The sequence below is a fragment of the uncultured Granulicatella sp. genome (assembly GCF_963515615.1).
Lineage (GTDB): Bacteria > Bacillota > Bacilli > Lactobacillales > Aerococcaceae > Granulicatella.
In genome coordinates this window covers 1-45,955 of sequence record NZ_CAUPZT010000010.1, presented here as the reverse complement: position 1 = coordinate 45,955, position 45,955 = coordinate 1, and the positions used below count along the sequence as shown (strand labels likewise).

Annotated in this window: 45 protein-coding genes and 1 pseudogene; 3 read left to right on the top strand and 43 right to left on the bottom strand. The window is 33.7% G+C overall.

Annotated features, from left to right (window positions below; genetic code table 11):
- The 9 genes and pseudogenes from RYL55_RS03120 to pta all read right to left on the bottom strand — a co-directional run.
- Nucleotides 1–3,005: YSIRK-type signal peptide-containing protein (locus RYL55_RS03120; RefSeq protein ID WP_315007190.1), on the bottom strand; the 3,005-nt coding region annotated here is incomplete at its 3' end.
- A 189-nt stretch (nt 3,006–3,194) separates the two neighbouring features.
- A complete protein-coding gene (locus RYL55_RS03115; RefSeq protein ID WP_315007188.1) occupies nt 3,195–3,341 on the bottom strand; it encodes a hypothetical protein in 147 nt (48 codons plus the stop codon).
- Nucleotides 3,342–3,718: 377 nt separating this feature from the next.
- A pseudogene (locus tag RYL55_RS03110) lies at nt 3,719–3,848 on the bottom strand (IS200/IS605 family transposase); the annotation flags it as partial.
- Between the two features lie 360 nt (nt 3,849–4,208).
- A complete protein-coding gene (gene typA, locus RYL55_RS03105) occupies nt 4,209–6,059 on the bottom strand; it encodes a translational GTPase TypA (RefSeq protein ID WP_315007186.1) in 1,851 nt (616 codons plus the stop codon).
- 193 nt (nt 6,060–6,252) lie between these two features.
- The gene (gene proC, locus RYL55_RS03100; RefSeq protein WP_315007185.1) at nt 6,253–7,050 is read right to left on the bottom strand and encodes a pyrroline-5-carboxylate reductase; all 798 of its coding nucleotides are present in this window, start codon (nt 7,048–7,050) and stop codon (nt 6,253–6,255) included.
- Between the two features lies 1 nt (nt 7,051).
- A complete protein-coding gene (locus RYL55_RS03095) occupies nt 7,052–8,299 on the bottom strand; it encodes a glutamate-5-semialdehyde dehydrogenase (protein ID WP_315007194.1) in 1,248 nt (415 codons plus the stop codon).
- A gap of 10 nt (nt 8,300–8,309) precedes the next feature.
- On the bottom strand, nt 8,310–9,416 hold the full coding sequence (gene proB / locus RYL55_RS03090) for a glutamate 5-kinase (protein WP_315007183.1): 1,107 nt from the start codon (nt 9,414–9,416) through the stop codon (nt 8,310–8,312).
- Nucleotides 9,417–9,436: 20 nt separating this feature from the next.
- Nucleotides 9,437–12,091, bottom strand: a complete 2,655-nt coding sequence (polA, locus tag RYL55_RS03085; protein WP_315007192.1) for a DNA polymerase I — start codon at nt 12,089–12,091, stop codon at nt 9,437–9,439.
- A gap of 781 nt (nt 12,092–12,872) precedes the next feature.
- Nucleotides 12,873–13,856, bottom strand: coding sequence for a phosphate acetyltransferase (gene pta, locus RYL55_RS03080; protein ID WP_315007181.1), 984 nt, complete (start codon nt 13,854–13,856; stop codon nt 12,873–12,875).
- 204 nt (nt 13,857–14,060) lie between these two features.
- On the opposite strand from pta, the gene RYL55_RS03075 reads away from it, so the two are divergent.
- Together RYL55_RS03075 and RYL55_RS03070 are read left to right on the top strand one after the other, a co-directional pair.
- The gene (locus RYL55_RS03075) at nt 14,061–14,831 is read left to right on the top strand and encodes a threonine/serine exporter family protein (protein WP_315007179.1); all 771 of its coding nucleotides are present in this window, start codon (nt 14,061–14,063) and stop codon (nt 14,829–14,831) included.
- On the top strand, nt 14,828–15,265 hold the full coding sequence (locus tag RYL55_RS03070) for a threonine/serine exporter family protein (RefSeq protein WP_315007177.1): 438 nt from the start codon (nt 14,828–14,830) through the stop codon (nt 15,263–15,265). The genes RYL55_RS03075 and RYL55_RS03070 overlap by 4 nt, the downstream gene beginning before the upstream one ends.
- A 26-nt stretch (nt 15,266–15,291) precedes the next feature.
- Here the strand turns inward: RYL55_RS03070 and RYL55_RS03065 are convergent, their stop codons facing one another.
- The 34 genes from RYL55_RS03065 to RYL55_RS02900 form a co-directional block, all read right to left on the bottom strand.
- Nucleotides 15,292–15,939: a DivIVA domain-containing protein gene (locus tag RYL55_RS03065; protein ID WP_315007175.1), complete on the bottom strand. Its 648-nt coding sequence runs from the start codon at nt 15,937–15,939 to the stop codon at nt 15,292–15,294.
- 14 nt (nt 15,940–15,953) lie between these two features.
- Nucleotides 15,954–16,742 (bottom strand): RNA-binding protein, encoded by a 789-nt coding sequence (locus RYL55_RS03060; RefSeq protein WP_315007173.1) that lies wholly within the window; start codon nt 16,740–16,742, stop codon nt 15,954–15,956.
- A 9-nt stretch (nt 16,743–16,751) separates the two neighbouring features.
- Nucleotides 16,752–17,018 carry a YggT family protein gene (locus tag RYL55_RS03055; protein WP_315007170.1) on the bottom strand — a complete coding sequence of 89 codons (267 nt, stop codon included), beginning with the start codon at nt 17,016–17,018 and terminating at the stop codon, nt 16,752–16,754.
- Nucleotides 17,019–17,048: 30 nt separating this feature from the next.
- Nucleotides 17,049–17,474 carry a cell division protein SepF gene (locus RYL55_RS03050; protein ID WP_315007168.1) on the bottom strand — a complete coding sequence of 142 codons (426 nt, stop codon included), beginning with the start codon at nt 17,472–17,474 and terminating at the stop codon, nt 17,049–17,051.
- A gap of 1 nt (nt 17,475) precedes the next feature.
- A complete protein-coding gene (locus RYL55_RS03045; RefSeq protein ID WP_315007166.1) occupies nt 17,476–18,141 on the bottom strand; it encodes a YggS family pyridoxal phosphate-dependent enzyme in 666 nt (221 codons plus the stop codon).
- A gap of 1 nt (nt 18,142) precedes the next feature.
- Entirely contained in the window at nt 18,143–19,432 is a 1,290-nt protein-coding gene (gene ftsZ, locus RYL55_RS03040) for a cell division protein FtsZ (RefSeq protein WP_315007164.1), read from the bottom strand.
- Between the two features lie 23 nt (nt 19,433–19,455).
- Nucleotides 19,456–20,781, bottom strand: a complete 1,326-nt coding sequence (gene ftsA, locus RYL55_RS03035; RefSeq protein WP_315007162.1) for a cell division protein FtsA — start codon at nt 20,779–20,781, stop codon at nt 19,456–19,458.
- A gap of 123 nt (nt 20,782–20,904) precedes the next feature.
- Entirely contained in the window at nt 20,905–21,699 is a 795-nt protein-coding gene (locus RYL55_RS03030) for an FtsQ-type POTRA domain-containing protein (protein ID WP_315007160.1), read from the bottom strand.
- A gap of 20 nt (nt 21,700–21,719) precedes the next feature.
- Nucleotides 21,720–22,817 carry an undecaprenyldiphospho-muramoylpentapeptide beta-N-acetylglucosaminyltransferase gene (murG, locus tag RYL55_RS03025; protein WP_315007158.1) on the bottom strand — a complete coding sequence of 366 codons (1,098 nt, stop codon included), beginning with the start codon at nt 22,815–22,817 and terminating at the stop codon, nt 21,720–21,722.
- A 16-nt stretch (nt 22,818–22,833) separates the two neighbouring features.
- Nucleotides 22,834–24,195: a UDP-N-acetylmuramoyl-L-alanine--D-glutamate ligase gene (murD, locus tag RYL55_RS03020; RefSeq protein WP_315007157.1), complete on the bottom strand. Its 1,362-nt coding sequence runs from the start codon at nt 24,193–24,195 to the stop codon at nt 22,834–22,836.
- Between the two features lie 84 nt (nt 24,196–24,279).
- Nucleotides 24,280–25,242: a phospho-N-acetylmuramoyl-pentapeptide-transferase gene (gene mraY / locus RYL55_RS03015; RefSeq protein ID WP_315007155.1), complete on the bottom strand. Its 963-nt coding sequence runs from the start codon at nt 25,240–25,242 to the stop codon at nt 24,280–24,282.
- Between the two features lie 10 nt (nt 25,243–25,252).
- Nucleotides 25,253–26,740 carry a UDP-N-acetylmuramoyl-L-alanyl-D-glutamate--2,6-diaminopimelate ligase gene (locus tag RYL55_RS03010; RefSeq protein ID WP_315007153.1) on the bottom strand — a complete coding sequence of 496 codons (1,488 nt, stop codon included), beginning with the start codon at nt 26,738–26,740 and terminating at the stop codon, nt 25,253–25,255.
- 16 nt (nt 26,741–26,756) lie between these two features.
- Nucleotides 26,757–28,547: a penicillin-binding transpeptidase domain-containing protein gene (locus RYL55_RS03005; RefSeq protein WP_315007151.1), complete on the bottom strand. Its 1,791-nt coding sequence runs from the start codon at nt 28,545–28,547 to the stop codon at nt 26,757–26,759.
- A complete protein-coding gene (ftsL, locus tag RYL55_RS03000) occupies nt 28,544–28,918 on the bottom strand; it encodes a cell division protein FtsL (RefSeq protein WP_315007149.1) in 375 nt (124 codons plus the stop codon). The genes RYL55_RS03005 and ftsL overlap by 4 nt, the downstream gene beginning before the upstream one ends.
- Before the next feature lie 22 nt (nt 28,919–28,940).
- A complete protein-coding gene (gene rsmH / locus RYL55_RS02995) occupies nt 28,941–29,882 on the bottom strand; it encodes a 16S rRNA (cytosine(1402)-N(4))-methyltransferase RsmH (protein WP_315007147.1) in 942 nt (313 codons plus the stop codon).
- An 18-nt stretch (nt 29,883–29,900) separates the two neighbouring features.
- Nucleotides 29,901–30,332: a division/cell wall cluster transcriptional repressor MraZ gene (gene mraZ / locus RYL55_RS02990; protein ID WP_314405492.1), complete on the bottom strand. Its 432-nt coding sequence runs from the start codon at nt 30,330–30,332 to the stop codon at nt 29,901–29,903.
- 226 nt (nt 30,333–30,558) lie between these two features.
- Nucleotides 30,559–30,924 (bottom strand): DUF3397 family protein, encoded by a 366-nt coding sequence (locus RYL55_RS02985; RefSeq protein ID WP_315007144.1) that lies wholly within the window; start codon nt 30,922–30,924, stop codon nt 30,559–30,561.
- A 102-nt stretch (nt 30,925–31,026) separates the two neighbouring features.
- Nucleotides 31,027–31,206: a 50S ribosomal protein L32 gene (rpmF, locus tag RYL55_RS02980; RefSeq protein ID WP_006703042.1), complete on the bottom strand. Its 180-nt coding sequence runs from the start codon at nt 31,204–31,206 to the stop codon at nt 31,027–31,029.
- Nucleotides 31,207–31,248: 42 nt separating this feature from the next.
- Nucleotides 31,249–31,803 carry a YceD family protein gene (locus RYL55_RS02975; protein WP_315007142.1) on the bottom strand — a complete coding sequence of 185 codons (555 nt, stop codon included), beginning with the start codon at nt 31,801–31,803 and terminating at the stop codon, nt 31,249–31,251.
- Nucleotides 31,804–31,941: 138 nt separating this feature from the next.
- Nucleotides 31,942–33,237 (bottom strand): C39 family peptidase, encoded by a 1,296-nt coding sequence (locus RYL55_RS02970; protein ID WP_315007141.1) that lies wholly within the window; start codon nt 33,235–33,237, stop codon nt 31,942–31,944.
- Nucleotides 33,238–33,260: 23 nt separating this feature from the next.
- Nucleotides 33,261–34,436: a nucleotidyltransferase gene (locus tag RYL55_RS02965; RefSeq protein ID WP_315007139.1), complete on the bottom strand. Its 1,176-nt coding sequence runs from the start codon at nt 34,434–34,436 to the stop codon at nt 33,261–33,263.
- Between the two features lie 8 nt (nt 34,437–34,444).
- A complete protein-coding gene (locus tag RYL55_RS02960; protein ID WP_315007138.1) occupies nt 34,445–35,200 on the bottom strand; it encodes a class I SAM-dependent methyltransferase in 756 nt (251 codons plus the stop codon).
- Nucleotides 35,197–35,559, bottom strand: coding sequence for a ribosome silencing factor (rsfS, locus tag RYL55_RS02955; RefSeq protein ID WP_006703047.1), 363 nt, complete (start codon nt 35,557–35,559; stop codon nt 35,197–35,199). Before rsfS ends, RYL55_RS02960 begins: the two co-directional genes overlap by 4 nt.
- Entirely contained in the window at nt 35,556–36,158 is a 603-nt protein-coding gene (yqeK, locus tag RYL55_RS02950) for a bis(5'-nucleosyl)-tetraphosphatase (symmetrical) YqeK (RefSeq protein WP_315007136.1), read from the bottom strand. Before yqeK ends, rsfS begins: the two co-directional genes overlap by 4 nt.
- Entirely contained in the window at nt 36,155–36,781 is a 627-nt protein-coding gene (locus RYL55_RS02945) for a nicotinate-nucleotide adenylyltransferase (RefSeq protein WP_315007134.1), read from the bottom strand. Before RYL55_RS02945 ends, yqeK begins: the two co-directional genes overlap by 4 nt.
- 1 nt (nt 36,782) lies before the next feature.
- Nucleotides 36,783–37,109 carry a ribosome assembly RNA-binding protein YhbY gene (yhbY, locus tag RYL55_RS02940; RefSeq protein WP_315007133.1) on the bottom strand — a complete coding sequence of 109 codons (327 nt, stop codon included), beginning with the start codon at nt 37,107–37,109 and terminating at the stop codon, nt 36,783–36,785.
- A gap of 15 nt (nt 37,110–37,124) precedes the next feature.
- A complete protein-coding gene (yqeH, locus tag RYL55_RS02935) occupies nt 37,125–38,240 on the bottom strand; it encodes a ribosome biogenesis GTPase YqeH (protein WP_315007131.1) in 1,116 nt (371 codons plus the stop codon).
- Nucleotides 38,233–38,763, bottom strand: coding sequence for a YqeG family HAD IIIA-type phosphatase (locus RYL55_RS02930; RefSeq protein ID WP_315007129.1), 531 nt, complete (start codon nt 38,761–38,763; stop codon nt 38,233–38,235). Before RYL55_RS02930 ends, yqeH begins: the two co-directional genes overlap by 8 nt.
- A gap of 16 nt (nt 38,764–38,779) precedes the next feature.
- Nucleotides 38,780–39,670 (bottom strand): homoserine kinase, encoded by an 891-nt coding sequence (thrB, locus tag RYL55_RS02925; RefSeq protein WP_315007127.1) that lies wholly within the window; start codon nt 39,668–39,670, stop codon nt 38,780–38,782.
- A gap of 3 nt (nt 39,671–39,673) precedes the next feature.
- On the bottom strand, nt 39,674–40,894 hold the full coding sequence (locus tag RYL55_RS02920; RefSeq protein WP_315007126.1) for a homoserine dehydrogenase: 1,221 nt from the start codon (nt 40,892–40,894) through the stop codon (nt 39,674–39,676).
- An 83-nt stretch (nt 40,895–40,977) separates the two neighbouring features.
- Nucleotides 40,978–41,208 (bottom strand): YkuJ family protein, encoded by a 231-nt coding sequence (locus tag RYL55_RS02915; protein WP_006703055.1) that lies wholly within the window; start codon nt 41,206–41,208, stop codon nt 40,978–40,980.
- Nucleotides 41,209–41,306: 98 nt separating this feature from the next.
- Complete coding sequence (locus RYL55_RS02910; RefSeq protein ID WP_315007124.1) at nt 41,307–42,179, bottom strand: NAD(P)-dependent oxidoreductase; 873 nt, start codon at nt 42,177–42,179, stop codon at nt 41,307–41,309.
- Nucleotides 42,176–43,402 carry a glycosyltransferase family 4 protein gene (locus RYL55_RS02905; RefSeq protein ID WP_315007122.1) on the bottom strand — a complete coding sequence of 409 codons (1,227 nt, stop codon included), beginning with the start codon at nt 43,400–43,402 and terminating at the stop codon, nt 42,176–42,178. Before RYL55_RS02905 ends, RYL55_RS02910 begins: the two co-directional genes overlap by 4 nt.
- Nucleotides 43,403–43,861: 459 nt before the next feature.
- The gene (locus RYL55_RS02900) at nt 43,862–44,470 is read right to left on the bottom strand and encodes a superoxide dismutase (RefSeq protein ID WP_315007120.1); all 609 of its coding nucleotides are present in this window, start codon (nt 44,468–44,470) and stop codon (nt 43,862–43,864) included.
- Between the two features lie 199 nt (nt 44,471–44,669).
- Here RYL55_RS02900 and RYL55_RS02895 point away from each other — a divergent pair.
- Nucleotides 44,670–45,955: DEAD/DEAH box helicase (locus RYL55_RS02895; protein ID WP_315007117.1), on the top strand; the 1,286-nt coding region annotated here is incomplete at its 3' end.

Below are 45,955 nucleotides of genomic sequence, written 5' to 3'. Positions count from 1 at the left end.
TGTCCTTCTACATAATTTGCATTTAAAGAACGATCATTACCAAATAAAGTTTCAGCATCACTATTCCACACAAGATAAGAGTCAATAGTATAAGTTCCACTTTCTATTTGACCATTATTTTCTACTTCAAAAGTTAATGCCGCTGGTTTATAAGTTCCACCTTTAATCCATCCACCTTTGTTTAAATCATAGCTAGATAACCCTAAATCTTTTGATTCAAAAATATAGGCACGTTTACCAGTTCCTTTATAATTTTCAATAATACGCGTTGGATTTACAGTATCATAATTTTCTTTTATTTGATTATAAGTACCATTAGCATCATTACTATTTACTCCACCATAATAAATTGCTGTACTTGATAATAAACGATTGTCCGCTGTTAATCTAAAGTCTTTCAATGGTAACTTTGGATCTGCTAGTAACATTACACTTGTTTTATTAATATTTGGATCTAATTTTTGTAAGTCATATGTTTTTATACCATTTTTATCAGATTCTGCTAAGTAAAAATAATCTGGTGCTTCATAACTTACTGTAATTGGAATATTCTTTCCTCGTGTTAAATTATCTTTTGACAAGTCCTGTTTACCAATTTGATCCATTGATAAACGTAATGTTGTCGCTTCTTTTGTGTGTACTGCTGGATTACTTGCTCCCGTATTAGGGCGTTGTGTTGCAACAGCACTTTCTAATGTGTTTTCAGCCGATAAAACTTGAGAAATTTTATCTTCATAACGCTGAATATTTGGATCTTTTGCTTTTTCTTTCCAAGTACCTACCGTTACATCTAAATCTGTTGTTAATCCTATAATTGTTTTAGAAGCTTGCTCTCTATTTTGTAGTTCATCAACAATTCCAGGAGTTTTTAAAATTAAATGATTATATCTTTTATCTGGATTAATAGTAATTTCACTAAATAATTCATTAATATTCATATATTCTTTAATTAATTCCGCCTGGTTATTCTCATTGACTCCATATAACTTAAAGTTTTCTTTAAATTGCCCACGTAAATCTGTATATCCTGCATGGTATCCTTTTAATCCGGCATTTCCATTTTCTAATTCATTCGTTGCAATTTGATACATTTTAAATCTAGTAAAATAATTTCCTTCTTGATCTTTCGGAATAAGATAGCTTAAATATTGACTTGGTAATGTTCCACCATCTGCTTTTAATTTACTATATGGAACTGTATATGTTGCGCTAAATTTATCTACATTACTAGCATTTGAAAATAGTCTTTGATTCGATGGTGTGTTAATGTAATCATCCATATTACCAATCGAAGGAGCACCATCACCCGCATAGATTCTAAAACCATCAGGATCTTCTAGAGTTTGTGTGAATGATGAACCGTCTGGTCTATGCCCTACAGCTTTATAAACAATTTTAGCATTATAGCCTTTTGTTCCATTAGATTCAATAACCTTTGCAATTTCCTCTGGTGTACTTAAGGCACCCTCTTTTAATTTTAATACAGGTCCAGCATAGACTAAATTATTATCAATTCCACGTGTTTGATCTGGATGTAAGGTAGCTACTCCATTTTCTAGTGTCCATTTTGAATTATTAGGAGCATTAGGGTCTAATTCTAAAAACTCTGGAATTCCACTAATTGTATAATCATAACTTGTTAATCGACCATTACCATTTGTATTCCACTCATCAGCTTCTCTATTATTGAAGAATGGTTCACTTGTCATAATTGCTGGAATTCTAAAAGTACTTTTTACAGGAACTAATTTACCATCAACAACAGAACCGAGTTTGTATTCACGTTGGTCCTGTGATAAATAATTTTTCACCAATTTTTCTCTTGTATCTTTTTCACGATAAATAATCTCTGATAGATAGTCAAAAGTAGCTGTTGCTGTTTTTGTAGATAAGACATTTTCACCACTGATAAACTCTGTCTTCACTGGTAGTGAATCATCTTTTGATGGTGCATTCTTTATAGATGTTCCTACATAAAGTTTTAATAAACTTTCCGCAACAGATCCACCAGCCATTGGATTTAAATTTAAATCATAAACATAATCAGTAGCTGTAGAACGGTCATCTGTACTTTTAACAAAAGATGAATTTGTAAATACTGGTTTTTTGTCAGAATGAAGAAAAGCCTTTGGAATAGTTACACGTACTTTACCATCTGTAACTGTATCATTTGAAGAAGCTGAATAAGTAATCGCCATATTAATGACACGTTCACCGTCACCATTATTTGCTACCGGAATTCGTTTTTCTGTTGGCCCTTTCGATGTATCAAAATGAATTGACCCTGTCAAAGCTTGGGCTGTTACTCCTCCAGTACGGAAACCAGTTCCTTCTTCCATCTTTTTACCATTACGGCTATCTTGATTTTTGTTTTCTTTAGAAGTCTCTTCAGCTTTAATTGATTTTAAGATAGAAGTTAATGAGCTAATTTCTTTTGTTTTAGCATCTACTTCTGGTTGTGTCGCAGACGATGATTTTTGTAAAGCTTTTGCTTCTTCTAATAATTTTTCAGCTTTCTCAACAAGGCTTTTTTGCTTTTCATTTGAGCGAACACGATCTACTTGTTCTTGTAAAGCTGTCATTTTATCTACTAATTTACTTGTCTCAACTGTAGCTTTCTTCTCATCAGTCGGCTGTTCTGCTTTTTCTACAATAGTAGAATTTTTTTCTTCTACCGGAGTTTCTTTTTCTGTTGCTACATTAGTATTTTTTTCTTCTACTAATTGATTGTCAACAGCTGGAGTTGCTTGATTTGTTTTCTCTTCAATTTCTGCAACTACCTTTGGAGCTTCGCTCACCTTTTCTTTTTGATCCTTTGGTGATGAACTTACAACTTCATTTGTTGCTGGCTCATTCACTTCACTAGCTTCAACATGAAATCCTAAAAAGAATCCTGCCCCTACTAATACACTGGCAGCTCCTACTTTTAATTTCTTGATAGAATATTTTTCAAATTTTCTACCGGACTTTTTTTGATTCATAAATTGATTATTCTTGCCTAACATTATTTGTACCCTTTCTTAACTCTCATATTACAAAATACGGAATATTATTTTAACATTTTTTTTAAACATCAATTTTTTATAATATATTCATTTAATTCACTGATTTCGACCGTATCTTTTTCTCCACAGATAGTTGTTCTATTTTTTCAACTACTACAGAAGGCTTTACTTCTGTTGAACTTGCTTTTTTTACTGTAAGATTTGAATTTTTACTTCCACAAGTTTATTTTCAGTAAATGGAGTTGTTTCAATTGATTTATCTTCAACTGTAACAACTTTTTCATTATTTTCTTTTGCTGATGAACTAACAACTTCATTTGTTACAGGTTTATTCACCTCACTAACTTCAACATGGAATCCTAAAAAGAAGCCAGATTCGACTAGAACACAAGCAAATCCGACTTTTAATATTTTGATAGAATATTTTTCAAATTTTCTACCAGCCTATTTTTGATTCACAAATTGATTATTCTTACCTAACATTTTCACATCAAAATAAAATAAGTAAACTATATTCTACCCCCCCCCCCCCGAAAATTTTGTCAAATATTTTGCCTTAAAAATATAAAAATATTTGCTCTTTTTACTCTTACATTTATCATACATTTTAATCATGATCACCCATCTAACTGTGGAGGAATAGGAGTTATAAACCCAAATTACAAGTCTTATTACTTTGGACATGTTACTCGCCTCTTAAAGAGGTGTTTGTATTACTTACCATTATCCCTAAAAGAATCCTTATACTCTTTTACACTTAATGTATCGATTTCTAAATATTTTTCTTACAGTAGCTTCATTAAGTCCTACTATACTTACATAATAACCCTCTGCACCCAAATGTTAGTAGTATAACCTTCGACGTCCACTTACAAAGCGTGACAGACTAAAAGTCACAAAAAATACCGACTCCAATTTGAAAACGGTAATCAAAAGTTATTATTATCCTTTTATAAAAACACGTTTAAAATAGAAAAAGACCTTGCATAATAGCTTTAGCAATGAGACTCGTTTCAACGAAACTGCTCACGCCATAGTTACTATTAGCAAAGTCAAATTTTATACGTTTTCCAAATAATAATACGTCTGAATAGAAAATGACTTTGCATAGTAGCTCTAGTGATAAAATCCATTAATGGATTTTATCACCGGAAAAGCCATAGCTACTATCAGCAAAGTCAATTTCTATTCTTACTTTCTATATTAATTATTCTCAGCTTCCGCTTGTTTTTTACGTTTATTAGCTTTTTCACGCTCACCTTTGTTTAAGATTTGTTTTCTTAAACGAATAGTTTCTGGTGTAATTTCGCAATATTCATCATCTGATAAGAATTCTAATGATTCTTCTAATGATAATTTCTTCGGTGTTTTAATCACAGAAGTTTGGTCTTTCGTTGCTGAACGAATATTCGTTTGTTGTTTTGCTTTCGTAATATTAACTGCTAAGTCATTTTCACGAGAGTGTTCCCCAACAATCATTCCTTCATAAATTTCTGTACCTGGTTCAGTGAAGATAACTCCACGGTCTTCAACACCCATAATTCCGTAAGTTGTTGATTTACCAGTATCTGTAGATACTAATGCACCATTTCTACGTCCGCCAATATTTGCAGCAATATATGGTAAATATTGATCGAATGTGTGGTTCATAATTCCGTATCCACGAGTCATTGATAAGAACTCAGTTGTATATCCTAATAATCCACGAGCTGGTACTAAGAATACGATACGTACTTGTCCATTTTCACTATGTTGCATATCTTGCATTTCACCTTTACGGTTACTTAATGATTCAATAATTGAACCCATGTATTCTTCTGGAGTATCAATTTGTACACGTTCAAATGGTTCACATTTTACGCCATCAATTTCTTTAATAATTACTTCTGGACGAGATACTTGTAATTCATATCCTTCACGACGCATATTTTCAATTAAAATTGATAAGTGTAATTCTCCACGTCCTGATACAATCCATGCATCTGGTGAATCTGTTGGTTCTACTTTTAAAGATACGTCTGTTTGTAATTCACGCATTAAACGTTCTTCAATTTTACGTGCTGTTACATATTTACCTTCACGTCCTGCAAATGGTGAGTTATTTGTCAAGAATGTCATTTGTAATGTTGGTTCATCAATGTGTAACACTGGTAATGATTCTTGTGCATCTACTGGTGTTACAGTTTCCCCAACGAAGATATCTTCCATCCCTGAAACAGCGATTAAGTCCCCTGCTTTTGCTTCATTAATTTCTAAACGGTTTAATCCGAAGAAACCAAATAATTTTGTAACACGGAAGTTTTTCTTCGTTCCATCTAATTTTAATAGAGATACTTGGTCACCCACTTTTACAGTTCCACGGAATACACGTCCGATACCGATACGTCCTACATAATCATTATAGTCTAATAATGACACTTGGAATTGTAAAGGCTCATCTGAATTATCAATTGGTGCAGGAATATGTTCGATAATTGTATCGAATAAATAATCCATTGTTTGTTCTTGATCTGCAGGATTATCTGACATACTAGAAGTTCCATTTAAGGCTGAAGCATACACTACAGGGAATTCTAATTGATCATCATCTGCTCCTAATTCGATAAATAATTCTAATACTTCATCGACTACTTCTTCTGGACGAGCAGCGTCACGGTCGATTTTATTTACTACTACGATAGGTGTTAAATGTTGTTCTAATGCTTTTTTCAATACGAAACGTGTTTGAGGCATTGTTCCTTCATAAGCATCTACCACTAAAACTACTCCATCCACCATTTTCATAATACGTTCTACTTCTCCACCGAAGTCCGCATGTCCTGGTGTATCCATGATGTTAATACGAGTACCTTTATATTGAACAGCAGTATTTTTCGCTAAAATCGTAATACCACGTTCACGTTCAATATCGTTTGAGTCCATTGCACGTTCTGATAATTCTGTACGTGCATCCAGTGTTTCGGATTGTTTTAATAATTCGTCTACTAATGTTGTTTTACCATGGTCAACGTGAGCGATAATGGCAATATTACGAATATCATTTCTTAATTTCATGTTTTCCTCCAATTTGTAACAAAATGAAAGTGATGGAATACGCTTAAAAAGGGAATTTCCATCACTCAAACCTCTTTTCAACTCAGAAATTATACTACAAAAATCTCACAAACTCAATTCATATGATTAATTGTAGTGTATATTTGTTTTATTTTTTTCACAACTAATCAAGAGGGTATCCCATTTAACTTCTTCATTGACCTAATTCTTCTGTTCTTTGTTTGGCACGTCTTGTTGCTTCGATGACACTTGATCGAAATCCTGTTTGCTCTAATGAAATCACTCCAGCAATCGTCGAACCACCAGGGCTGCAAACTTTTTCTTTTAATACGGTAGGATGCTCATTTGTTTCAGCTACCATACTTGCTGATCCTTTCACTGTTTGGGTCGCTAATTGCAGTGCAACTTCTCTAGATAAGCCCATACTCACTCCAGCTTCTGCTAATGCTTCAATAAACATATAAACAAAAGCTGGACCACAACCTGCTAATGCTGTAGCAGCATCGATTTGAGATTCCGGTAATTCTATTAATAAACCTGCACTTTGAAGCAAACGAACAAATTCCTCTTTATACGGTGTGGTCACATTTTTCCCTAGAGAAAAACTAATGACACCTTCTGCTACTTCTAACGGTGTATTTGGCATCATACGAATCCAACGATGACGAATATCTGTCATTGACTCTAATTGTTCCAAAGTCACTCCAGCTGCCATACTAATCAATAGGATGGATTCTCTTTTTTCTAGTATCTCATTATTTTCTTCTAATAGCTTTTGAATTTGATGCGGTTTAACGCCTATAAAAATAATATCAGCTCTTTCAAATACTTCCCTATTGCTAACTGCTGTTGCATCTAATGTCACTGCTAATTTTTTTGCTTTTTCAGCTGTACGATTTGCCAGTAATAAATTATTAGTTGTTTCTTTGGCAAGAATTGTTGCTATAACACTCCCCATATTTCCTAATCCAATAACTCCAATAATTGCCATCTTATCTCACCTGACCTTCTCCATACACAATGTATTTATAAGTTGTCATTTCTTTTAAGCCCATTGGTCCTCTAGCATGTAATTTTTGAGTAGAAATACCCATTTCACATCCTAAGCCAAATTCTCCACCATCGGTAAATCGAGTAGAAGCATTCACATAAACGGCTGCACTATCCACTCTCGTTGTAAAGTATTCAATTGCATCATCTGATTCTGAAATTATCGCATCCGAATGATGAGTACTATGTGTTTCAATATGATCAACTGCTTCTTCAATCGAACTGACGACTTTTACAGCCATAATGTAATCAGAAAATTCTGTGTCGAAATCTTCTTTTTGAGCTTTCACTCCTGAGATGTATTGAGCTGCTTTTTCATCCACTCTTAACTCAACTGCTGGACTATGATTGTCCACTAACGTTTCTTTTAATAACGCTAAAAATTGAGGTGCAATGGCTTCATGAACCACGCAAACTTCCATCGCATTACATACAGATGGACGACTCATTTTAGCATTTTCAACAATCTTTATTGCTTTATCTAAATCAGCATCTTTATCAATATAAATATGCACAATTCCAGTACCTGTTTCAATGACTGGAACAATGGCATTTTCAATAACTGCACGAATTAATCCAGCACCACCTCGAGGGATTAACACATCAATATAGCCTTTTGCTTTCATTAATGCCATTGCACTTTCTCGACTCGTATCACTGACTAATTGAATACATTCTGGAGAAATACTAGTTTTTGCTAATCCCTTTTTCAAGGCTGTCACAATCGCAAAAGCACTTTGATAAGCTTCCTTACCACCTCTTAATACAACTGCATTTCCACTCTTGATCGATAATGCCACTGCATCGGACGTAACATTCGGTCTACTCTCATAAATAATTCCAATTACACCAAATGGCACTCTCTTTTTCTTAATTTGAATATTTTGTGCACCAACAGTTTCTTCAATAATTTCTCCAACTGGATCTGGTAATTGAGCTACTTGTCGAATGCCTTCAGCCATTGCTTGGATTCTAGATTCATCTAATCTTAAACGATCCAACATCACGTCAGAAATCTGTCCCTTAGCTTTTTCTAAGTCTAATGCATTTACTTTTAAAATAGCATCAGTATCTTCTAACAAAGCTAGCGCCATTGCTTCTAACGCTTCATTTTTGGACTTGGTTGAAGCAATATTAATCTCTTTTTTAAAGCGATTCACTGTTTCTAATAATTGTTGTGTAGTCAATATGCATGCCTCCTTAAAATTCTTGTTCTAATAGTTCTAACTCTCCGGAAATAGTCATCCAATCATCTCGATGAATCACAATTCCTTTCCGATTATTTTTCGATAATTGTTGTGCAATAGCGTATTTACTTAAGCGAGTTTGTCCTTTTCCAATCACTTGATAATGTTCATCTACAACTGTCACGATTTCAGATTCATAAAACTCTCCCTCAACAGCTTTCACCCCTGAAATTAACAAGCTCTTTCCTTCTTCTTGTAAGGCTTGTTTTGCTCCAGCATCAACAACTAATTTTCCTTTACTTTTTGCATACAAGGCTAACCATTGCTTATGAGTTTTCATCACTTTTTCTTTCGCTGTAAAATACGTTCCATCAACGGTTTGGTGAGCTGCTTCGATCAGTGCCTGTTCTTTTAAGGATGAACAAATATAGACAGGAACACCCGCCATTGTCGCAATCGTCGCTGCTTTAATTTTCGTATACATTCCACCTGTTCCATTACTTGAACCCGCTCCACCAGCCATTTCGACTAGTTCTTTAGTAATTTCATCAATCGTATCGAATCGTTTTGCCTCTGGATTTTTTGACGGATTATCATTATATACGCCATCAACATCTGTTAATAGGACTAATAAGTCTGCTTGCACCATTGCCGCTACTTGCGCACTTAAAGTATCATTATCCCCAACCTTTAATTCCTCGATTGAAACTGTATCATTTTCATTAATAATTGGAATTGCATGACGTGTTAATAATACAGATAACGCTTGATGAGCATTATTGTATCGACGTTTATCGACAAAATCATCTTGCGTTAATAAAATTTGCGCTGAAACAATGCCTTTCATTAATAAATTAGACGTATATTCTTCTAATAATAATCCTTGTCCTACTGCAGCAGAAGCTTGCTTATCTGCAATTTTTGTAGGACGTTTTTTAAATCCTAAAGACGAGAATCCTGCAGCAATCGCCCCAGAAGAAACTAAAATTAATTCATGTCCTTCTTCATGTAAAGTAGCCAATTGTTGCGTTATAGCTTTCACTTTTGCACGTGATAAGCTTCCATCTGGATTTGTTAATGAACTTGTTCCTACTTTGAAAACAATTCTTTTATACTTCATAGTTTCTCCTCTCATCATTTTTATTTTGCTTCATACCAATTATTACCAATATTACTATCTGCTTTTAATGGAACGGATAAGCTTACCGCATTTTCCATGACTTCTTCTACTAAGCTTTGTAGACTTTCGACTTCTTCTTCTGGTACTTCAAAAATCAATTCATCGTGTACTTGTAATAATAATTTTGCTTGGAAATTTCTCTCTTGCATTTCACGGTCTAATTCAATCATAGCTACTTTTAAAATATCCGCAGCAGTTCCTTGAATCGGTGAATTCATCGCTGTTCTTTCTGCAAATGAACGAATATTAAAATTACTTGCATGAATTTCTGGTAAATAGCGACGGCGATAGAATAATGTTTCCACATAATCTTTTTGACGTGCTTCCGCTACGATATTTTCCATATAGTCTTTAACGCCTTTGAATTCTTCTAAGTAACGGTCAATAAATTCTTTTGCTTGTTTACGTGGAATATTCAGATTTTGTGAGAGTCCATAATCACTAATTCCATACACAATTCCAAAGTTAACAGCCTTCGCCTGTCTTCTCATACTACTTGTTACTTCTTCAGGATTTTGAATTCCAAATACACGCATCGCTGTATTCGTGTGAATATCTATATTATTTTTAAATGCCTCAATCATATGAACATCATTTGCCATATGCGCTAATACACGTAACTCAATTTGTGAATAGTCGCTTGATAAAATCTTCCAATCTGGACGACTTGGTAAAAACGCTGAACGAACTTGTCTTCCTTCTTCTGTACGAATTGGAATATTTTGTAAATTAGGATCTTGAGAACTTAGGCGACCTGTTTGTGTTAAGTTTTGTACAAAACGTGTATGAATTTTACCATCTTCTCGGATATATGTTTGTAACCCATCAATATAAGTTGTCGTCAATTTCTTTAATTGTCGATATTCTAATAACGACTCAACCATTGGAGATTGATTAGCTAATTTTTCTAATACATCTACTGCCGTTGAATAACCTGTTTTTGTTTTCTTAATCACTGGTAATTTCATTTTTTCAAACAAAATCACGGCTAATTGTTTTGGAGAATTAATATTAAATTCTTCTCCGGCAAATGCATAAATCGTTTGTTCAATTTCTTTGAGACGTGATTCGAATTGTTCACCCATTTCGATTAATCGGTTCTGATCTACTCGAATTCCTTCAATTTCCATTCGAGCTAAAATATCACTCAATGGTAATTCCATTTCCCAATATAAATGAATTTGTTCATTTTCCTCCAATTGTTTTAATAAACGTTTTGGAGAAGTTGCAAGTACATAAATTTTAGCGGCTAAATGATTCCAAAATACTTCTTTTTCTCCCGGAATTTTTATCTTAACGCCTTTTCCATATACTTCTTCATCAGTTTTCAATAGTGAAATACCGAATCGTTTCGCAACATCATAAATTTCATTGACGATTTCATTGGCATCCACTAAGTATGCTAATAGCGAAACATCGTATGTTGCACCTGCCACTGTTAGCCCAAAACGATTTGCGAATACTTTCATCGCTTTCGTATCAAACATCGTTTTCTCAATCGTTTCATCCGCTAACCATTGTTTGAACACTTCAGATTGAACAGCTGATTCAATAGAAGTGACATACACTTGTTTTTCATTTCCGAATGCAACTGCCAAGACCGGCGCAACATGATAGTTGTTATCAAATGTTTCAAAATGAACGGTTGTTGCATCTTGCAATTCTTTTTCCGTGATTGTTTCAATCCATTGAACTTTTTGAATTTCAATCGTTTCTTCCTCAACGAGTTGCCCACCTTTTTTATTGAGTAAATCTTTTTGGAATGATTGGAAACTCATTTCTTTATAAAAGGCTATTAATTCTTCGACATTTTCTTCTTTTCGAAGGGTATCTGCTACGGTAATTTCTAATGGGGAATTGATGTCAATTCTTGCTAATGTTTTACTTAAGAAGGCTAATTCTTTATCTTGAATTAAATTGTCTTTTAACTTACTTTTTTTCATTTCTTCGACATGTTCATAAATTCCTTCTACACTTCCGTATTCTTGAAGTAATTTAATGGCAGTTTTTTCACCCACTTTTGTTACGCCTGGGTAATTATCTGATGAGTCGCCCATTAGTCCTTTCATGTCGATAATTTGTTCTGGTGTTAGTCCATATTTTTCGTTGATAAATGCTGGAGTGTATTCAACTAATTCGCTTACTCCTTTTGTAGTTATTTTAACGGTAATTTCTGGAGTTGCTAATTGGATTAAGTCTTTGTCTCCGGATAAGACGACTACTTCAAATCCTTCTTTAGATGCTTGGTGGGCTAATGTTCCAATAATGTCATCGGCTTCGTATTGGTTTAAGCGATAATGCGGGATTCCCCATGCATCTAATAAGACGTTGAAGTATGGCATTTGTTCTTTGAATTCTGATGGTGTTTTTGCTCTGCCACCTTTGTATTCTGCATACATTTCTGTACGGAAAGTTGTTTTTCCTGCGTCCCAAGCTACTAATACGTGGGTAGGTTGTTCTTGTTCTAAGATTGTTTTGAACATTCGGTGGAATGAATACAATGCGTTTGTATGTAATCCATTTTGGTTTTTAAATCGGTTTAGATCTAAGATGGAATAGAAAGCACGAAAGGCTAAACTACTGCCATCTAATAGTAATAATTTTTGTTTCACGATAGACTCCTCAATTCTTCACAATGTTATTTTCAGTGTACCATATTTTTATAAAAATTTGCATTGATAGCCTATTACGGAATAAAAAGCAAGAAGCAAAATTTCTTTTGTGTGCGTGGCCGCCAGTAGCCCCTGCGGGTCTCTTGGCTAAAATTTGAGCCTAAAGTCTCAAATTTTGCCTGTAATAGAAGCCATCCCTGGCTTCTATTACTTTCGCTACAAAAAAATTTTGCTTCTTGCTTTTTATATGTGATGAACGTTTTTTTCACTACAATATTTATCAACGAAATAAAAGTAAGTAGTAAAAATATTTTTTGTTTGTGTGGTCGCCAGTAGCCCCTGCGAGTCTCTTGGCTAAAAATTGAGCCTTAGTCTCGATTTTTACCTATAATGGAAGCCAGCCCTTGCTTCTATTACTTTCACTACATAAAATTTTTGTACTACTTACTTTTATATGATTTTGACGCTCTTTTAGTGACAACATATAACAAGAAAAGTCATGGCTAGAGTTTATGTCTACGTCCAGAATATAAGAAAAAAATTAGATACGTAACAACCAAAACAGAAACCCTAGACTAAACTTTTCCCGAAGCAGTAGTAACAGAAACTGGCAAGCCAGATTCTGTTACCGGAAAATTTGAGACCTAAGGCTCAAATTTTAGCAATGAGATTCGCAAAGCGAAGCTGCTTGCGTCCGTGCTACCTTTGAAAAGTTTATTCTAGGGTTTCTGTAAACGCAAAAAAAGCATGGAACGATAATTCCATGCTTTCGTTATTTTTTAGATTAAGCTTCCATTAAAGCTTGGTTTGCAGTAATGATTGCTAATTTATAAACATCTTCTTCGTTACATCCACGAGACAAATCAGAAATTGGTTTATTTAACCCTTGTAAGATTGGTCCAATTGCTTCAAAGTTACCGAAACGTTGCGCAATTTTGTAACCAATATTTCCTGATTGTATTTCAGGGAATACAAATACTGTAGCTTCCCCTGCAACTGATGAATCTGGAGCTTTTTGTTTACCAACACTTGGTACAAACGCAGCATCAAATTGTAATTCCCCATCAATATTGTAGTTAGGAGCTAATTCTTTCGCAATACGAGCAGCTTCTGCTACTTTTAAAGCCTCTTCAGATTTTGCTGAACCTTTCGTTGAAAAACTTAATAAAGCAACATTAGGTTCAATCCCAAATAATTCAGCAGTTTTAGCTGATTCAACAGCAATTTCAGCCAACTCTTGCGCATTAGGATTAATATTAATAGCGCAGTCTGAGAATAAATATTTCTTAGATTTATCACTATTAATCATAATAAACGCACCACTAGTACGTGATACACCAGGTTTTGTTTTAATAATTTGTAAAGCTGGACGTACAGTGTCTCCTGTAGAGTGAACTGCACCAGATACTAATCCATCTGCTAACCCCATATGTACCATCATTGTTCCAAAATAAGTCACATCTGTTAATAATTCACGAGCAGCTTCTGGAGTTGCTTTACCTTTACGACGTTCTACAAAACTTTCCACTACTGCTTCAAAGTTTTCATAAGTTTCTGGATCAATAATAGTAATATCATGTAAATTAAATCCACGTCTTTGCGCTACTTCTTCAATTTCATCTTTTTTCCCTAATAAAATAGGATGACATAATTCATCTGCTCTTAAACGTACAACAGCACCTAAAATACGAGGCTCGCTTCCTTCTGGGAAAACAATTTTTAATCCTTTCCCTTTAATCTTGCTTGACAATTCTTCAAATAGTTCCACAACTATCCCTCCAATTATTTTCTATAAACTATGATACAACAAATCTCATCTAAAAAACAGTACTAAGTTTTAGTTTAAGAGAATATTCTTCAAAAATTTACATCTGTTATAGTCTAATGATTAACACAGTTAAATAGAAAGACTTATTTACACGCTTTAAACTTATGGTATACTAATCTTATTACGTTATAAAGGAGATTCATCATGCGAGAATACGCTAAAAAATTGATGGATACTGCCATGCTTGCAGGTCAAATTATGTTAGAATGCAATGCAGAAAGTTATCGTGTAGAAGAAACGATGAATTATATTTTATCTACTTCTCATTTTGCCACTTGCGAAGCATTTGCGAATGCTACTGGAATCTTCGCAACATTGGACGATGACTGCATTGATTGTATTACCGAAATCCGACGTGTTCCAAATCGAGATACAAACTTAAATCGAATTTATAAAGTCAATAGTATCTCTCGTCAATTAGTCAGTGGAGAAATCGATATCGACACTGCTTATGAAAAATTCCAAAACTTAAAAGAGTCGGATTATCCATATTGGTTGAAAAATATTGGATTAATTATTATGTGTGGATGCTATGCTTCTCTTTATGGAGCAACTTTATTAGAAATGTTTGTTGCTGGATTAGCAGCTATTGTACTTCCATTTATTTATAAACTGGATGCCAAATTAGGATTAGGAATGTTTATTACAAATTTAATTTCCATTATTCCAATGGTTGTCATTATTTGTTATCTTCAAGAAACAATATTTCCGACAATCCATATTGGAATTCCAATTATTGGTGCAATTATGCCTGCCGTACCAGGTACAGCTATTACAAATGCCATTCGGGACACTTTACGAGGAGATTATAATTCTGGAACTGCACGTGCGGTAGAAGCAGCCGTCACTGCTCTATCTATTTCCATTGCGGTAGCGATTGGTCTATTAATTGGAGGAGGTGTAAATCCATTATGATGTTTCAAGTCATTAGTTCAGTGATTGCGGTTTATTTTAGTAGTATTGTGTTTGAAGCACCAAAGCGTTTAATTAAATATACCGCTCTTATCGGTGGTATTGGTTGGTGGATTTACCTCTTATTTTTAGATAGTGCTGGAATGGAACTATCCACGTATTATAGTGGACTTACGGTAGCTTTTCTTTCACATTTAGCAGCGAGATTTTTCAAGGCTCCCGTGACTGTATTTTTTATTCCAGGATTTTTCCCATTAGTTCCAGGAGCTGGAATGTATCGAACAGCCTATGCTTTTTTAACTGGAGATTCTGTGAAAGCTCATTATTATTTATCAAGTACAATTTCTGTAGCTGGAATGATTGCTCTTGCTATCTTCACCGTAGACTCACTTTTTCGTTTACATTCCATTTGGAAAAATCATACAAAAAAAACGTGATACTAACGAGGTATCACGTTTTTTGATTATTCGAATCCACCAACTGTAATAACTTCATCTGTTGGAAGAATAATTTCTTGTGTATTTGGGTTACTTTCTTCGACACTTGGAGTAAATGTAGGCGTTACTTCTGGTGTAATCAATTGTTCATTTTTCTTTGCACGACCTGCTATAATTGATTCAATAGATGGTGCAGATACTTCAATTTTAGAATGGCTATTTAATAATAAATCCCACTCTTCATTTTTAATCATTTCTAATTGAGATTCCACCATAATTTGTAATCTTTGACGGAACATACGTGTTTCTTTCTTCAATACATCTGTTTCACGATTGATTTCAGTTGCTTTTTGAGCTGCTTCTTTCAATAATCTCTCTGCTTCTTTTTCAGCTTCGAAAATAATAATTTCTGCATCTTTACGAGCATTTTCTTTCAATCGATCAGCAGCTTCTTGAGCTACGATGATTGATTTATTTAATGTTTCTTGAATAGAATTAAAGTATGAAACTTTTTCTTCATTGAATTTTACACGTTTTTCTAAATCTTTATTTTCGCGAATTAATTGTTCAACTGTACGAATGACTTCATCTAAATAATCATTTACTTCTTCTGGATCATATCCTTTGAATTTTGTAGGAAATTCCTTATTATGGATTTCGATTGGCGTTAACATATTTCCAACTCCTCTTATTTATTTTTCTCGAGCAGACCTATTTCAAGTTTTATTTTATCCTTTTTTGTCCGTCCCTCAATATTTTTTATCTGTATTCTACCATACCCTCTTATGGAAATAATATCAAGTAATTCAATCATAAAATCTGGACGAATTTCTTCTGCCCAATTCACCTTAACTTTATTTCCTTCCACTAATTCTTTTGAACGTTGTCGAGAAATATGGAAAATAGATGCAATTAATGTATCTAATCTCAATGAGGATACAATTGCAGTTGTATAGGACCAATGATCGATAGGAATGATTAAATCAGGATAATCTCTTTCTTCAATACGGATACTAATTTTCCCTACCTTTTGAAAATTATGTTTTATATAAGACAGCATTTGTTTGGTCACTAATAATTGCCATCTTTCTCCATCCGAAATAATATCCCCTAATTGGTCACGGTCTATCCCTAAGCCTACCAAAGAACCGAGGATTTGTCCATGACTTATTGAAGAAAATTTTATCGGATAGTGAATTTCTATTAATGCAACATCAAATTCATCCGTTGTCGGTGTATAGAAATCTGGATAAATCATACCTCTTTTTCGTTCAGCAGCAATATAGCCACCTTCAAATTGAAATATTATGTCATCATATTGTCCAACAATAGACTCAACAATAAACTGTTGTCTTGGATCTAAAAATGGTGTCAATATAGGTGCATATTGTTCTTGACTAGAAGCGACCCAAGATTCTACCTTCCGAATAAAATCTTGTTCTTCTTTTCTAAAATGTTGAAATATAGAAGTATCCATGACTATCACCTAATAAAGTAAAAATTTAACGATTTGAATAATACCAAGTTTTAAAAATTGTAAAAATAATAATCCAAACATAGCTGAAAAACCAAACATCCCCATTCGAATTCGATCAAAATAAGATAAAAAGGGTTCACACACTGCTTGTAACCATCTAGCTAACGTCATATTGCGCGCTTGTGGAAACCAAGTACATACAACATACGCACTAATTAGCATCATATAAATATCAATTGCCCGTAACAATAAACGGATGAATTGAAACAATAACATATCTTTCTCCTTAACTTAAATTTATTTCCATTAATAAGAAGAATATTCATCCTCTACAAAAGATCCTTGTACTTGGAAATTTGGTGGAGAACAAATATAAATATCTTCCCGAATTTGCTGAACGTCTCCATTAATGGCATAAGTGACTCCTACGACAAAGTCAATCACTCTTTTCGCATCCGAAACTTCCATTTTTCTAAAATTAATAATGACTGCTTCTCCTTTTAACAAAGCATCAGCAACACGTTCCGCTTCTGTATAAACCGTTGGTTCCATCACAAAAACTTTTGAAACTTTTTTATGTTGTTGCGCTTGTTGAAAAGATACAACATTTGAAGGAGTTCTTCGGTAATCTTGAACATTTGACTGAAGTTCTTCTTCATACATTTCTTCATCCATTTCTTCATATCCATCATCTGGATCTAAAAATGTTTTAATGCTATTCCAAAATCCCATACTACTCCTCCTCTTCAAACCAAGCGGTTCCTATTCTTATAAAATGGGCGCCTTCTTCAATCGCAATCGGATAATCTTGGCTCATCCCCATGCTTAATTGTAACGACTTCTCACTATCAATGTTTTCAGTAATTTCTTTTAACTCATGAAAATACTGACGAATTTCTTCTTCGCTTGCATCAAATGGTGCCATTGTCATTAATCCAATGATGTCAATATTAGCATATTGTTTTGCGACTTCAAAAGCTTCAAAAACTTCTTTTGTAGTAAAACCATGTTTCGATTCTTCCCCAGAAACATTGACTTCTAAAAAACATTTCAAAGGTGACTCTAATCGTTTTTCTATTTCTTCCATAATGGATAAGCGATCAATAGCATGAAAATATTGAATTCGATTGACAATTTGTTTTACTTTTCGTTTTTGTAATGGTCCAATCAAATGCCAAACAATATCATCTTGCGGAAATGCTTCTTGACGCTCTAATAGCTTTTCGACACGATTCTCCGCAAAATGCCGAAATCCAAGAGAATAAACTTCTTGGATTTCTTCATTCGTACGATTTTTAGTTACTACGATAGGACATACTTCTTGTATATCTCTAGAAACTTTATCGCATGATTGATGAATGCGAGCTAAAATTTGTTCTGCATTACGTTTCATCATCATATTAGTTTCTATTTCTTCTTCTGAAGAATGGTGGTGTATCTAACGTGTCGTCAGATTCATATTTTGTTTCCACTGGAGCTTCTACAAAACTCTTTTGTGAAAATGGAGAATCTGTTTCTGTTGTTGTTTCACGAACAGTTGCTTCACGACGGATATCCCAATCTCCAAAAATATCTTTTTCAGGTTGTTTTTCTTCAACTATTGCTTTTTTCTTTGGTGTTACTTGTTTTTCTTGGAATGTTTGTGGGTTATTTCCAATTTCTTTCGTTGAAGTTGGTGTAGTTGATGTTAATGTTGGACGGCTAGTACGACTAACTGTTTTTTTAGAAGATTTATGTTCTTCATCAATTCCAGTAGCAATCACTGTTACAATTACTTCATCTCCAAGATTTTCATTAATAGAAGTACCAAAGATAATATTTACATCATTTGTTGCAGCTGCTGCTACGATATCAGAAGCATCTTGTGCTTCGAATAATGTTAAATCAGATCCACCTGTGATGTTTAATAAGATTTGTTCTGCTCCATCAATTGAAACTTCTAATAATGGAGAAGAAATAGCTTTTTTAGTTGCTTCTGCTGTACGGTTTTCACCACTAGCAACTCCAATACCCATTAATGCAGAACCTTGATCTTTCATCACTGTTTTCACGTCAGCAAAGTCTAAGTTTACATAACCAGGTGCAATAATTAAATCTGAAATTCCTTGTACCCCTTGACGTAATACATTATCTGCTTCACGGAACGCTTCTAACATCGGAGTCTTTTTATCAACGATTTCTAATAAACGGTTATTTGAAATTGTTACTAATGTATCAACATTAGCTTTCATTTGAGCAACACCTTCTGCTGCATAGCGACCACGTTTTGGTCCTTCAAAGCTAAATGGACGTGTCACAACCCCAACAGTTAATGCTCCTAATTCTTTTGCAATACGAGCTACGATTGGTGCTGCACCAGTACCAGTTCCTCCACCCATACCAGCAGTAACGAAAATTAAATCTGCTCCTGATAAAGCTTCACGAATACGTTCTTCACTTTCTTCTGCAGCCTTTAAACCGATATCAGGTAATGAACCTGCTCCTAAACCTTTTGTTAATTTAGGTCCTAATTGAATTTTAGTTTCTGCTTTAGAATTTGCTAAAGCTTGTGTATCTGTATTGGCAACAATAAATTCTACGCCTTGAACACCTTCATCAATCATACGGTTCACAGCATTATTTCCTGCTCCCCCTACACCAATGACTTTAATGACAGCGCCTTGTAAATTTGTATCAAATTCGAATTCCATTCTTTTTCCTCCTTAGATTCGTACTAGTCTATAAACATTTTGAAGAAGTTTTTCACTTTTTCTCCAAAACTTTCTGATTCAGTTTCTTTTGTTACTTCCACTTCAGTTATTGGTTTTTCAACTGATTGTGGAGCTGTTTCTGCAACTGGACGGCTAGGGCTAACTAAAGGTGTTGTTTTCTTTTCAGTAGTTAACTTACCTTTTTGTGCGATTCGGTGAACATCATCTAATGATGCTGCGTATTGAATTAATCCCATACTTGTTGCATATATTGGATTTCTCATCCCCATTTGTTCTGGAATATACGTTTTTACATTCACACCAAAAATTTCTTGAGCTAATTCAAGCACACCTGCCATAGAAGATGCACCACCAGTTAAAACAATACCACCAGGTAATCCTAATGCATCTACTTGTTCTAATGCACGCTTGATTGTTTCAAAAATCTGAACTTCTCGTGCTTCAATAATTTCTGATAAATAATGTTCATCCACTTTAACAGGATCTTTCTTACCAATTGTTTCAACTGGGAAAAACTCTTCATCAGATGTTTCTGTAGAAATAGCATATCCATACTCACGTTTAATACGTTCAGCATTTTCATAGCTTGCATTCAAGATGACAGAGATGTCTTTTGTTACGAAGTCTCCACCTTCTTGATCTACGAATGAGAATTTTAATTGATTATCATGCATCACAGACGCACTTGTTTGTCCACCACCCATATCAATTAAAATTGTACCAAATTCACGTTCACCAGCAGACATTGCTACTTGACTAATCGCAAGTGGTTGAATCACCATTTCCTCAATATTTAATCCCGCTTTATCAATACAGCGTTTAATATTATGGACAATTGTTTTTGGTCCAGTAATCATACTTGCATATAATTCTAAACGAACTCCAATCATTCCACGAGGGTCTTTAATCCCATCGAATCCATCTACGATAAATTCTTCTGGAATAACAGAAATAATTTCTCTTTCAGGTGCAACTGAACGAACCTTTGCTGCTGAAATAACATTATGTACATCAATATCTGTAATTTCACGGTTTTCACTTGAAACAGCAATCATGCCATGACATGGTTCAATTGAAATTTGATTACTTGGAATTCCTACGATAACATCTTGTATTTGAATATTTGATTTTTGTTCTGCTTGTTTAACGGCTTTTTTAATAGATTCAACAGTTTCGTCAATATCTACAATTACTCCCCGACTTAGTCCTTGAGATTTTTCATTGCCGACTCCAATAATGTTTAATTGTCCACGAATATATTCTGCAACAACAACTTTAATTGAAGTGGTTCCAATATCTAAGCTCACATAAATTCCTTGATTTTTCACGTTTATTGAAACCTCCTACTTCTATTTTCTATTCACATTTTATAAATAACTATACTGCTTCATTTTACCATAATTCTTCACTGTTAAGAAAACATTTGTATATTTTCTTTTAATTTTTTTAATTTATTGGGCATTTAAATCTGGTGTGTAAAAAATACCTACTTCCATATCAATGGTTCCTGATTTTTTAGGTAATTGTTTTAAAATACTTGGATAGTAATTTAACTTTTCACCAATATCTTTTAATGTTCCAATCACTTTTAATCCATCTTTCATTCTTAGCTGTACTTTTAACGGTGATTTAACAGGGTCTACATATTGGATTTGTCGAATCATCGCTATGATGGATGGATTTGTTTTTTCTAATTGATTCGCTAATAAGTTTCTAGACTCATCTGTAAAATTCATTAATTCTGGTAACCCTTCTTTATTTGTTGGTTCAGATTTTAAAATGATTTGAGCATCCGTTAGTAATTCCTTATACTGCCCCTCTTCTATATAATAGCCAATAGCAGGATTTTCTAAAATTGTTACTTGAATCGTATTTAAACCTGACAAAGTAACCGAAGCATCCTTAATTTTAGGATTTCTAGAGATCAATCTTTTTCGAATAATATCATGTTCCGACAAAATTCCCCAGATACTCTTTCCTTTTTTGATACCTGCTTGTTCTTGAATCGTTTCTACTTTCACTTGTCGATTCCCATACACATAAATTTCCTTAGGTTTTGAAAGTGGAGAAATAAAATACAATCCCCAAATCATACTTGCAAGAAAAATCCACCATAAAAATCTCATTTCTAACTTAGAAAAATAAAAGATTTTTCTCAACATCCATAATGATTCCTTGTTTTGTACCTCCTCATTGAACTCGGTTGGAGGAGGCGAAGATGTTGAAGCTTTTTTAAAAAAATTCATAAGACTCCTCCATTTTCTTTCTACATTATTTCATGAATCATGCTTGTTAATCTTACACTTGCATCTGTAATTCCCATTGTCTTAGCAGAAGCAGCCATCGCTTCTTTTTTATGAGAATCTAATAAAATTTCATCAATCTCAGCTAACATTGTTTGAGCATTTAATTCTTTTTCTAAAATCATTGATGCTGCACCTTGATCAACTAATGAACGAGCATTCGCTTCTTGATGATTATTTGTTACATATGGACTTGGAATTAAAATACTTGCTAAACCTAATGCTGTTAATTCTGTTAAAGTTGTAGCTCCACTACGGCATACAACTAAATCCACATTTTGGAATAATTGTGGCATATCTTTAATATACGGAAAAACAGAAACGTTTGGCAATGATTTTTCCAATTTTGTAATCTGATTGTTGATTTTGTCATAATGCACTTCACCTGTAACCATAATGACATGATAGTTTTTATCCGCAAATCCTTCTAAAGCCTCAACAAACACTTCATTCATTCGTTCAGACCCACGACTTCCACCAAAAATTACAACAATTGGTAAGTCTGTATGAACTCCTATTGAAGATAAGTATTCAGGATTTTTCTTAATTTCGACAACTTCCTGACCTCTAGGGTTTCCTGTTAATACGACCTTATCACTATAAGATGCAAAATCTTTTTTCACATCTTCAAAGCAGATGGCAATTTTATTCACCCATTTAGCTAAAAATTTATTCGTTACTCCTGCAACACTATTTTGTTCATGAATAATGGTTGGAATTTTTAACAAACTTGCTGCAAATAATACGGGGGCACAAACATAACCACCTGTTCCAATGACAACATCTGGTTTAAATTCTTTTAAAATTTTTCTTGCTTTAATAACACTTGTTACCATATAGTAGGCTGTTTTTAAGTTTTCTAATGAAAGCGAACGTTTTAAGCCTTCGATTTTAATAGATTCAAATGCATATCCTGCTTGAGGAACAATTTTACTTTCTAATCCTCGTTTTGTTCCAATATATAAATATTCTACATCCTCTTGTTTTTCTAAATATCTCATAAATGCAAGTGCAGGATAAATATGACCTCCTGTCCCTCCACCAGATACGACAACTCTCATGAATGTCTCCTCTTTCTTATAAATTCTCTACAACTTGAATAAATTCATCTCCACGAATTTCAAAGTTTTTGAATTGATCCCAACTTGCACAAGCTGGTGATAATAAAATAATATCGTCTTCTTTACTAATTTCATAAGCTTTTTTAGTCGCTTCTTCTAATGTATTCACAACTTCAATAACAGGAACATCTGCAACTTTCGCAACTTCTTGTAATTTTTCTTTTGTTTCTCCATACAAAACAATGCCAGATACAGCTTTTAAATCTGAAACTAATTCATCAAAACCATTTCCTCTATCTAAACCACCAGCGATCAAAATAACCGATTGATTGGTGAAGCTACGTAATGCTGTTTGAGTGGCAATAATATTTGTTGCTTTTGAATCATTATAGAAACGTCTCTTATTTACTTCCTTAACAAATTGTGTACGATGTTTTACACCATGGAAGTTTTGCACTGCTTTTTGAATGCCTTCATTCGTAGCTCCTGCTAATTTTGCAATTGCAACTGCTGCTAATACATTTTCAACATTTTGTGTTCCAGGAACTTGAATCGTTGAAACAGGAATCACTTTCTCACCATTAAAGCAAATGTAATGATCTTTAACACAAGCTCCAAATTCGAGAACATTGTTTCTACTAAATGGAACTAATGTTGCTTTTGTATGACCTTCAATGAAGGTAATCAATTCTGGATAATCAGCATTATAGACTAAATAGTCGTCTTCCGTTTGATTTTTTGTCAATTGAAGTTTTGCTTTAATATATTCTTCCCTTGTTCCATGATAATCTAAATGCGCACTGAAGATATTCACCATACACGCAATTTTAGGTTTGAATTGATCAATTCCCATTAATTGGAAACTACTTAATTCGGAAACATAAATATCTTCTTTTGTTGATTGTTCTGCTAATTGAGATAATGGAATTCCAATATTTCCTGCAGCGTAAACTTCACGTTCAGGGAAAGATTCTTTCAACATCAAACTTGCTAATGTTGTCGTTGTTGTTTTCCCATTTGAACCAGTAATTCCAATTATCAATCCTTCTAATAATTGATACGCAATTTCAATTTCTGTATAGACTGGAATCCCTTTTTTCATTGCAGCTTCTACCATACAATTATGGTATGGAATCCCCGGATTTTTCACAACAAAATCAAAATGTTCTTCTAATAAATCAACCGGATGCGAACCCGCTAGCACACGTATTCCTTCTTCAATTAAACTTTTAGCATCTGGATTTTCTTCTAAAGGAATACGATCATTGACCGTAACCATAGCTCCTTGATGTAATAATAATTTGGCAACTGCCACTCCACTTTTGGCTAATCCAATAACTAATACTCTTTTATGTTCAAAAACGTTTTTATTTAGCACCTAATATGCCCCCTAAATTTATTTCAATATGTATATGGCAGTATTAACTGCCGTTAAATATGTATGAAAAGCTAAAAAGCTTTTCTAAATCAATGCTAATGTAAGAAGCGTTCCAATTAGTCCCACTAAACTGAAGACTAAAACAATTTTCACTTCTTTCCATCCACACATTTCAAAGTGATGATGAATGGGACTCATTTTAAACACACGTTTTCCTGTTAATTTAAATGAAGTTACTTGAATAATAACACTCGCTGTTTCTAATACAAATACAATCCCAATTCCTAGTAAACTCCATTCATGATGAAGCATTAAAGAAATAATGGCTAAACCAGCGCCTAATGCTAAAGAACCAACATCGCCCATAAAAATTTTAGCAGGTTTCCAGTTGAAAATTAAAAATCCAATCAATCCACCTACAACACTAAAACAGAACAATGCAATTTCTGCTTGCTTCGTTTGAATCGCTAAAAATGCATACGTTGCATAAGCAACAATGGAAGTTGAAGTAGCTAGTCCATCTAACCCATCCGTTAAATTCACTGCATTTGAAAACCCTGTAATCCAAATGATGGTAAAAATGGCAAATAGTACTAAGCTATGTACTTCACCCATAAATGGAATATAAATTAATGGATCACGTCCACTTAATAAGAATAGCGCCACAAAAACAGCTGACCCTAATATTTGTAAAACAAATTTTTGATGGCTTTTCAACCCTTGATTTTGCTTTCTAAACACTTTGATAAAATCATCGAAAAATCCGATTCCACCAAAAAATACAAATCCAATTACGCCACTTAATAATGTGAAATTAAAATATCCGAATAATCCTCCAAGAACTAAACTGACAATTCCAATCATCATTAAGAAGATAAATCCTCCCATCGTAGGTGTTCCGCTTTTGGCTTTATGCCAAGATGGGCCGTCTTCTAAAGTCGTTTGTCCAAACTGATTCATTCGCATAAATTGAATAAATTTAGGTTCCGCAAATACTGTGGCTAGTAATGTCGCTCCTAATACAAGTAATAATTGTAATGTCATCATTTTCTCCTTTTTATCTATTCCTTAATAATGATTCTACCACTTCAATTTCATTATAAGGATATTCTACTTCACCAATAATTTGATAGGCTTCAACACCTTTTCCAGCAAGTAAAACAATATCATTATTATTGGCTAATTGAAGTGCCTTTTCAATGGCCTCTTCTCGTTTATCAATACATTCATAAGAAACAGATTCCTTATTTACTGCACTTAATAATCCTTGATAAATATTCTCTAATGGCTCTGTTCGTGGATTATCTGCCGTAAACACAACATGGTCCGACTTTGTTAAAGCAATTCTTCCCAATTCTGGTCTCATACTAGAATCACGATTTCCACCACTATGCCCTACGACTGTAATAATTTTTCCATGTGGAATTTGTACGAGTGAATCTAATACATTTTCTAGCCCATCCGGTGTATGTGCAAAGTCTACAATCACTTGAAAATCTTGTCCTTTATCAATGGATTGCATACGACCTGCTACCCCTTTAAATCGTTTCACCTTCGTTAATATTTCTTCCATTGGAACTCCATAAACATAGGCTACAGCAATCGCAGATAGCATATTGTATACATTGAATGTTCCTATTAATGGCATATCAACTAAGTAACGAACATCATTCTGAATAACCAATTCAAAGATAGTATGCCCATTTTCTGTACGAATATTTTCCGCTTTAAAATCAGCATCTGCTGTGATTCCATAACTAATTACTTGAACAGGAGTAGAATACTCAAACATTTGAAACTGTTCATCATCCGCATTTAAAATCGCTACTTTTGGTTTAGAATTTTCCCCTACATAGTTTCCTAATTGAGAGAACAATAAACTTTTAGCGTGTGCATATTGTTCCATTGTTTTGTGTAAGTCAAGATGTTCATGCGTTAAATTCGTAAATACCACACAGTCGTAATCCAATCCCCAAATACGACCTAATTGCAAAGCATGAGAAGAAACTTCCATCAAACAAGTTTCTCCACCCATTTCTTTTAGCTCTTGAAAGGTTTCATGCAATGTTAAAATTTCTGGCGTTGTATTATGTGTTGGAATAATTTTCGAACCAATTTTGCGATAAATTGTTCCAATTAATGCAGTTGGTTTATCCGGTTGTTCTAATAATGCATCAATCATATGAGTAACTGATGTTTTTCCATTAGTTCCTGTAACACCAATCATTTGTAGATTCTGGGTAGGATAACCGTAAAAATGATTTGCTAATAATGCCATTACTCTCGTCACATCTTTTACATAAATGACAGGTGTATTCCCTACTTGCTCTTGAATCGATTTACTCGCTACAAATGCAACAGCCCCCTTCTCCTTTGCGGCTGCTGCAAAACGATGCCCATCAACTGTCACTCCATCAATACAGAAAAACAATGTGTTTGGACGAACTTTTCTTGAATCTTGTGCTAAATAATCAATCATTACTTCAGATAAATTACCAACTATTTTCTTGAGATAAATCAATTGAGCTAATTCTGTAGCTAACATCGTTGAATTCCTCCTTTTATTGCGTTAATCGACTATAGTCTAACGCACGTTTCATCATTGGGTTGAAAATCTCTTTAATTAAAGCATTACCTCCTGCACCATACGGATTGTTTTGAGGTTGCTTCAATGTAATATATAAAATATATTTTGGATCACTTGCAGGTGCAAACCCAACTACTGAGTAAATATAATTACTTCCATATGAGTAATAAGTTCCAGTTTCCGGATTTACAAATTCTGCAGTTCCTGTCTTCGCAGCTACTTCCTCACCTTCAATATCAAAACCAATCGCTGTTCCATCTTTCATAGTAGTAGCTTTTCGTAAATATTCTAAAGTTTTTTTAGCTGTTTCTGGTTTAATCACTTGCCCTAAAGAATTCTCTGAAAAATTAACTGTAGTATTTGTTGCTGGTCTAAACTCATGATCCACAATTCTTAATTTTTTCATTTCACCTTGATTCGCAATTGCTGTAAAAGCTTGTACCATTTGAAAAGCTGTTACAGAAATCCCTTGTCCAAAACCAGTCGACAATTGTTGTAAATAAGAATTATATGTATTCAATCCATTAGCTTCATTTAAAAATCCTGATTGCGTACTTTGACCAAACCCAAATAAATCTAAATATTGCTTCCATTTTTCAACACCAATTTTTTGAATGACATGAACAAAAGCAACGTTACTTGAATGCGCTAATCCTTCTAAATAAGTAATTCTTCCCCATCCGACTTTATTATAGTCACTTACTAAATCGTTAAAAATTTTAATTTTACCCGAATCATATTTTTCGTTTGGATCAAATACTCCTTCATTAATAGCTGCTGCTAGAGCTAGCACTTTCATTGTTGAACCAGGCTCATAGGCTTCATCCATTAATAAATTATTCCACATAGTTGAAATTCCTTCTTTAGTAGTGCCATTAAACGTTGGGCGTTGAGTTGCGGCTACTATATTCCCAGTCTTTGGGTCTACCAACATTGCTGTTAGTTGTTTTGGAATATATTTTTCATCCACTTGCGACACCAAAGATTCTAAATAAGTTTGCATTTTTTTGTCGATGGTTAAATATAAATCATTCCCATCCTTTGGTTGTTCAGTAACCATTTCGCTACCTGAAATAATATAACCATTCCCATCAAGTCGAGAAGTGACCTCTCCAGGCTTTCCTGTTAGTGTTGCATTATATAATGCTTCAATCCCCATTTTTCCGACTAATTGTTCAACGGTTTTCCCATCAAACTCTTGCTTTTCAACATCCGTGTAACCAATTAAATGAGAAGCAAAAATACCATTCGGATAATAGCGAGATAAATTTTCTGTAAACTTAATTCCTGGTAGAGATTCATTTTCAATCTTTTCCTTCGTTTCAACAGAAAGATTCTTTCCTGCTGAACCAAATTCAACTTGAGAAACATTTTTTTGGGATAAAATCTTTTCAATTTCAGCTGGTTTCATATCAATATATTTAGAAAGCGTTTGTGCAGTCTTAGAAATATCTTGAACATAATCTTTCTTTTCTTTATCCCATTGATCTGTTAATACTGCAAATACTGAATAATTCGTTGCATCCACGGCAATAGGACTACCACCTGCATCATAAATATTTCCACGTTTTGCTTTTAGTAGCGTAGAATGCGTTATTTTTTTATCTAATTCTTTTCTTAAATCAATGCCGTGACTTTGACCTAGCACCATTATTTTAAAGAAATTGAAAGAAAAAATGAGAAATAGGCAGAATGCGATTGCCATCAAGCAATGTATCGCAATCTTTCTATTTCCCATATAATCCTTAAAATGTTTTTTTATCATTGTTCAACATTCCTTACGTTATTTTCACCCATCTTTAATCCCTGTTCTTTTGCAATACGATTGACACGGTCATATTGAGATAATTCTTGTGCTGATTGTAATAAAGTATCATTCTTTCTTTGCATCAATGTTGTATTCGTTTGAATGTCTTGTAATTGGCGATTTTTATTCGTCACTACCATTGAGCTTACAATCGTAAATGTTGCTAATATTAGAATAATTGACACTCCAACTATCATATTGCGTACATAATTAACTTTTACCTTTTCGTGAGGGATAGCTGTAACAACTCTATCCGCATAAGTATTAGGATAAGCGTTTTTTACTGTAGCTGTTGAATTTACGTCAATCATTTGTTTTGCTAATGCCATCAAAAAACGCCTCCTTTACTAATTAATTTACACGTTCAATCACACGTAATTTCGCACTTTGTGATCGTGAGTTTTCTTGCATTTCTTCTTCTGTTGGCAAAATTGGTTTTCTTGTAATCAATTTAAAATCAGCACTTTCTAACTGACCAGGCAAAATTGGTAAATTTTTAGGTCCTTGTTCAACTGTGCTTTTCTGTTTGAACATTGTCTTCACAATACGGTCTTCTAATGAATGGAATGAAATCACACTGATTCTTCCACCTACTTCTAATAAGTCAAAAGCTTGTTCCAGTGAGTCCTCCACTGCTGCTAATTCATCATTCACCGCAATACGCACCGCTTGGAAAATTCTTTTAGCAGGATGCCCACCTTTTCTTCTTGCAGCAGCCGGAATACTATCTCGAATAATATCCACTAATTCTCCAGTCGTTTCAATTTCATGGTCTTGTCGAATACGTTCAATATTTCTTGCGATTTGTTTGGAGAATTTTTCTTCTCCATAACGGTAGAAAATTCGAACTAACTCATCATAACTCCATTCATTAATAATTTCTTTTGCGGTTAATGGGGCTGTTTGATCCATTCTCATGTCTAAAATAGCATTTTGATGATAACTGAATCCTCTCTCAATTTGATCCAACTGAGGAGAAGATACCCCTAAGTCATACAAAATCCCATCAACTTTTTTAATTCCTAATTCATTTAGTTTTTTCTGAATCATTCTAAAATTTGCATGAATAAATGTTACTTTATCTTCATTTATAAATTTTTCCAAACGGATTTTAGCATTATCAATGGCATTCATATCTTGGTCAAAACAATATAAATGACCTGTTGTCAATTGACTTAATAAATATTCACTATGTCCTGCTCCACCTAATGTACAATCTACATAAATCCCATCTGGTTTTACTTCAAGATTATCCACTGTTTCATGTAGCAATACGGTTACATGTTTAAACATTTTTAATTAATATCCTTTCTAAAATCCAAAATCAGCCATTTGTTCCGCTAATTCTTCAAAATTCTCTTCAGTTTCAGCAATATATGCTTTCCAACGTTCTTCATCCCAAATTTCAATTCGGTCATTCACACCAATAACACGACAGTTTTTTACTAAGCCTGCATGTTCTCTTAATGTTGGTGTGATATTAATTCTTCCTTGTTTATCAAATTCTACTTCACTTGCAGCAGAATTGAAGAAACGAGCAAATGCACGAGCGTCTTTTTTCGATTGAGGTAATTCACTCAACTTTTGACGAAGCAATTGCCATTGTTCAAGAGGATAGCCGTATAAGCAGCCATCTAGTCCACGCGTTACAACGAAAGTGAATCCTAAATCTTCACGAAACTTCGCTGGAACAATCATACGTCCCTTAGCATCTATTGTGTGTTGGTATTCACCGATTAACATGCAGACTCCTCCTATCATTCATAATTATCCCTAGTTTACCACACTCCCCCACTTTTCACCACTTTTTTATCAAAAAAGTTAAAAATTTTTTTATTTTCAGCCAACTTTTATAAATTTAAGTTTCACTTTCGTACCATTTTGAATCTTGTTTCTAATCAAAAAACTAAAAAAAGCCCTCCGTATCATATAAAAATACAATACGGGGAGCTCTTTTCTCTTTATATCTTTAGTTAAAAATCAAAAAATAAATAAATTGACAAAATAAAATCAAATGACTAATGATTAAAATTAAAAATTCAATCGAACAAAATTGATAGACAAATTGGCGAATATAAAATTCTGGATTTTTCTTTTTCACTAATAACAAAAGCATTCCTGCTATACTACTGAATACAATTATCCAAGGCATCAAGGATCTACCTAAAATAAACTGACTAAAGATTTCATAGCTTACAAATAAAAGAGGCAGTATGACTTCTCTTATCGTTAAAAAAAATGATTCTGAAAAATAAATTCTTGTACCAAAATAAAATTGTAAAATAAAATAAGATGCAATCGTAATGGTGATTAATAATAGGGATAATACTAACATTATTTTCTTCTCCTTTTCTTCTCACATTGTACACTAGAAAATTATTATCGTCCAATAAGCAATAAAAAAACCCACACAAAAGTGCAGGCTTGATTGTTATTATTATGCTTCTTGAGAAACAACTTCTTTTCCATCGTATTGTCCACATGATGGGCAAACATGGTGGCTTTTTCTTAATGAACCACAGTTAGGGCATGCGTTTAACCCTGGTACTTCTAATTTGAAGTGAGTACGACGTTTAGCTTTTCTAGCTTTTGATGTTTTACGTTTTGGTACTGCCATTTTGTACACCTCCTAATCAATCTTCTTTACATAAAATGCTTTTTACTTTTCAGTCTCATCGGAATCGAAGAAAGACTGTAGAGCCGCTAACCTTGGATCGATTTGTTGTTCTTTTGCGACTGTACGTCTCAAAACTAACTCATCTTGAGAAATAACTTCCCAGTCTTGACCACTTGGCATTCGGTCTTCACTCAATTCCTCTGGCGATAAGACTTGTAAAGGAATTGAAAGTAAAATATGATCTTCCACAGCAGGTTGTAAATCTATCCAATCAGTTTCTAATGGAATAACAATTTCTGTTAATTCCTGTTCTTCAAATGAAGTTCCTTTTGGAATATATCGTTCAACAATTTCTATTGACAATGGCACAACCACTGGCTCTAGAGACCTGGATGAAGGAAGTGTAATATCGACAACACATGTAAATTGTGCAACAACTGTTTCATTTTGATAAACAAGAAATCCTTTTGCTACAGCAGGAGAAACTGCTATTATCGTATCATCACGACTCTTTAAGTTATCTTCTACTTGCATTTCTTCATCAAAATAAACCGGTATTCCTTGAGAATTTTCAAGTTGTTTTAATGATATTTTCACATTTTTCACCCCTAAAGCAACATAGAGAATTATACTAAGGAATCTCTTGTTTGTCAATGTTTTCTACTTGACAATTGTATATTTCTCCATCATTTTATTTTATAAGCTGATTCTACAGATTTCTGACATAGATTGCAATCATTTTTTAGTAGCAACTTTTTCTACAACCATAAATGGACCACCTAATTCGATATCCCCTTCATCGAAACTTCTTTGATTCCATAAATCATCGATATCAAACCATCTACTATTTCCATTATTTTCAGGGTCTCTTACAAATGTTTTACCATCTTGATAGCCACTTAATACAATAGCATGAGCTCCACCTGCTACTTTGACAAAATGTCCTGGTCCAACACAAGCTAGTATCGTTTTCCCTTCTACTAAAGCTTGTTTCACATCTTCTTTTGTATTAATGACTTTATAATCAAATCCCCATGCTTTTAGTGCAGCAGCTGAACCTTTTGCTCTAGTTCCAACATAGCCATTTGTATTCATCGACTCAGTATTTTCAATAATCCAACGTGCTACTTCAATCGGTGTTGTATTCTCACCAAATCCATTAAAAATCATTGAAAGAGAAGTTGGTACACATCCTGAAACAGCCATTGTAATTCCTTTTAATATTTCAGAACCCCATTGAGGGTCTCTTTGGAAGTACCATGGAGTATTTAATGGTTTAACATACTCGACCCATTTTCCATTTTCATCTACATAGTATTTTTCTGAATCTACCCATGCTTTTGTTGCCATTTTTCCATCAGCATTCAAGTAATAGTTACCTTCCCATTGAGAACGAGCATAACTTCCGCCATTATTTAAGTAATACCATGATTGGTAATTTGGATCATAAATCCATTCAGCGTCCGCCATTTTACCATATTGTTTTAAATAATAGTCTCCAACCCATGTTGCATTCGCATAGGCACCACTTTTTGTTAAATAATACCATCCTTTATAAAATGAATCATACAACCATTGATTAGAAAGCATTTTTCCATCCTGACCTAGGTAGTAATCTCCTACCCATGCATTTTTAACGATGTCCCCACTTTCTGAAAGATAATACCAAGCACCTTCTTGTTCGTTATAAATCCATTCTTTTGTCACAAGATTATTATTTTTATAATACTTGCCTTCTTTTAATGCAATGTTTTTTCCAATAACTAATTTTTCTTTTGGTACTTGAATAGTTTTTTCTACTTGTTCTTTCGTTGTTTTAGTTTCTTTTGTTTCAGTTTTTAGTTCTTTATTTTCTTCTTTATATTGTGGAATTTCTTTTGTTAATTTATTTTCTCCCACATCTTTTAAATTTGCTGGCTTTTCTTCAATGGTTGTTAACTTATTAGTTTCAACATTTTTTGCCTCTTCAGCAAATACACTTGTAACTGGAAGTAATCCTAACCCTAGTAATGCTACTACTTTTTTCTTCATTCACTTCTTTCCTTTCTTTCCCACTATTTCATCACAGGCATCAACTGACGAGCAGAATAATACTCAGATGGATTCATTATATCATAAATGTTATCAAATTTCTTTTGTAATTCTAACGAAGGATGAGCATAATTTGTTATAAAGTTCGTCTCTTCTTCTCGTAAATTTTTTAAATATTCTCTTCCTATTTTGGTAAATCCTAAAACAGTTACTTCTTGTGGTTCACGAATACTTTCAAAATATTGTGTCACTTGCTCATTTGTAATTCCTAATAACACATATATACATAATCGTTGTAATCTTGCCCAAGTCCATCGTTTATTCTTCAATAATTGAATGAATTCATGAAACGAATTTGCTTGAGGTAAGCATTTTTTAAATCGATATTCCATTCCTTCATCCATTTGATAGATTGTTCTTAGTTCTTCCAAACTACTTCGTTCTATTTGGTATTTCAATAACATCCAATATTGTTCCCAGTTATTTCGATATTCATTTGAAGATACTTCTTCTAAATAAGGTAATTGAGCATACAACTGATAATTCCTTTCAACCTTCACTAATTGCTTCCGTAATGCAGTCCCACTAGCAAACTGTCCTTCTAGCAATACCTCATCCAAATGTCCATTTCCCATTCGTTCAATCGTTAAGAATTTCATTGGTAGATTTCTAGACAAAATTTCTTTTACATAGGCAAATCCTAATTGTTGATTTGGCTGCTGCATTAATTGATAGAGTGGACTATTTTCTCCAAAATTCTCTTTTGAAATGAGCGAAAGTCGATTGGCATAAGTGAGAGATTTCATCTCGTCATTCGTGACGTCTTCTTTTATTCTTGTTTGCAATGTAATCCATTCCTTAAATGCTACTTGATAATCAATGGATGTATCTTCTACTCCAAAAGCAATTTCCTGACATTTTGCAGCATGCAAAATACCAACGCCCCCAGCTGCAAACCAATCAGTGGCTTGTGTGCTTGAAAGTGTTGGTAATTCTACTATTAAATCCGCCCCATTTTCTAGAGCCATTTTTGCACGATGCCACTTGTTCTCAATGGCTGGTTCTCCTCTTTGGACGAAATTACCGCTCATCGCAACTACAATGACATCTGCATCTGTTTGCTTTCTAATTTGTTCGATTTGATAATGATGACCTTTATGAAATGGATTATATTCTGCAATAATTCCACAAGCTTTCATGTAATTCCTCATTTCAATGCAATAAAAAACCAACGTGAAGAAGTATCTTCCACTTCTGATTCACCAAAATTGGCTTTTATCCATACTTTTTTAAATCCTACCATTTCAAGTGCTTCTTGATACCATTCCATAGGGAAAGTTTGTTCAACATGCACTTCTTGAAAATGCTCAAATAATGCTTTACTAGTTTGAGACTCATCACGAACAAACATGTCAATGACGTGTTCTACACTTCCAGGTTCCTCTAATTCATAACTTTGCCATAAAAACGCTAAATTTTCACTTGTATAATGATATTGATATCCTGGAAATACTTCTTGCATTTGATACAGAGAATGCACATCAAATAAAAATAATCCATCCTCTTCTAAATGCTCGTAAACAGTTTTAAATACTTTTACAGTATCTTCAAACTCTGTTAAATAACAAAGTGAATCAGAATATAATGTAATAGCGTCAAAAGTCTTTAATCCTTTTAAATCACGCATATCTTTTTGCACCCAATCAATCGAAGGATAATCTTGTTGATATTTTTCTTTTGCAATATCTAACATTTCGCTAGATAAATCAACTCCAGTCACTTGATAGCCTGCTCCTGTTAGTAAAGTCGAAACTTCACCCGTTCCACAAGCCAATTCCATGACTTTTTGAATATTTCTACTCGTATACGTGTTAAAAGAATCTTTTGTAAACTTCACCCATAATTGGTATTGTTCATGATCCATTACTTCATCATATACATGTGCAAAGGTTTGATAGGTCATTCTTTTTCACTCGCAATATTAACAATTGGTGCGTCATTCCATAATTTTTCTAAATTATAATATTCACGGTCTTCATAGTAAAATACATGTACAATGACATCATTTAAGTCCATTAAAATCCAACGTGCGTTGTCTTTTCCTTCGATACTTTTCACTTCAAAGCCTTCTTTATGTACTTCTTCTTCAATGGCATCTACAATGGCTTGTACTTGTTTTTCATTTTTCCCATGAGTAATAACAAAGTAATCTGCCACAGGTGTTAAGTGTCCCACTTCTAGTGCAACGATTTCTTGTGCTAATTTATCATCTGCTGCTTTTAATACTACATCTAATAATTGTTTACTACGATTTTCTGTCATACGTTTCCTCTTTCTATTACTAAATAATTATAAACTTCTAATGTTCCAGGATAAATATACACTTCTTTTTCAATTAAATACTGCAAAGTATGTCTGACTAAATATCGAACCGCTTCATCAATATTATGATGAGCAATTTGTCTTGCTTCTTCTACTCCTGGATAATTTCTTCCATCTTCAATGGCATCTGCTACAAATAAACATTTGGATAATAGAGTCATTTTAGTTCCACCAATCGTATGTTCACGAATAGCATCTAAAATTTCTTCATCTTGAATATCTAATTCATCTTTTAAAATTTCTGCACCTACTGGTCCGTGTAAAATTTCAGAAGATTGATTTTTAAGTTGTTCTGACAACTGTTTTTTGACCACTAATTCTTGTAATTCTTCTAAGGGTCTTTCTTTTGCATAATCATGAATTAACGCTGCTAAAGAAGCTTTTGTAACATCTACTCCATATAATGTCGCTAATTCCATGATTTTCTTTTCCACTCTTAAACAATGATCAAATCTTCTTTGACTCATTTGAGAGTGCACTTGGTGTAAAATTTTTTCACGACTCAAAGAAGAATAAGGAGAAAAATCTACTACTGTCATTCTTGATACAGTCCTTTCTCAAAAATATATTCTTCTACACTTTCAGGAACAAGGTAACGAATACTTTGCCCCCATAACACATTTTTACGAATTTGTGTTGAACTAATTTCCATTTGAGGCGCTTCAATCCATAATACTGGATATGGAGTTTCTTTTGGATAACCTGGACGACAAACTCCTACAAATTGAACTACATGTACTAATTCATCAATTCGATGCCAAGTTGGTAAATAATCCACCATATCGCCACCGATAATAAAGTAATAGTCCACATCCGGATTTTTTTCTTTTAAGAGTCGAATCGTATCAAAGCTATAACTTTTATCCGTACGTTCTAATTCAATTGTTTCAAGTTCAAAATGATAATTATCTCGAATAGCTAGCTGGGTCATTTCTACTCGATAATTAGCATCAATCGTCTTCTTTTCATCTACATGAGGTGGAATATGGCTCGGCATAAAATAGATTTTGTCCAAATTCAACTGAACTCTAGCTTGCTCTGCCATAATTAAATGTGCTACATGAGGAGGATTAAAACTTCCTCCTAAAATTCCAACACGCTTTTGTTTTCCACTAAAATCATTTTGTTTTACTTTTGGACAAAGCTTGATGGATTGCATCATATTATCGCCCTCTTTTTACAAATTCTGCAAATCGAATCGAAATATCACGATTTTTTGGATTTCTAGCTTGTTTATACAATACAATCGTATGTCCAATCACTTGAATAATCGTGCTACCTGTTTGTTCTGCTAATACTTCAGCAGCTTCCTGAGGTTCTTCCATTGTATTTTGTAATAAACTGACTTTAATTAATTCACGTTTTTCAATCGCAAATTGGATTTGTTGAATCATTTCTTCGCTTAAACCGCCTTTTCCAATTTGAAAAATCGGTTTAATATTATGTGCTTCTTTTTTGAAAAATTGTCTTTCTTTCCCTTTTAATTCCAATCCAATCCCTCCTTCTTATATAATCGATGGACGTTTAATGACATCTACTTCTTTTGGACTCCAAACTTCAATCGTCCCTGGTTTTTGAATCGTTACCCAACCTAGACCTGCGATTACGATATCTGATTTTTCTTTTACTGAAAAGACTGTCTTCTGTAGTGTTGGATATTGTTTTACATTATCTCCGGTAGGAGGTGTTAAAATCGTTCCATTATGTCTTGCATAAAACTCGTCTGCTTTTTCTAACTTTGTACGATGCAATTCAATGGTTTGTGGAGTATAAAATGTTAAGGAATTTCTTTCCCCTTTTGTATAATCCACTCGTACAAGTCCACCAATAAAAATCGTTTGTTCTGCATTTAATTGGAAAGTTTTTGGTTGTAATTCCTTTTGAGGTAATACTTTTTTCACTTCTTTTTCTGCTAAATAGTGTGCGATTTGATGACGGTGAATAATTCCAGGAGTATCAATTAAGCTTGATTTTTCATCAAACGGAATTTCAATTTGTCCTAATGTAGTTCCTGGGAATTGAGAAGTTGTAATCACATCTTTTGTTCCACCAATACTTTGAATTAATTTATTAATTAAAGTAGATTTACCTACATTGGTTACCCCTACTACATAAGCATCTTTCCCTTGACGGTATTCATTTATTTTATCCAATAATTCGTCAATCTGAATGCGTTTATTCGCACTTACTAAAATCGTATTGACTGGACGAATCCCATATTCTTTCGCAAAACGCTCAATCCAATTTTTCAAACGATTACGATTCACTGATTTTGGATATAAATCCACTTTATTGGCAACGAATAATACTGGATTATCTCCAATAAAACGTTTCAATCCTGATATCATACTGCCATATAAGTCGAATAAATCGACAACATAAACAACTAGTGCATCTTCTTCTGCAATCGAAGATAACATTTTTAAGAAATCATCATCACTTAAAGAAGCAGGTTGTAATTCATTATAATTTCTAAGTCTAAAACAACGTTGACAATAAACGGGTTCTTCTTTTTCTAACATTTTTGTCAATACACTTGTAGGAGTATAGCCGATTTCTTCATGATTTTCTGTTTGAATCGTTGCTCCACATCCCATACAAAAATAGTGGTTTTCAGTCATGGATTTTCTCCTCCCATTTCTCTGAGTAATTTTTTCCATATAATATCGTTAGGATTAAATTTTCAAAAAATCGATTGATTCTTGTTTTCTTAGCATCTGATAATTTTAAAGGTTTAACAAGGATCGTTTTAATGCCAAAAGTTCCTGCCCCTAAAATATCTGTCAATAACTGATCTCCAATCATCACAATTTCATCTTTTGTTGCAGTCGTTTGACTCAATGCTTCTTTAAATCCTTTATGCAGTGGTTTTAGTCCTGGAAAAACATACGGTACGCCTAATTGTTTAGCCACTCTTTCAATACGATTTTTACGATTATTAGATACTAATATGATTTCAATCTGATTTTCTTTTAATTGTTGAACCCATGTTTGTAATGTATCATTTGTATCTAATTCATCCCAATCCACTAATGTATTATCAATATCTGCAAAAATTGTTTTTATCGATTGTTTTTTTAAAAACTCAATGGAAATGGATAAATAATCTTTGATAAACCACGTTGGTGTTAGTTTAATGGACATATTTCTCCTCTATCTATTATCTTTTTTCAACTCGAACGCCTACTTGATCGACGGTTAATACTTGAATGGTATAGTTTCCTAATTCACTTGGTAATTGTTCTTGTAAATAATGGGCAATACTTGGTGCATTTTCTTTTGAAGATAACACCATCACGGTTGGACCCGCTCCGCTTAAGTACGTACCAATCGCTTCTTTTTCTTTTGCAAGCTTACGTACCGGTGTTAAAAATGGAATTAATGTTTCACGATAAGGTTCATGGAATAAATCTTTTTCTACAATTCTAGAAACATTTTCCCAATCTTCTTGCCATAGTGCTGCAACTAATACATTCGAACGACTACTTGCTTGTACCGCTTGAGCGTAAACAAATTCACTAGGAAGCACTTGTCTACTTGCTTTTGTTGATAATTCAAAATCTGGAATTAACGCAATCCCTTGAATCTCAGATTGGATTTCTTTTTGTAAATAGTCAACTTCTTGACTTTTTGCATCATAAGTCGCAACGACTAATCCACCTAAAATTGCAGGAGCTACATTATCTGGATGCCCTTCTATTTTTGTTGCCCATTCAACTTTTTGTTGAGGTGTTAAGTCTAAATTCCCTAATTGATTTGCTAATTCGATTCCTGCAACAATCGCACTAGAACTACTTCCTAATCCTCTTGTCATTGGAATATCACTTTCACACACTAAATGGTGAGGTTGTAAGGCTGGACAAACTGCTAAAGCTGTCTCAATAATTAAATTTTCTTGATTAGTTGGTACGGCTTCTCCAAATGGATGTTCAATTTTCCATTTATTACTATATTCTACAACCGTTACTGTTAAATATAAATCAACTGCAATCCCAATAGAATCGAATCCTAATCCAATATTAGCAGTTGTTGCGGGTACAATAATTTTCATTGATTACGCCTCCAACACAGGATAGATTCTAACCGCTTCTACACTATCTACTTGTTGATATGCTGACACTTTTTCTTCTAACTCAGCTACTGAAATTTGAGTAAATCTTGTTAATACTGCTTGATTTGGTAACACTACTCCATCAAACGCTTCAGGTTTACTTGTTTCAATGACAACAGCATAATCTTTTAATGGAGCTATCGTTGTATGAACTTTAGTCGCTTCTGTCAATGGTTCAAATGGAACTACTTGAGCATTACGATTTTGTTGTGTTGCAATCATCATGACATCAGCTACCACACTTGTTGCAGTTGGGTGTGAACCTGCTCCTTTTCCATATAGTAAAATTTCTCCTAGCGCATCACCTGTTACAGAAATAGCATTATTTTCATAAGAAACTTGAGCTAATAAGTGGTTTAAGTTTACAAAATAAGGACGTACTTCTAAGTAAACTTCCTCACCATTTGCAACAACACTTGCCAATAATTTAATCGTATAGCCTGAAAGTTTAGCTAATTGTAAATCTGTTTTAGTCACTTGTGTAATACCTTTTTTAGGAATCGCATCGAATGAAACATTTGTCCCAAATGCTAATCTTGTTAAAATAATTAATTTATAAGTAGCATCGTAACCTTCTACATCACTTGTCGGATCTGCTTCAGCAAATCCTTTTTCCTGAGCTGTTTTTAACACTTCTTCATAAGACAATCCTTGTTGACTCATAGAAGTTAAAATAAAGTTTGTTGTTCCATTTACAATTCCGTAAATCGCTTCTACTTCATTGCTTGAAACATGTTCTACTAATGGACGTAATACAGGAATTCCGCCCCCAACACTTGCTTCATAATATAAATACACATTATTTTCTCTAGCAATTTGAGATAATTCAACGCCATGTTTTGCTAATAAATCTTTATTTGCTGTTACGACATGTTTACCTGATTCTAAAGCTTTTTTCACACAGGTATAAGCAAAATCCACTCCACCTAACACTTCTACAATAATAGAGATTTCTTCATCATTTAAAATATAGTCTACATCCGAAGTAAATGTAATGCCTGAAATTTTATCGGCAAATACTTCTGGTTCTTTTACAAGAGCTTTTTCAATTTGTAATGAAACTCCTTTTTTCTTTTCAATCGATGCTTGATTTTTTGTTAAAATATGATAGACTCCACTACCAACTGTTCCAAATCCTAATAATCCAATCTTTTCTACTTTCATTGTAATCCCCACTTTTTCTTATGTATAAATATTGAAAAACCACAGCACACATTGGATAGGCGCCGTGGTTTATCACAAAGTCATTAATCTTGTAATAGTTCAAAAATTTCAATTGCGACTAAATCGATATCATCAAATTGGAATGTTTGTTTTGTCTCACAATCTTCTAACTCAAAGCTATCTGCTTCTTGATTAAATGTCACAACACATTTTTCAACACCATCTTTTTCAAAACGACGAATTTCAATATCCGTGCTTTGATCCGCCATTGTTTGTAGACGTTGCACAATTGCAACTAGTTGTGAAGGTTTCATGTTGCTTTACCCCTTTCAGCTTTCTTAATTTCTATTCTACCATAAAACTTTTTTAGATTATATGAAAATCCCTTTAAAAATCATACTTTTTTATAAATTTATTCAGGAAGTGTCCAATATAAATGAATAAGTGCTTGTGTTCCTAAATCACCATAACCATCATCACAAACTGTTTCATATAGTTTTCTTGCTTGTAAAGTTGCCGGTAAAAATAATCCCATTCTTTCTGATTCGTCAATTGCAATTCGTAAGTCTTTTAAGAAATGTTTTGCAAAAAATCCTGGACTATAATCTTTTTTCAAAATTCTTGGTCCGTAATTCGACAATGACCAGTTAGCAGCACTTCCGGCTCCGACTGTTTGAAGAACTTTTTCTAAATCTAATTCTGCAGCTTTTGCATACACTAACATTTCAACTAAGCCTGTCATTGTACCAGCAATCATAATTTGATTCGCCATTTTAGTATGTTGACCAGCTCCATTTATCCCTTGTAACGTAACTGTTTTTGAAAAAGTCTCTAAAATTGGACGCACAGCTTCAAATACAGCTTCCTTACCTCCAACCATTGTAGATAAGGTTCCATTTTTTGCTCCTAAATCACCACCAGAAACGGGAGCATCTAACGCATCACATGAAAGCTTTTCAGCTTCCTCTGCAATCTTCTTCGCTAAAGAAGGGGTACTTGTTGTTAAATCAATCAGTACCATCCCATCTTGTAATCCCTGAAAAATCCCTTGTTCCCCAAAATAAACTTCTTCAACATCTGTTGGATATCCTACAATCGTTAACACAACATCAGACTGAGTTGCTACTTCTTTTGGACTATCCGCCCATAAAGCGCCGGTATCGATAACTGCTTGTGCCTTTTCTTTTGTACGATTATAAACTGTAACTGGATAACCTGCGTTTAATAAGTGCTTCACCATAGAAGAACCCATTACACCCGTTCCAATAAAACCTATTTTCTTCATTCTTCATCCTCCTTGTCATCATCATAGATTTTGAAGAAATTCATCTTTTCTAACCACGTTTTCGTATTCTCTTTATCATGTTGATAATGATCAATCGCATCTTGATAAAATTCTTCAACTTTTTTAGCGAAAGTAACAGAAGAAATCTCTTCTAATAATTGATTTTGCAATTCTTGAACTTGATAAGAAGATTGATTGCTACATTCTAAATAGGCTAACACACTAGAAGCAATATCTTCATCTTTTTCATATAACATTCCTAATTCTGGTTTAGTAATAAATTGTTGTAAATAATCATTTTTCTTCGCAATCACTGGAATTTTATTCACTAAAGCTTCTAAATAAGTTAATCCTTGACTTTCAGACTCCGAAGCATTCACGTATAAATCTGCCATTTGATAATATTGAGACACTTGATGATGCTCCACTTCACCTGCGAACTGTACATAAGGTGTAATCCCTAAACGTTCCACTTGTTTTTCAAGTTCTTCTTTTTCTGGCCCTCCGCCAACAATACAACATTTCACAGTTGAATCTTTTTCTAAAATTTCAGGCATTGCATCTAAAATCGCAGCAATATTTTTTTCTTTCGATAAGCGACTTAACGATAATAATACTTTTTCTTCTTTTGTATACCCTAACTTTTCACGTAACTCTTCAGCAACTTGTGGATTCAATTCTGGAATTTCAATACCTGTTGGAATAACACGAACTTCTTGAGTCACTCCATAAGATAATAATTTATCTTTTGTCATTTGACTTGGTGCAATCACTCCACGAGTTTGATTACAGAAGTTTTTAGAAATATATGCCACATGACTTGGTCTTAAAATTTTCCCATTCGCAATATAGTGTAAATATTTTTCATACATCGTATGGTAAGTATGAATGGTCGGAATCCCTAACATGGCTCCTAAAATTTTTCCAAGTAGTCCTAAACTAAATTCTGTTTGCGTATGAATAATATCTAATTCATATTCTTGAGAAACTTTATAAGCTTCAATAAAACCTTGAACAGCAATTCTTCTTTCTTTAAATGAAAACAATGGAATACTTCCCAAGCGAACGATATTCCACTCAGGCATTGTAGCATTTGGATCGGTTGTTGTAAAAATAATAACCGTATGTCCAAGACGTTCTAATTCTTCTTTCAATACTCGAACAGAAGTAGCAACACCACTGACTTGAGGGAAATAGGTGTCTGTAAAAATCCCTACTCGCATAAGTTCCTCCTTAATATCTCTATTTGTCTTTTAATTCATTCTAATTTATTTTACACGTATCCCTATTATATACGATAGTCCAATATCTGTCACGATGTACAAGAAAAAACCATTTTTAAAAGAATAAGATGATTAAATATTAGTATCCCCACTACTATTCCAAATCAATATTTTAACCCTCATTTTGACCATCAGAATTGCAATTAAATCATGAAACCTCGCAACTCCTATGACAGAAACCAAAGACTTCCCATAGTAGCTAAAATAATAAAAGCCGATTTGGCTTTTATTACGGGAAAATTCGAGACCTTAGGCTCGAATTTTATCCATGAAACCACAGGTTTGCTGGCATCCCTAGCTACTATCCCCAGGGAAGTCTAAAAAATTGAAAATACTAAAAAAACTCTTCAAGTCCCCACTGGAATCTCAAAGAGTTAACAAATCAAAATTTCTTAAAAATTATTTTGCAGCTTCATAACGACGAGCTACTTCATTCCAATCAACTACATTCCAAAATGCTGCAATGTAATCAGGACGACGGTTTTGGTAGTTTAAGTAATAAGCATGTTCCCAAACATCTAATCCTAAAATTGGAGTTTTACCATCTGTTAATGGGTTATCTTGGTTTGGAGTAGAAACAACTTCTAATTCACCATTTGAAACGACTAACCAAGCCCAACCAGAACCGAAACGAGTTGCTGCAGCTTGAGCAAATGCTTGTTTAAATGCATCAAATCCACCGAATTTGTTATCGATTGCTGCTGCTAATTCGCCAGTAGGTTGACCTCCACCATTTGGTGAAATCACTGCCCAGAATAAGCTATGGTTAGCATGTCCACCACCATTGTTACGAACAGCACCACGAATATCTTCTGGTACAGATGCTAAATCTGCTACTAATTCTTCCACGCTTTTTTCGAATAAAGCAGGGTGTTTTTCTACTGCTGCGTTTAAGTTTGTTACATAAGTGTTGTGATGTCTGTCATGGTGAATTTCCATTGTCAAAGCATCCACATGAGGTTCTAATGCAGAAAACTCATACGCTAATTTTGGTAATTCAAAAGTCATAATTGATTCCTCCTAAAATAGTACAGTTTTAATTACTGTTTGATGTTTTAAGAATACCACCCTTTGATATGAAAACGCAATTTTTTTGCTTACTTTTTTTTAGATTTTCCTTCTTATTATTCGTTCTCTTTTTAAAATCATTGAAAACTATGGTATAATAACAACGCTTCAAAATAGATTATAGAAAAGAGATGAATCCATGAAATTTACAGATTATCAATTACAACCATTTTTACAAACGGCATTAGAAAAATTATCATTTTCTACTCCAACTAAAATTCAAGAAAAAATTATTCCACTACTATTAAAAGGAGAATCTGTGATTGGGCAATCCCAAACAGGAAGTGGAAAAAGTCATAGCTTCTTACTACCACTGATTCATAAAATTGATCCAGATAAACAAGAATTACAATTAGTCATTACTGTTCCAAGTCGTGAATTAGCAGAACAACTAGTTCGAGTAACTGCTCAATTAATTGAAGAAGCTCCTACTCCTATTCTGTTAGAAAAATGTGTCGGTGGTACTGACAAACTTCGTCAAGTTCAAAAATTACAACAAACTGCCCCTCATATCGTTATTGGAACTCCGGGAAGAATTTTTGATTTAATGCGAGAAAATGCTCTACTTGTTCAAACGGCAACAATGATGGTTGTCGACGAAGCTGATATGACTTTTGACTTAGGATTTTTAGAAACCGTCGATGAAATTGCTTCTAGAATGCCGAAAAATTTACAAATGTCCGTATTTTCTGCGACCATTCCAGATAAAATTAAACCATTCCTTAAAAAATATCTTGGAAATCCAAAAATTATTCATGTAGAAAATAAACAATTAGTTTCACCAACGATTTCGAATCAATTATTAGTGACGAAAACACAAAATCCATTAGAAGTATTATTTGAATTGATTACACTAGGACATCCATACTTAATGTTAATTTTCGTCAATACAAAACAAAAAGCGGATGAAGTTACAGCATTTTTACGTGAGAAAAATTTAAAAGTAGCAACGATTCATGGAGACATTCCTGCTCGTGAACGTCGTCGTGTGATGAAGCAAATTCAACAAATGGAATATCAATATGTAGTGGCAACAGATTTAGCAGCTCGTGGTATTGATATTGAAGGTGTTTCTCATGTCATTAACTTAGAAATTCCTAGTGAATTAGAATTTTTCATTCACCGTGTTGGTCGTACTGGTCGAAATGGCTTAGCTGGACAAGCGATTACTTTCTATACTCCTAGCCAAGAACAAGCCATCCAAACGCTTGAAGCTAAAGGAATTTCTTTTGAAACATTGGAATTAAAAAATGGCGAATTAGTGGAAAGTTATGACCGTTCTCGTCGTGAAAAAAGAAAAAATACCCAAAGCTCTGACTTAGATCCTCGCTTAAAAGGAATGATTAAAAAAGCTAAAAAAAATGTCAAGCCTGGATACAAGAAAAAACTAACTCATGAAATTAAACAAAAACAAAGAATTGAACG

Coding starts and splice junctions, on each gene's coding strand:
- RYL55_RS03050 (WP_315007168.1), bottom strand. CDS start 17,474: ATGGGATTTTGGAATAGCATTAAAACATTTTTAGATCCAGATGATGGA.
- RYL55_RS02960 (WP_315007138.1), bottom strand. CDS start 35,200: ATGACCTATCAAACCTTTGCACATGTATATGATGAAGTAATGGATCAT.
- RYL55_RS02985 (WP_315007144.1), bottom strand. CDS start 30,924: ATGTTAGTATTATCCCTATTATTAATCACCATTACGATTGCATCTTAT.
- rsmH (WP_315007147.1), bottom strand. CDS start 29,882: ATGTTTAAACATGTAACCGTATTGCTACATGAAACAGTGGATAATCTT.
- ftsL (WP_315007149.1), bottom strand. CDS start 28,918: ATGGCATTAGCAAAACAAATGATTGACGTAAATTCAACAGCTACAGTA.
- RYL55_RS03005 (WP_315007151.1), bottom strand. CDS start 28,547: ATGATAAAAAAACATTTTAAGGATTATATGGGAAATAGAAAGATTGCG.
- proB (WP_315007183.1), bottom strand. CDS start 9,416: ATGAAGTATAAAAGAATTGTTTTCAAAGTAGGAACAAGTTCATTAACA.
- RYL55_RS02905 (WP_315007122.1), bottom strand. CDS start 43,402: ATGCGAGTAGGGATTTTTACAGACACCTATTTCCCTCAAGTCAGTGGT.
- RYL55_RS02970 (WP_315007141.1), bottom strand. CDS start 33,237: ATGAAGAAAAAAGTAGTAGCATTACTAGGGTTAGGATTACTTCCAGTT.
- RYL55_RS03030 (WP_315007160.1), bottom strand. CDS start 21,699: ATGAATTTTTTTAAAAAAGCTTCAACATCTTCGCCTCCTCCAACCGAG.
- mraZ (WP_314405492.1), bottom strand. CDS start 30,332: ATGTTAATCGGTGAATACCAACACACAATAGATGCTAAGGGACGTATG.
- RYL55_RS03065 (WP_315007175.1), bottom strand. CDS start 15,939: ATGTTAACGCCAATCGAAATCCATAATAAGGAATTTCCTACAAAATTC.
- rpmF (WP_006703042.1), bottom strand. CDS start 31,206: ATGGCAGTACCAAAACGTAAAACATCAAAAGCTAGAAAAGCTAAACGT.
- RYL55_RS03070 (WP_315007177.1), top strand. CDS start 14,828: ATGATGTTTCAAGTCATTAGTTCAGTGATTGCGGTTTATTTTAGTAGT.
- murG (WP_315007158.1), bottom strand. CDS start 22,817: ATGAGAGTTGTCGTATCTGGTGGAGGGACAGGAGGTCATATTTATCCT.
- RYL55_RS02965 (WP_315007139.1), bottom strand. CDS start 34,436: ATGAAAGCTTGTGGAATTATTGCAGAATATAATCCATTTCATAAAGGT.
- RYL55_RS03075 (WP_315007179.1), top strand. CDS start 14,061: ATGCGAGAATACGCTAAAAAATTGATGGATACTGCCATGCTTGCAGGT.
- RYL55_RS02930 (WP_315007129.1), bottom strand. CDS start 38,763: ATGTCCATTAAACTAACACCAACGTGGTTTATCAAAGATTATTTATCC.
- RYL55_RS02920 (WP_315007126.1), bottom strand. CDS start 40,894: ATGAAAGTAGAAAAGATTGGATTATTAGGATTTGGAACAGTTGGTAGT.
- yqeK (WP_315007136.1), bottom strand. CDS start 36,158: ATGACAGTAGTAGATTTTTCTCCTTATTCTTCTTTGAGTCGTGAAAAA.
- mraY (WP_315007155.1), bottom strand. CDS start 25,242: ATGATGACATTACAATTATTACTTGTATTAGGAGCGACATTACTAGCC.
- typA (WP_315007186.1), bottom strand. CDS start 6,059: ATGAAATTAAGAAATGATATTCGTAATATTGCCATTATCGCTCACGTT.
- rsfS (WP_006703047.1), bottom strand. CDS start 35,559: ATGACAGAAAATCGTAGTAAACAATTATTAGATGTAGTATTAAAAGCA.
- yqeH (WP_315007131.1), bottom strand. CDS start 38,240: ATGACTGAAAACCACTATTTTTGTATGGGATGTGGAGCAACGATTCAA.
- proC (WP_315007185.1), bottom strand. CDS start 7,050: ATGGCAATTATTGGAGTTATTGGATTAGGAAATATGGGGAGTGTTATA.
- RYL55_RS02915 (WP_006703055.1), bottom strand. CDS start 41,208: ATGAAACCTTCACAACTAGTTGCAATTGTGCAACGTCTACAAACAATG.
- RYL55_RS03045 (WP_315007166.1), bottom strand. CDS start 18,141: ATGATGATGAAACGTAATGCAGAACAAATTTTAGCTCGCATTCATCAA.
- thrB (WP_315007127.1), bottom strand. CDS start 39,670: ATGAAAATTATTGTACCCGCAACAACTGCTAATATTGGATTAGGATTC.
- RYL55_RS02900 (WP_315007120.1), bottom strand. CDS start 44,470: ATGACTTTTGAATTACCAAAATTAGCGTATGAGTTTTCTGCATTAGAA.
- RYL55_RS02910 (WP_315007124.1), bottom strand. CDS start 42,179: ATGAAGAAAATAGGTTTTATTGGAACGGGTGTAATGGGTTCTTCTATG.
- RYL55_RS03060 (WP_315007173.1), bottom strand. CDS start 16,742: ATGGATACTTCTATATTTCAACATTTTAGAAAAGAAGAACAAGATTTT.
- RYL55_RS03010 (WP_315007153.1), bottom strand. CDS start 26,740: ATGTTAGCTACAGAATTAGCTCAATTGATTTATCTCAAGAAAATAGTT.
- ftsZ (WP_315007164.1), bottom strand. CDS start 19,432: ATGGAATTCGAATTTGATACAAATTTACAAGGCGCTGTCATTAAAGTC.
- RYL55_RS03055 (WP_315007170.1), bottom strand. CDS start 17,018: ATGTTATTGTTTCAATTCATCCGTTTATTGTTACGGGCAATTGATATT.
- RYL55_RS02945 (WP_315007134.1), bottom strand. CDS start 36,781: ATGATGCAATCCATCAAGCTTTGTCCAAAAGTAAAACAAAATGATTTT.